The sequence below is a fragment of the Anaerosporobacter mobilis DSM 15930 genome (genome assembly GCF_900142955.1).
Lineage (GTDB): Bacteria > Bacillota > Clostridia > Lachnospirales > Lachnospiraceae > Anaerosporobacter > Anaerosporobacter mobilis.
Genome location: NZ_FRCP01000009.1, coordinates 230,686 through 285,033, shown reverse-complemented (window position 1 = coordinate 285,033; position 54,348 = coordinate 230,686). Strand labels below are relative to the sequence as shown.

The 54,348-nt window shown below is 35.6% G+C and carries 44 protein-coding genes (1 of these 44 only partly in view); 4 read left to right on the top strand and 40 right to left on the bottom strand.

What is annotated here, in order from left to right; translation table 11 throughout:
* Positions 1-178, top strand: a 178-nt coding sequence (locus BUB90_RS24280; protein ID WP_073286680.1) for a transposase, incomplete at its 5' end; no start/stop codon positions are given.
* A 193-nt stretch (positions 179-371) separates the two neighbouring features.
* Here BUB90_RS24280 and BUB90_RS09535 read toward each other — a convergent pair.
* The 18 genes from BUB90_RS09535 to thiS form a co-directional block, all read right to left on the bottom strand.
* Complete coding sequence (locus BUB90_RS09535; RefSeq protein ID WP_073286676.1) at positions 372-1,313, bottom strand: tRNA dihydrouridine synthase; 942 nt, start codon at positions 1,311-1,313, stop codon at positions 372-374.
* A gap of 443 nt (positions 1,314-1,756) precedes the next feature.
* The gene (gene mmsB, locus BUB90_RS09530) at positions 1,757-2,929 is read right to left on the bottom strand and encodes a multiple monosaccharide ABC transporter permease (RefSeq protein ID WP_073286672.1); all 1,173 of its coding nucleotides are present in this window, start codon (positions 2,927-2,929) and stop codon (positions 1,757-1,759) included.
* Between the two features lie 63 nt (positions 2,930-2,992).
* Entirely contained in the window at positions 2,993-4,534 is a 1,542-nt protein-coding gene (gene mmsA, locus BUB90_RS09525; protein ID WP_073286668.1) for a multiple monosaccharide ABC transporter ATP-binding protein, read from the bottom strand.
* A gap of 118 nt (positions 4,535-4,652) precedes the next feature.
* Complete coding sequence (gene chvE, locus BUB90_RS09520) at positions 4,653-5,762, bottom strand: multiple monosaccharide ABC transporter substrate-binding protein (protein ID WP_073286664.1); 1,110 nt, start codon at positions 5,760-5,762, stop codon at positions 4,653-4,655.
* 365 nt (positions 5,763-6,127) lie between these two features.
* On the bottom strand, positions 6,128-7,165 hold the full coding sequence (locus BUB90_RS09515; RefSeq protein WP_073286660.1) for a substrate-binding domain-containing protein: 1,038 nt from the start codon (positions 7,163-7,165) through the stop codon (positions 6,128-6,130).
* Positions 7,166-7,167: 2 nt separating this feature from the next.
* A complete protein-coding gene (locus tag BUB90_RS09510) occupies positions 7,168-8,766 on the bottom strand; it encodes a response regulator transcription factor (RefSeq protein WP_073286657.1) in 1,599 nt (532 codons plus the stop codon).
* A gap of 40 nt (positions 8,767-8,806) precedes the next feature.
* A complete protein-coding gene (locus BUB90_RS09505) occupies positions 8,807-10,288 on the bottom strand; it encodes a sensor histidine kinase (protein ID WP_242952518.1) in 1,482 nt (493 codons plus the stop codon).
* Positions 10,278-11,354: a substrate-binding domain-containing protein gene (locus BUB90_RS09500; RefSeq protein WP_073286649.1), complete on the bottom strand. Its 1,077-nt coding sequence runs from the start codon at positions 11,352-11,354 to the stop codon at positions 10,278-10,280. The genes BUB90_RS09505 and BUB90_RS09500 overlap by 11 nt, the downstream gene beginning before the upstream one ends.
* Before the next feature lie 210 nt (positions 11,355-11,564).
* Entirely contained in the window at positions 11,565-12,188 is a 624-nt protein-coding gene (locus BUB90_RS09495) for an HD domain-containing protein (RefSeq protein ID WP_242952517.1), read from the bottom strand.
* Positions 12,189-12,247: 59 nt separating this feature from the next.
* Positions 12,248-13,069, bottom strand: coding sequence for an amidohydrolase family protein (locus BUB90_RS09490; RefSeq protein ID WP_073286645.1), 822 nt, complete (start codon positions 13,067-13,069; stop codon positions 12,248-12,250).
* Positions 13,070-13,615: 546 nt separating this feature from the next.
* Complete coding sequence (locus BUB90_RS09485) at positions 13,616-14,809, bottom strand: YibE/F family protein (protein ID WP_073286640.1); 1,194 nt, start codon at positions 14,807-14,809, stop codon at positions 13,616-13,618.
* Between the two features lie 3 nt (positions 14,810-14,812).
* Positions 14,813-16,369 (bottom strand): alkaline phosphatase, encoded by a 1,557-nt coding sequence (locus BUB90_RS09480; RefSeq protein ID WP_084139176.1) that lies wholly within the window; start codon positions 16,367-16,369, stop codon positions 14,813-14,815.
* A 177-nt stretch (positions 16,370-16,546) separates the two neighbouring features.
* A complete protein-coding gene (locus tag BUB90_RS09475; RefSeq protein ID WP_073286637.1) occupies positions 16,547-17,431 on the bottom strand; it encodes a YdbT family protein in 885 nt (294 codons plus the stop codon).
* Between the two features lie 83 nt (positions 17,432-17,514).
* Positions 17,515-18,084, bottom strand: a complete 570-nt coding sequence (locus BUB90_RS09470) for a thiamine phosphate synthase (protein ID WP_073286634.1) — start codon at positions 18,082-18,084, stop codon at positions 17,515-17,517.
* Positions 18,077-19,246 (bottom strand): 2-iminoacetate synthase ThiH, encoded by a 1,170-nt coding sequence (thiH, locus tag BUB90_RS09465; RefSeq protein ID WP_073286631.1) that lies wholly within the window; start codon positions 19,244-19,246, stop codon positions 18,077-18,079. Before thiH ends, BUB90_RS09470 begins: the two co-directional genes overlap by 8 nt.
* 14 nt (positions 19,247-19,260) lie before the next feature.
* Entirely contained in the window at positions 19,261-20,067 is an 807-nt protein-coding gene (locus tag BUB90_RS09460) for a thiazole synthase (RefSeq protein WP_073286628.1), read from the bottom strand.
* Between the two features lie 127 nt (positions 20,068-20,194).
* On the bottom strand, positions 20,195-20,836 hold the full coding sequence (gene thiF, locus BUB90_RS09455) for a sulfur carrier protein ThiS adenylyltransferase ThiF (protein ID WP_073286623.1): 642 nt from the start codon (positions 20,834-20,836) through the stop codon (positions 20,195-20,197).
* Positions 20,836-21,033 carry a sulfur carrier protein ThiS gene (thiS, locus tag BUB90_RS09450; protein WP_073286620.1) on the bottom strand — a complete coding sequence of 66 codons (198 nt, stop codon included), beginning with the start codon at positions 21,031-21,033 and terminating at the stop codon, positions 20,836-20,838. Before thiS ends, thiF begins: the two co-directional genes overlap by 1 nt.
* 319 nt (positions 21,034-21,352) lie before the next feature.
* On the opposite strand from thiS, the gene BUB90_RS09445 reads away from it, so the two are divergent.
* Positions 21,353-21,826, top strand: a complete 474-nt coding sequence (locus BUB90_RS09445) for a hypothetical protein (RefSeq protein WP_073286617.1) — start codon at positions 21,353-21,355, stop codon at positions 21,824-21,826.
* 6 nt (positions 21,827-21,832) lie between these two features.
* On the opposite strand, the gene BUB90_RS09440 is transcribed toward BUB90_RS09445, so the two are convergent.
* The 5 genes from BUB90_RS09440 to BUB90_RS09420 form a co-directional block, all read right to left on the bottom strand.
* Positions 21,833-23,119 (bottom strand): MFS transporter, encoded by a 1,287-nt coding sequence (locus tag BUB90_RS09440; RefSeq protein WP_073286614.1) that lies wholly within the window; start codon positions 23,117-23,119, stop codon positions 21,833-21,835.
* A gap of 1 nt (position 23,120) precedes the next feature.
* The gene (locus BUB90_RS09435; protein ID WP_073286609.1) at positions 23,121-23,906 is read right to left on the bottom strand and encodes an ABC transporter ATP-binding protein; all 786 of its coding nucleotides are present in this window, start codon (positions 23,904-23,906) and stop codon (positions 23,121-23,123) included.
* An 85-nt stretch (positions 23,907-23,991) separates the two neighbouring features.
* Positions 23,992-24,993, bottom strand: a complete 1,002-nt coding sequence (locus BUB90_RS09430; RefSeq protein WP_073286604.1) for a FecCD family ABC transporter permease — start codon at positions 24,991-24,993, stop codon at positions 23,992-23,994.
* On the bottom strand, positions 24,993-25,976 hold the full coding sequence (locus tag BUB90_RS09425) for a FecCD family ABC transporter permease (protein WP_073286601.1): 984 nt from the start codon (positions 25,974-25,976) through the stop codon (positions 24,993-24,995). The genes BUB90_RS09430 and BUB90_RS09425 overlap by 1 nt, the downstream gene beginning before the upstream one ends.
* Positions 25,969-26,982 (bottom strand): ABC transporter substrate-binding protein, encoded by a 1,014-nt coding sequence (locus tag BUB90_RS09420; protein ID WP_073286598.1) that lies wholly within the window; start codon positions 26,980-26,982, stop codon positions 25,969-25,971. Before BUB90_RS09420 ends, BUB90_RS09425 begins: the two co-directional genes overlap by 8 nt.
* Before the next feature lie 342 nt (positions 26,983-27,324).
* Here BUB90_RS09420 and BUB90_RS09415 point away from each other — a divergent pair, with 342 nt between their 5' ends.
* The gene (locus tag BUB90_RS09415) at positions 27,325-28,335 is read left to right on the top strand and encodes a helix-turn-helix transcriptional regulator (RefSeq protein ID WP_073286593.1); all 1,011 of its coding nucleotides are present in this window, start codon (positions 27,325-27,327) and stop codon (positions 28,333-28,335) included.
* A 9-nt stretch (positions 28,336-28,344) separates the two neighbouring features.
* On the opposite strand, the gene BUB90_RS09410 is transcribed toward BUB90_RS09415, so the two are convergent.
* The 5 genes from BUB90_RS09410 to BUB90_RS09390 form a co-directional block, all read right to left on the bottom strand.
* Positions 28,345-31,626, bottom strand: a complete 3,282-nt coding sequence (locus tag BUB90_RS09410; protein ID WP_073286590.1) for a DUF5704 domain-containing protein — start codon at positions 31,624-31,626, stop codon at positions 28,345-28,347.
* 17 nt (positions 31,627-31,643) lie between these two features.
* On the bottom strand, positions 31,644-32,900 hold the full coding sequence (locus BUB90_RS09405; protein ID WP_073286585.1) for an S-layer homology domain-containing protein: 1,257 nt from the start codon (positions 32,898-32,900) through the stop codon (positions 31,644-31,646).
* 531 nt (positions 32,901-33,431) lie between these two features.
* Positions 33,432-33,890, bottom strand: a complete 459-nt coding sequence (locus tag BUB90_RS09400; protein ID WP_073286581.1) for a hypothetical protein — start codon at positions 33,888-33,890, stop codon at positions 33,432-33,434.
* Positions 33,891-34,292: 402 nt separating this feature from the next.
* Positions 34,293-35,099 (bottom strand): YibE/F family protein, encoded by an 807-nt coding sequence (locus tag BUB90_RS09395; protein ID WP_073286576.1) that lies wholly within the window; start codon positions 35,097-35,099, stop codon positions 34,293-34,295.
* A 17-nt stretch (positions 35,100-35,116) separates the two neighbouring features.
* The gene (locus BUB90_RS09390) at positions 35,117-36,289 is read right to left on the bottom strand and encodes a YibE/F family protein (protein WP_073286572.1); all 1,173 of its coding nucleotides are present in this window, start codon (positions 36,287-36,289) and stop codon (positions 35,117-35,119) included.
* 355 nt (positions 36,290-36,644) lie between these two features.
* Between BUB90_RS09390 and BUB90_RS09385 the strand changes: the two genes are divergently transcribed.
* Positions 36,645-38,054: an NCS2 family permease gene (locus tag BUB90_RS09385; protein ID WP_073286567.1), complete on the top strand. Its 1,410-nt coding sequence runs from the start codon at positions 36,645-36,647 to the stop codon at positions 38,052-38,054.
* Between the two features lie 160 nt (positions 38,055-38,214).
* Here the strand turns inward: BUB90_RS09385 and BUB90_RS09380 are convergent, their stop codons facing one another.
* The 12 genes from BUB90_RS09380 to BUB90_RS09325 all read right to left on the bottom strand — a co-directional run.
* Positions 38,215-40,272: a methyl-accepting chemotaxis protein gene (locus BUB90_RS09380; protein ID WP_073286564.1), complete on the bottom strand. Its 2,058-nt coding sequence runs from the start codon at positions 40,270-40,272 to the stop codon at positions 38,215-38,217.
* Between the two features lie 375 nt (positions 40,273-40,647).
* Entirely contained in the window at positions 40,648-41,094 is a 447-nt protein-coding gene (locus BUB90_RS09375; RefSeq protein WP_073286561.1) for a metallophosphoesterase family protein, read from the bottom strand.
* A gap of 120 nt (positions 41,095-41,214) precedes the next feature.
* On the bottom strand, positions 41,215-41,736 hold the full coding sequence (locus BUB90_RS09370; protein WP_073286558.1) for a GAF domain-containing protein: 522 nt from the start codon (positions 41,734-41,736) through the stop codon (positions 41,215-41,217).
* 66 nt (positions 41,737-41,802) lie between these two features.
* Positions 41,803-42,123 carry a hypothetical protein gene (locus BUB90_RS09365; protein ID WP_073286555.1) on the bottom strand — a complete coding sequence of 107 codons (321 nt, stop codon included), beginning with the start codon at positions 42,121-42,123 and terminating at the stop codon, positions 41,803-41,805.
* Positions 42,124-42,282: 159 nt separating this feature from the next.
* Complete coding sequence (locus BUB90_RS09360; RefSeq protein WP_073286551.1) at positions 42,283-43,380, bottom strand: HRDC domain-containing protein; 1,098 nt, start codon at positions 43,378-43,380, stop codon at positions 42,283-42,285.
* A gap of 247 nt (positions 43,381-43,627) precedes the next feature.
* On the bottom strand, positions 43,628-44,824 hold the full coding sequence (locus BUB90_RS23505; protein ID WP_242952516.1) for a DUF429 domain-containing protein: 1,197 nt from the start codon (positions 44,822-44,824) through the stop codon (positions 43,628-43,630).
* Between the two features lie 229 nt (positions 44,825-45,053).
* On the bottom strand, positions 45,054-48,398 hold the full coding sequence (locus BUB90_RS09350; protein WP_084139175.1) for an SNF2 helicase associated domain-containing protein: 3,345 nt from the start codon (positions 48,396-48,398) through the stop codon (positions 45,054-45,056).
* Between the two features lie 115 nt (positions 48,399-48,513).
* Complete coding sequence (locus tag BUB90_RS09345) at positions 48,514-48,852, bottom strand: helix-turn-helix domain-containing protein (RefSeq protein ID WP_073286545.1); 339 nt, start codon at positions 48,850-48,852, stop codon at positions 48,514-48,516.
* A gap of 393 nt (positions 48,853-49,245) precedes the next feature.
* Complete coding sequence (locus BUB90_RS09340; protein WP_073286542.1) at positions 49,246-50,016, bottom strand: GNAT family N-acetyltransferase; 771 nt, start codon at positions 50,014-50,016, stop codon at positions 49,246-49,248.
* Between the two features lie 77 nt (positions 50,017-50,093).
* Positions 50,094-52,280, bottom strand: coding sequence for a carboxypeptidase regulatory-like domain-containing protein (locus tag BUB90_RS09335; RefSeq protein WP_073286539.1), 2,187 nt, complete (start codon positions 52,278-52,280; stop codon positions 50,094-50,096).
* 20 nt (positions 52,281-52,300) lie between these two features.
* Positions 52,301-53,239 (bottom strand): N-acetylmuramoyl-L-alanine amidase family protein, encoded by a 939-nt coding sequence (locus tag BUB90_RS09330; RefSeq protein ID WP_073286536.1) that lies wholly within the window; start codon positions 53,237-53,239, stop codon positions 52,301-52,303.
* Between the two features lie 268 nt (positions 53,240-53,507).
* On the bottom strand, positions 53,508-54,348 hold the 3' portion of the coding sequence (locus tag BUB90_RS09325) for an RtcB family protein (RefSeq protein WP_073286533.1). 371 nt of this gene lie beyond the right edge of the window; 841 of the gene's 1,212 nt are visible here — the last part of the coding sequence; the start codon falls outside the window, past its right edge — the gene reads right to left on this strand; its stop codon occupies positions 53,508-53,510.

Here is a 54,348-nt window from a genome sequence, read left to right as displayed (position 1 = left end):
TATGAACCGAAGCATACAGTCTGAAGGAACATTTGGAATAATTAAGTGGGACAGAGCTTATAAACGACTGTTCCGAAAAGGTGAAAAAGCAGTTATTTTGGAATTTACATTGATTTCGTGTGGCTTTAACCTTTATAAATACCATAACAAGAGGAACAGAACCCCGCTTGTTGTATAAAAATATGGCAGAACGAACTGCTTTAGAGCCTGTATTAAGAGAAGGCTTGGTTCGTATACTCATTTTTTCAAGAGAAAGACTATAAAAGATAAAACAAGGTCACTCGCATCAGCTAATGTGAGTGACCTTGTTTATTAAGGGAGTTTTTTTACAGCCCCTTTACTCTCTCTTATAGCCATAACGACATGTTATTTCATGCTTGAATCAGCTCTTGTTCACGAAATAAACTAGCAACTGCTTCTTCGTACTCACTAGCCTTTTGTGCTTTACGAATCTTCTTCATGTATTTCTCATGATTAGTAAACATCTTACTCATATAAAACCAAAATTCTTTCATCTTGAATAATGCATTCCTATCGCCAGACATAATTTCTTGGTATCCATGGTATACTTCGTCATGGAATTCCTTCCAAGCTTTTTTATCCTTCTTTGCCTCTCCCATAATCTCTAAGATTAACTCTGGATTTGCAATTAAGCCTCTTCCTAGCATTATTCGATCTATAGTAGGGAAACGTTTTGTAATAGCATGATAATCATCAACCGTGCAGATATCTCCGTTATAACATAATATATTCTTACTTAGCGTAACCGCCTCTTCGAAAACATCTAGATTTGGCTTATTATTATACATATCCTTTTGTATTCTCGGATGTATGATTAATTCTTCCATCTCATACTTATTATATATCTCCAGTAAGCGATGGAACTCCTCTGGATCATCTTTCCCGATTCTAGTTTTAATTGATATCTTAGTCTCACTCTCCGTGAATATTCTTTCTAAGAATTCGTCTAACTCCTTCGGATATGCTAGGAATCCCGAACCCTTCTTCTTAGAGACAACCGTTCCCGAAGGGCAACCTAGATTCAAGTTAATCTCGCCATACCCTAGCGATTTCATCTTCTTAGAAGCAAGAATAAAATCCTCTGCATTACAAGTGAGAATCTGTGGCACTAAATCAATTCCGATGTTGTTCTCCGGTAGGATATCTGTTATTTCTCTTGTTTTATAATTTCCTGATTGATTGGCACACACAAAGGGTGCGAAATAACGATCCACTTTTCCAAAATATTTGACAAAGGCATTACGGTATATGTGCCTGGTCACACCCTCCATTGGTGCGAAATAAAATCTCATAGTCTTAAACTCTCCTCTTTAAAGTCGATTCTGTCAACTTAGTTCAATGGCTCCAATTTGAACTTCTTTTTAGCCCCATTGTCCTAGTTTAACTACCTAACTCATGTCTTTAGTATTATACAATGTATTATAAAAAACTTCTATATGAGATTCTAATTCTTTAATAAATTACTGTTAGAGAGTCAAAAGCTAATTTTAGTTTTGGGTTCGTCAATTTGCACAAATTTATGTGCGAGCATGTTATGGCAAACGTAGTTCACTCGCAACACGCTCTCGCTTGGATTCAGTTCGTAGTGGTACATAAGGCTCTACAATACAGAGCCTAAGTACCAACGACTTCATACAGTTGCTCATCGAACTGCGTTCGACATAACATTCGTCAAGTTTTATATGTGCAAATTGATGAAGGCAAGTTTTACGAGCGGCTTTTGACACTCTAACCATTACTTGTTTGATTTCTTATTAAGAACATCAAAGATTACTGCGCCCAATAAAACTAACCCTTTAACGACTCTTTGATAGTTAGCATCTACGCCCATAATTGACATACCTAAATTAATAACGCCCATCAATACCGCACCTACGATTACGCCAGGTACCGTACCTATACCACCGTATGCAGAAGCTCCACCGATGAAACAAGCTCCAATCGCATCCATTTCGTAATTCTGTCCATATGTAGGCTGTGCAGATGTCATACGTGCAATTGTTAACATTCCAGCAAGTGCTGCTAATAAGCCCATATTACAATATGCAAGGAAGTAAACTTTATCGGTATTAATTCCAGATAATTTTGTTGCTTTCTCGTTACCACCTACCGCATAGAAATAACGTCCAGTTGTTGTCTTTGAGGTTATATATCCATAGATTAAGACTACAATTACTACCCATATTAATGCTGTAGGAATACCACGATACATCGATATCTTATATGTAAATGCTAATACAACGGCGCATATAATTATAGTTTTCACAATCATTGATTTCAAACTATCTGTTGCATAACCCTTACGGATTCGATTTCTTCTACCTGCTACTTGAATAGCAATATAGATGACACACGTAATGATACCAATTAACATAGAAGTAAGATTGAAGCCCTCGATACCAAATATATCAGGGATATAACAGTTAGCACCACCACCGAAGATTTTTACAAACCCTCCTGATGTAATAGACTCCGTTTGACCGTTTAATACCACATTGGATAATCCTCTGAATATTAACATACCGGCTAAGGTTACAATGAAAGGCGGAACCCGTACAAATGCAATCCAAAAACCTTGCCAGGCACCGATGAGTGTACCGATTACTAACATTATTAAGATTGCTATCACGGGATTCACTCCCATACTCTCCATCAATTTTGCACCCACTGCTCCTACGAAGCAAACAACGGAACCAACAGATAAATCAATATTACCACCTGTTAAGATACACAGTAACATACCTGTAGCTAAAACAAATACATATGCATTCTGTGCAATCAAGTTACTCACATTCTGAGGAAGTAGTAACTTACCTCCTGTTTGCCAGGTGAAAAACATAGCAACAAATAGCAATGCAATAACCATGGTATATTTCTTCATGCCTTCATTCAATTTTGCCTTATCCATATTCCAAACTCCTCTCTAATGATAACTATATAGTTACTAACTTTTTCTGCTGTTCCTAAATAATTAATCCTTCTCATTATTTTCTTTCAGTATGCATGACATAATCTCTTCTTGTGACGTCTTGTCTGCTTCCAACGAACCAACAATTCTGCCCTCATTCATAACATAGATTCTGTCACACATTCCCAGTACTTCTGGAAGTTCAGAAGAAATCATAATAACTGATTTTCCCTCAGCAACTAATTGATTCATAATGCAATAAATTTCATATTTCGCACCTACATCAATTCCTCTTGTTGGCTCATCTAGTATCAATATATCTGGATCTGCAAACATCCATTTAGCTAATAATACTTTCTGTTGGTTCCCTCCACTTAAGTTACCTACCTTTTGTTCTACTGAACTACACTTGGTTCGTAATTTATCCTTGTACTCAGTAGCTACACGATATTCTTTATCTTTATCAATAACCTTATGTTTACTTATCTCAGCCATATTGGCCATAGTGGTGTTGATTTTAATTGAATTACTAAGTATGAGACCGTTTCCTTTACGGTCCTCTGTAACATACGCTAATTTGTGGCGAATTGCTTCCTTAACCGTTTTTAGATATACCTCTTTTCCATTAATAGTAATGCTGCCCGAGATATTCGTTCCATAACTTCTTCCAAATACACTCATCGCTAATTCTGTTCTTCCAGCACCCATAAGACCTGAAATTCCAACGATTTCTCCCTTACGAACATACATACTAACATTATCTACAACTTTTCGTTCCGTATAAAGTGGATGATATACACTCCAGTCTTTAATCTCCATGGAGATATCTCCGATGTTTTTCTTTTCTCTCTTAGGGAATCTATCAGTTAATTCTCTACCTACCATACCTTTAATAATTCTTGTTTCTGATACCTCGCCTTTCGTTTTATCCAATGTTTCTATTGTTGAACCATCTCGAATAACCGTAATACGATCAGCAACATAAGAAATCTCATTTAATTTATGTGATATGATGATGGAAGAAAGTCCTTCCTTCTTAAATTGTAATAATAGATCTAACAACGCTTTGGAGTCTGATTCATTCAATGAGGCAGTTGGCTCATCTAGTATAAGAAGCTTAGCATTCTTTGCTAACGCTTTCGCGATTTCTACCAATTGCTGCTTACCAATGCCCAAATCCTTAATCAATGTCTTTGATGATTCCTTTAATCCCACAATTTTGAGATATTCATCAGCCTTGCCATATGTATCACTCCAACTAATATTAAATTTATAGCCTCTTTCATTACCAAGAAACATGTTCTCACCAATTGTCATATATGGAATCAGAGCTAGTTCTTGATGAATGATTACAATTCCTTTGTCTTCACTATCTTTAATCTGTTGAAACTTGCATATATCTCCTTCATAGATAATGTCACCTTCATATGTACCATATGGATAGATTCCACTTAGCACATTCATTAGTGTTGATTTTCCAGCTCCGTTCTCTCCTACCAATGCATGAATTTCGCCTTTTTTAACTTGCAAATTCACATTGTCAAGAACTTTCACACCTGGAAATGTCTTAGTTATATCCTTCATCTCCAAAATTATCTCAGCCAATTAAATCCCTCCATTTTCCTTGCCTTACAATCAAAAACATCTATCGTGTCCATAAGAATACCTAATCCGTGGAAGGACTGACAAATCTGCCAGTCCTTCCACGACTTGAATAAGCACTCTATTTCAATGCATCTTCTGTATAATAACCAGAATCAATTAATAATTCTTTATAGTTGCTTGCATCAGCGAATACTGGCTCACAAAGATAGGAAGGAATGATTCCTGTTCCATTATCATAGCTCTTGATATCATTAATTGGTGCTTCTCCACCTTTCATGATTGCATCTACCATAGATACAACTTGTGTAGCTAATGTACGAGTATCTTTAAAAATAGACATGGATTGCTTTCCTGCAATCATATTCTTAACGTTAGCAATATCACAGTCTTGGCCTGTAATAACTGGATATTCTCCAGTATAGTTAGCCACTAGAGCGTTCTCTACACCAAGTGCAGTTGAGTCATTGGAACAAAGAACAACATCTAATTTCGCACCACCTGAATAGTATGAAGATAATATATTTTCCATTCTTGATTGGGCTGCATCTGTTGCCCAGTTAGCTGTAGCAACTGTAGCAAAATCGATTTGTTCAGAAGGGACTACGATTTTACCAGCATCAATATATGGTTGTAATACATCGATTGCACCACTGTAGAAGAATTTTGCATTGTTATCACCAGGATCGCCTGTGAAGATTTCCATGTTGAATGGGCCTGCTGCATTATCAAGGTCTAACGCTTCTTTAATATATTCACCTTGTTTTGTTCCTACCATATAGTTATCAAACGTCGCATAATATGTTACTGCGTCTGAATTCATAATTAATCTGTCATAAGCGATAACTGGGATTTTCGCTTCTTTGGCTTGTGCAAGTACAGTTCCTAGCGAATCTCCATCAATGGAAGCTATAACAAGTAATTCGCAACCGTTGGAAATCATGTTTTCTACTTGTGAAACTTGTGTCTGGATATCATTTGATGCATACTGAAGATCAACTTTGTAACCAGCTTCTTTTAATTCTGCTTCCATGTTAGTTCCATCTTGGTTCCATCTTTGCAAATCTTTAGTAGGCATCGCAACACCGACTAAACCTACATCGTTACTAACTGAACTAGTTGTTTCCTTCGTGTCATCTGGAGTGTCCTTAACATTCTTCTTGCTACAACCTGAGAATACGGCTGTAACCATTACAACGGTTAGTAAGATACTTAGTAATTTCTTTTTCATGTGTTATCCTCCCTTTCTTATAAAAAACTATGTAGTATTTGTGTATTAGATTTTGAACAAAACTCCTATACATTATCAAAGCATCTTTGCTGGCGTACTTTAACACAAAAGACGCAACACTATGTGACTTAGAGTTTTGCATCTACGTTGCCAATACACAAGTACAGGTTGGTCATTAGAGCTTCCCTATTGACTTAAGTTAACTATATCACGAAAGGAATAGTATAAGATTGCCTCCTTCTTCATATTTTAGTGCTATATCAGTCCTACTAAAAAGAGGTGCTAGCACATATCTTTCCTATGCACTAGCACCCTATAAAATATACTATTCTTTTTTCTTATACTGACTAATATACTAGTATTATTCATTCTTCGTTTGGTACATTCAGATAGACATCCTCTTTCAAGTGATATCCACTATCGATGATTACTTCATCCATATTATCCTTCGTTACGGCAATCGGCTCTAGGAATACATAAGGAACTTCCTCGTCTCCATCCTTCATTGTCTTCAAACCATCGATTGGTTCCTTCTTAGCTAACTTAATAGCGTATTCTGCTGCTGTTTGTGCTAATTTCTCAACTGGCTTATAGACGGTCATAACTTGAGTACCTTCCACAATTCTTTGACAAGCTTCCAAGTCAGCATCCTGCCCTACAACATAAACCTTACCTGCTAGGCGTTTCTCAGCCAAAGCTCTGACGACTTGCGTAGCGATACTATCATTGCCACACATAATCCCATCAGACTGTTCTATTAAGTTTATATTAGCATAGACATAATCTCCTCCAAGTTCCGCTTTCCAACTTTCACAATTGATAACATCAAGGATTTCCACTTCTTCTTTATCCATAACGTTTCGAAAACCAGTATCTACATAGAATACATTGTTATCAGTTGTGGGACCACAAATCATGATTACCTTCTTTTTCTCTAGTCCTGCTTCTACAATCGATTTTGCCATCATTGTACCAACCATCTCATTATCGAAGGATATGAATAGATCCACGTCTGAATCGTTAATCATACGATCATAAGCAATTACATTAATCCCTGCATTCTTTGCTTTCTTCACTACACTACGAAGTTCATTAGAATCGATACAGATAATAACAATAACGTCCATTTTCTTACGTATAAAGTACTCGATTTGTGCAATCTGTTCTTTCGCATCTCCATTTGCATTTTGCACATTAACCTCTGCACCTAGTTCCTTTGCTGTCGATACGAATACATCTCGGTCACGTTGCCATCTTTCAATTACGAACGAATCAAAACTCATACCAATCTGAATCTTAGCTACTTTCTCTTCTGCCAAAGTTTCTTCTTCGCCATCCACTTTACTACATCCTGACATACATAGTAAGCAAAGTACACATAACACGACTACATATCGCTTCATCCCTATATTCTCCCCTCCTTAAATTCTGTAGGTGTTACCCCAACATTCTTCTTAAATGCTCTACTAAAATAATTCGGATCTGAATAACCTATCATACAGCAGATTTCTTTCATACTATAATCAGAGTCCTCAAGTAATTCTTTTGCCTTCTCTATACGTATATTAGTTACATACTCGATAAAATTCTCCCCTGTCTCATCTTTGAAGATCTTACTAAAATAATATGGACTGATATCAACTTCTCTAGATACATCATCTAAAGAGATATCTTTTGTATAATGAGTATCAATGTATCGTTTTGCCTGACTTACTACTCCAATCGATTGTTCTTCAATCTTCACAACAATTTTTCTACACGCATCTGATAGTTTATCTACAAACCAGGTTCTTAATTCTTCTAAAGACTCTAACTTTAGTAAGGTAGGTAGATACTCCTCTCTCGATAAGAAATGATATGTCATACCACCACTAAGATAAGCTAGTCGTTCTGCCCATAGAACCAACTCTAATACTTTTAACTGAATATCTGTAATATGAGTCGAGAAATTCTCCTCCATCCAATTAAAAAAACTATTGGCTGCTGCAATGGTTCCGTTCAAATCTCCTTTCTCAACACGCTCAAACATTCTTTTCTCGATATCCACAGGATAGTTATCTGCATAGGTACATTTGAATGGTAAATCGTCAACATGTGCAACGGTATTCGTAGTATCAATAAGTGAAGTCAGTGCTTCATTATAAGATGTCATAGCTTCATGGATATGACGTATGGAGCCTATCCCTAAGCGAAACGCAACATTGGTGCGTTTCTTAAGCTTTCTTACTAATTCCCTAGACTTCTCTATCATCTCAATTCTTTCGTTATAATCTAGTTTCTCTTTACTTTCTGGTAGATACATTGCAATCTTGTTCGCCATAACTGAACCCATAATGATATCAGGGAAATACTCCCTTACAGTTTCTCTTACATCACGATAACTATTTTGAATTCGAACGCTTGCCCCCACTGCATTGGTCATATGGTTTCCTTCTTGTCTCTCACCACAAACTAACACTGCCATAAACCCATATTCTAATTCAATTCCTAACAACTGCTTGTAGTTTATGATATCCTCTTCAAAATACTCTTGAAACAGCATTGTATATAGGAATCCATTCTCAATAATCGGTACTACGGTTTCCATCTTTTCCTTAATGATTAATTCATTGCTTCTCTTCTCTCGTTCTTCTTCTATTAAAACCATTGCCTTTTTAAGTACTTGAATAATCTTACTTCGTTCTATTGGTTTATTCAAATATTCTAGCACTCCTAGATTAATTGCTTCCTTTGCATAATCAAATTTATCGTAGGCACTGATTACGATAAACAAAGTATTATGATTCGTCTTCTTAATTTCTCGCATAGCCTCAATACCGTTAATACCTGGCATCTGAATATCCATGATTGCAATATCAGGCCGAAAATTCTCTGCTAATTCAATTACACTTCTCCCAGTTTTTGCAGCTTTAATTAAGCAATTTTGTCCAAATTCCTTCTCAATTATAAAGCGTAAAGAATCTATTACAATGCCTTCATCGTCTGCTAACATAATCCGATACATTATACTATTCCTCCCGATGTATTTACTTAAGTTAATAGCGCTAATTTGGTATGCTAATAATAACTTCTGTTCCTAGGTTTTCCCCATCACTAAGAATTTCAAAAGCATCTTCATCATCAAAGAACAATTGCAGCCTACTAATAACATTATTGAGACCAACCCCATTAGAATCCGTTGAAACATCTGACTCTTTTAATTGACTGTTCATAATACCAGAAAGCATCTCTTTCGATATTCCAATCCCGTTGTCTTTAATACTAATGCATACATAATTCTCCCTCTCGTATACGGACAAGACAACAAGCCCTTGCCATTCAATATTACGTATCCCATAATTGATACAATTCTCCACAATCGGCTGTAAAATCATACTAGGTATTTGAATACGTGACAACTGACCTTTCACTTCTTCTTCTATTCGCTTCTCGTAGTGAATGTCTCCAGAGAATCGAACATTTAAGATATAGATATAATTATCCACTAACTCTATCTCTTCTGCTAATGTAACGGTTTCTTTATTCTTCTTCACATTATATCGAAAAAATTCAGCTACATTCTGTATGTATTCATAAGTTCGGTCAGCCTCTTCCATCATGGCTAACTGAGCTCCTGCGTTTAAAGTATTAAAGAGAAAATGAGGATTAATCTGTGCTTGTAGGTATCTAAGCTGTGCATCCTTAAGATGCGTCTCCATCATAAACTCTCTTTCCTTCATCTGTCTTTCTTTTTCCATGCTATCTTTAATTTGATTAATATACTCCTTCAATGATATTACCATCTTATTGAAAGCTTTACCTACTACAGCAATCTCATCATGGGTTCGCACCTCAACTAATTGCACTTCAAGATTTCCCTTGGCAACTTGATTTGCTTTCTCTGCTAATCTACGAATTGGTTTTGTGATACTCTTCGTTATAATAGTGATTATAACAATATTGCAAAATGCTATTACTAGTAATATTGTTAGGCTAACATATTCGGTATATCGTAAGGATAGCGACAGGATTTTATAACTTCCCGTATTCTCCATAAACTGCTCATTATTTAAACTATATATGTAGGTACAGATATATTCATATAGCTCCGTGGCTTTCTCGTATCGAATCTTATACTTCTCTACATTTCGACCTCTCTTAGCCTCAATTGTTTGATTTGTCATCTCTAGATAACTATCAGAGATATTACGGATATTCTTCTCCATTCGTTGTAAACGATTGTTTGTTGTTATGTTATTCAGCTTATTTATTTTATTGGAATATTCTTGTTCCGCGCGATAATATTCCTCCATAGCATCTGAGGTTTTCGTATTGAGATAATCCGTCATATTATCTTGAACATCAAGCAAGGATTCTGTTAGTTCATTCAAACTAACATTACTAAGATAGATCTCATCTAACTGGGTTATCATCTGATTGATGTTATAATACATGTACACATTTACCATAAGTATTATTAGTGTCGTTGCAACGAATGCTAGTAAAAGTTTTGTCTGTAAGGTAATACGTAGTAGTTTATTCTTCACTAGCAGCACCTCCTAGATATTCGCTTACATTATCTGCATGAATTACTGTCGTATCAACGGCGTAATAATTACTTACATGTCCCATCTGATCATATTCCGTAAGTGCCTCTAAACAGTACTCTCCGAGTGCTTTCGCATCAACCGAAACGGTTGCATAGATAACATTTCTCTCGATTGCCTTAAGGATCGTTTGAGAATCATAATATCCGATTATATTAATTGCACCTACTTTATTATAGTCAACAACAGCTTGGTACACACAAGTCGTATTAATCTCATTTAAACAGATAATGATATCTGGAAGTTCATCTTCTCCCATGAAGATGTCACGAATTGCTTCTTCTGCTGCAAATGCTCCCTGGCTATTAAGTGCTTTGGCAGAAATCGAAATCTTTTGGCCACTTTTATTCATACCTTCTATTGTCTCTTGAATAGAAGAATAAATCATATTCTGACTTGTATCTTCTGCATTGGCATCAATCAAAACCATTACATTAAGGATTGAATCAATACTATTTCCTTCTCTTTTCTCATATTGTTTCACCAATCCAAGTACTTGTTTTCCGTATTCTCTGCCAAGATTATAACTACTTATTCCTACATAACTTTGTCGTTCACTTTGCGTATTATCTTTCATAGCAGTAACAACTGGAATTCCTCGCTCTACTGCTTCATTAATCAAAGCTGTCATCTCCTCAGCTTCATTTGCTTCTAAGATAATACCGTCAACATTAGATTCAATTGCCATGCGCATCAATTGTGTTTCTGAATATCCTTCGCTAAGATTAGTACCAAACATCTCTAGATAGGCATCATTTTCATTGGCCATCTCACCTGCCGCCTCATACACAGCTTCCCAAAAAGAGGATTTTTGTTCTGATGGTATCATTACATAGTATTTTTCGTAACTTTTATATGTATTGGCTTGGCGGTATGCGGCACTTTTATTGATCTGTATCTTGAAGAATATGATTCCACCAATTGTACAAGTAAGCATAAACACTACACACAACACACCAGCCATTATGAATCTCTTATTCGTTCCCACCTTCTCGTTTTCGTCCATATGTCAGCCTTCACCACCTAAAATCATTGTTTCTTATATTTTACCATTGTTTTTCAGTATTAATAAAGAAGAAAAATTGAAGATTCATAGCACAAGAATATGCTATTCGTCAGTAAAAACACCTTGCTTATATTTCTTATGAAAAAGTAGGCAGTCTTAATACACCGGTATATTTTCGACATGGAGAGGATTTTGGCAATTCTTTAATACTTATTTCGTCATTAGATGGTAGAATTGCTTAACTTCTTCTTTAATCTTTCGTTCATCTTGATTCGTTCTTCCCATTCTATCGCAATATCCAAGCAAAGCAACTTCTCTTACATCTGTTTTTCTTAGCAAACCTTTTTTATCTGCAAATGGAAGGTTTCGCACAACAAACAAGATATGCATATGATAACGGATTAAATTACTAACTTCTTCGATAAATTCACTATCCTTTTCGCAAGCTTCAAGAAACTCTATCGCAAGTTTCTCTCCTACTGTATCATGATTATAGGCTGTTATTTTTCCTTTCTTAACCCTTGTTGTTTTGGGTTTTCCTATATCATGTAAAAGTGCTGCCCACATAAATACCAGCGGATTCTTACTTAATTCTTTTAATTTTGCTGCTTGATCCACTACTAATAACGTATGATTCCAAACATCACCTTCTGGATGATGTATAGGCGATTGTTTTGTCCCTCTTAATTCATATAACATAGTAAAAGGAAATTGCTGAAACCATGACTCCTTCCATATGCTATTAAGATAGATAGATGGCGTTTCATCTTCTAGTAAATGTTTTGTGATTTCGCGAAATGGATTTTCTTTCTCCGACTGGTTTGTCATTGACATGGTAACTTTTCTCCTTAATCAACTCTACTATCTATAAGTGTTCATTCAACATATTGATTTTATTCACATTTATCAGATATATTAAATATCTTAATTGCATTTCGATACATCAAATCCTCATATGCAACCTTACCTATTATATCTTCTAATTTGTTAAAGTAATCTTGATAAAGTGATGGCTCTCCTTTCGGATTGCAATAGTAGGTATCCATACCATCAACCGGGCTGTCACTACCAAATACAATTCGTTTGCTACCATATCGTTCCATTACTTTAATCGTTGTTTCCATAGGAACCCATGTTGTATCCGCATATAGATTCTCTGCATCTTCCATAAGATTAATTGCTTTTTGATTGTCTGTGCCTAATCCCATATGAACCATAACAAATCGCACATCTGGATTTGCTTTGGCAGCATTATACACATGAATTGGATCCGCTTCCTCACATCCACCTGTATGGCAAGTCATTGGTATATCATACTTTCTAGCTAATTCTATATATGGTTTCACACAATCCGCATCCATGGCGGTCTTTGAATGAAAGGAATGAAGTTTTATTCCATGTATCAATGACTGATTCTCCTCCATTAATCTTAGAAAATCTTCGTCAACCGTCTCCGTATGTGGTTTTATCCACGGCATCACACCAATATATTTAGAATGCTTCTTAGCAAAACGTAATGTTCTCTCAAAAACATCTTTTTGGGTGATTTGTAACCTTCCTGGAATCTCTTTCAAATCTCCATCAAATTCAACCCCTTCAATATTAGAAACAACGGAATAGTCAATATTATATTTTATCATAGACTCCATAACCATTTCTTCCGTCAATACAAATCTTCTGTCATCCCCAATATGCACATGCGTATCAATAATCACAAAACTACCTCCCTTAATATACTTATTTACTCAAATTTTGCATATACAAAACTTCATTTAGAGTAACTAATCTATGTTCATAAGAAAAACTATCTAAACACGTCAGCAAAGTACTGACTACGTGCGAAGTTTGAGTGTATGATTCAGGTGTCAAAAGCCCTCCAAAAAACTTGCCTTTGTCAATTCGCACATTCAAAAACCTGAGTATGTGATGCAAAACATAGTTTATTCGCAACCAGCTCTCGCTTGAATGAAGTTCGTAGTGGTACGTAAGGCTCTAAAATACAGAGCCGAAGTACCAACGACTTCATACAGTTGCTCACCAAACTATGTTCTGCATCACATTAGTCAGGTTATATATAAATTGTGCAAATTGACGATTCAAAATATAAAGAGGCCTTTTGACACCCGAATCAGTTTATTATCTAATAGCCTAAACGGTTTCTTCTATTATATAGTAATTCACAAACATTTAAAATACAAAAAGGCAGCTTTCTTAATTGAAAACTGCCCTTAGTATATTAAAAAATATACTTACGCTTCTTATTACTCCGTTATTTGTTCTACTGTATCTATTTCCAGACAAACTTCTTTCTCATTCTCTTTTTTCTTCTTCGTCAGTAAAATTCCTGCTGTCATAGCTGTAAATGGTGCTACGGTAATTAATCCAAAACTTCCTATTATTGTATGTAAAATCTCTGCTGCCACATACTTATAGTTTAAGATATTCAAAATTGGTGTACCTTGTGCCATGAATACCATTAATAAAGCCACATAACCACCAGAATAAGCCAATAGTAATGTTGTTGTCATCGTTCCCATTACTGCTTTACCTACATGAATACCCGAGCGAATTGCCTCCCACCTATTAATGGTTGGACAGTTTTCAACTACCTCATTCACCGCACTCGTAATATCAACAGCTAAATCCATTATTGCCCCAGAAGACCCAATGAATATACTCGCCATAAAGATCTTAGTTAGGCTTAAATGCTGATATCCACTATAAAGTAGACTCTCTGAGGAGGACATAACGGCTCCATGAATATTGAACAGATCCGTGAAGATCATTCCCAATATACAAGTTGTCAGAATGCCTAACATAGAGCCAGATACCGCCGATAACGTCTTTTTATTGAACCCATATACAAGAGCTATAATAATTATAGTTAGTGATATGGTAATTACCAAGCCTACTAATACAGGATTTCTTCCTTGTAAATATTGCGGTATCAATACCTTCCAGATAGCAAGTACGGTAATGACAAAGGATAAGAGTGCACGTAGTCCCGTTTTACCAGCAAATAATACCAAAAGCAATACAAAAATAGCAGCAAGAATCAACTCATTATCTAAACGATAATGATCAATCATATTAACATATCTTATATCTTCACCCGAGTAATCAATTAACACGAAGGCTTTGTCTCCAGCTACAAAAATCTTATCAGACTCTAAGGAACCGTTCAAGACATTAACGCCTTGAACCGTTCTTCCTTTGAATCTGCCCTCGAGTACCTTCACTTCACATGTCTGCTCACCTGATCGAACCAAGCCAGTGTCTAATATATTGTTATTATCTACACGGATTACCTCTACTTTGCAACGTTCTGTTCCCTTATAGAGTAACGCGTCTTCAAATCCAGTTGGTATGAATAGGAGTACTAACAGAATTAGCAAACTTACTAGTACTGGGCTTGATTCGATCAGATGTTTCTTATACTTTAATACTTTATCCATATGTTATTTGATATTTAACAAGGACGCAAGCTTAGTATATACGCTTGTGTTATCATAGTATCCTTCGAATACGTTTGATCCTAATCCTTTCGCAAATACTGGTACTGGAAGTCCGGTATGTGCATATGTGCTAAAATTAATTCCCGATTTATTATTAAGTATATGTGTAATCGTAACAGTTAAAGGTTCGTACGTTCCATATAAGACATACTCCTCCTGCTTATCCAAAGTTACCTTAGATTTTCCTAACGTCTTTTGATATGCTTGATATAATTTATTATATTCATAATTTGTCAATACAAGTTTTGGATACTTTGCAGCATCAACATCGCTTGAGGTTAGTAACCCGAAATTTTTCTTGATATCTTGCAATACAGATTCGAATGCTGTATTGTTCTTTTTGTAGTTTGCTACATAATCACTATCGAATTTCGCATAAGAAATCTTTTGATTTACTAAGTTAGTAAGGAATGTATCATAGTCTGTTCCTGCATACCCAATTGATAAACCACCAGTTTCATGGTCTCCTGTTACAATAATTAAGGTCTCCTCTTTATGTTTGTTATAGAAGCTAAGAGCTACATCAACAGCATCAGCAAGAGCCACAGTATCTTTAATTGTTGATCCTGCATCATTAGCATGGCAAGCCCAGTCAATCTTACCACCTTCAACCATCATAAAGAAACCTTTTTTGTTATCTAATACATTGATTCCTGTTCTAACATATTCAGCTAATGACCATTCATCTGATTTACGATCAATATCATAAGAAAGAGCTCCACCATCTGCAATTGTCTCACCAATTACGATTGCTTTACCCGACTTAGAATTCAAAGCTTTCGCTTCTTGCTGTGTTGTTACCACTTTATAACCAGCAGTTTTAGCCAGATCATATATGCTCTTTTGATCATTCTTAGCACCCGTTGGTTGTTTGATTTCACCACCTGCAAAGTACTCAAATCCACTGCTTACCATCTCAGTTCCAATTTCATAATAGTTGTTTCTACTCGCTTGGTGTGCATAATAAGCTGCTGGAGTTGCATGGTTAATATTAACACTTGATATAATGCCTACTTTATATCCTAGTTGTTTCTTTAACTTCTCAGCTATTGTTTCATAAGAAACTGACTTTGTTTCGTCCATATTGATTACACCACTGTAAGTTTTATGCCCCGTTGACAATGACGTTGCAGTAGAGGCAGAGTCTGGACAAAAGGATGATGAATCGTATGTAACAGCTGAACCTACCGTATCGAATTTCATAAAGTTAAGATATTTGTTACCAGATAGTATTTCACTCGATGAGTTTTGTTTAATTGCACCAAGGTAATCAGAAGTTATTTGAACTTGTGGGAAACTCATCCCATCACCGATGAAGAAAAATACATACTTTGGTGCTTTCGTGTTTCCTACAGTTGTTACATTTGTTGTCTTGTCTGTCTTAGCTTCTACTGTCTTGGTCTTATCACTAAATCCATAGAATACTGTAGATAAAGCTAATGCACCAATTAAGACTAAACTTGTTATCTTTTTCGCATGTTTTTTAATAAAGCATACCATCAAAAATTCCTCCCTATTATACAATATAGGCATCACCTGACCACGTTCTAGAACTTTGTTCTACTGTTTACTTATTGGGTAGATGTTGACCTTATTAATATCCTAAGGGAGGAATATTAAGTTTTAGTACAAGATTACGTAAAGATAGGGTAAATTAACCAATTTAAGTTTTAATAATTAATATACTGTCACATTGATAAGTATCAAAACGATCAGATAGATACTCGCCATTCCAAAGTTACCAATCATGAATGCTTTCTTTTCGAATTCTTTGTTTCTCGGTAATAACTGATAAAAATCAGCCTTCACTCTTTTATGTACTTGAAATCCTATTAATATTTCACCAATTGCATATCCTATTATAGGTACTAGAAAACTAGCATATATTAAGATTTTATTGTATTCAAACCCTTCTTGTGAAAATATAGCTACAATGGTAATTACAACACACGTTAAACAGGTTACTATTAGTGATCCTATATTTCCATAGACTCTGTCCCAACTTTCATCCGCAAAAACTCCTGTTTTATAAAAAGAAAAGTATTTCTTTTCATTATACACATCCATCTTATTTCGCTCGTCAAGCTTCTGCTTAAGTTTACTCATAAAGTCACCAATATTCTCAAGAACTACCGTTAACCGTATATTTTCACTTCCATTTCCATATACGATTTTCACCCAACCTCCTGTGTATTTTATGGAAGAAAACTGAATGCGATTGATATCCTCATATGGGATAAATATCTGTTTTTTATTATTCGTATAGATTATTCCTTGTTCCTCTAGCGTTACGTTAATATACTTAAACCGTCTAAAAAGCACTGCATTGATTAATAATAACTCTAGCGTTATTAAGACTGCTACAAAAAATATCACTGTTGCAAAAACACCAACAAAACCAAGATCAAGTGGTTTTGATTCTGTTAATAGTAAACCAGCAGATAACAAGATTACGAATACTATGAATACTCCTACTCCTGCCAGAAATAGCTTCAGTGGTTGTCTAAGATGTTTTCGATATACATATGTAGTATTAATTTTGTTTTCCCCCTTCGTTTGCAATAATTACAATTACTTGCATATTCGGTTCTATTATAACACATTGAATGACAATTGCAAATATCTGTAATTTGTCCCACAATCATCTATATACCTTTAATTGTTCCGTTCATCAAACTAGACATCATACAGATTCCCTGTGCACCATGATTTATGACTTCCTTTGCATTCTCAGAGGTAATTCCCCCAATTCCAAACACAGGAATTGAAACAACATTACAAACTTCCTTAAGATAAGTAAGACCTCTTGGGGGCACTCCCATCTTACAATCGGTAGCAAATATATGGCCTGCTGTAATATAAGTAGCACCTAGTCTCTGGGCTATAATTGCATCTTCTATAGAATGTGTGGATATGCCGACCTTTTCAAATCTACTAATCTTATCACTCTGCTCTATAGCAGTCCTAAGCGGTAAATGAACATTGGTAATCTTCATTTTAAGAGCTACATCAATATACGTATGTAAGATACATCTTTTCTTATAATGTTCACAGATATCTATAACCTGCGATGCTAATTGATAATACTCATTCTCTGTAAGATCCTTTTCACGTAGTATGATACCATCTACATTACCCCTGGCAATCTTTTCGATCTGTGTGAGGAAATCTTCCTTACATAACTTTCTGTTAGTAATCGCAAGCACTCTATACATAGATGTAATCACTCATTACAGGTTGAAGTCCCTGATTCTTAATTACTTCATATACTTCTTTAACTGTCCTTCCATCTGAGATTTCGAATTGTTCGTCCCCTCTCGCTTCTTCCTCTTTCTGATGGTCTCCAATACCAACCGATACTCCCGCCGAAATCTTTGTAGCTGCTATTCCGATTAAGTTATCCCTAACTCTTGCACACTCTCTTGTTGATATGGTTATATTAGCGAATGGCATAAACAAACGATACGCCGTAATCACTTGCAGCAATTGTGTTTCATGTACATCCATTGGATTAATCCGATCGTTATTAATAATCGGACGAAGCCTTGGACAAGAGAAAGCGATTTCTGCATGAGGATATTTTCTCTGAAGAAGATACGCATGGTATCCAGTTGCTAGTGCGTCTTTTCTAAAATCATCAAGTCCTAAAAGTGCCGCAAATCCTACTCCTCGCATTCCTCCACGAATAGCTCTCTCTTGCGCGCGCAATCTATAAGGAAAGATTCGCTTATGACCTGCAAGATGAAGTGTCTCGTATTTGTCTGAATTATAAGTTTCTTGGAATACTGTTACATAATCCGCACCACATTCATGAAGATAAGCATATTCATCGGAATTCATTGGATACACTTCAAGTCCAACCACACTAAAATATCTACGTGCAATCTTACAAGCCTCTCCAATGTATTTTACATCAGACATCTTCTTACTTTCACCAGTCAAAAGTAAAATTTCCTGAAGCCCTGATTTTGCAATCTCTTTCATCTCTGTTTCAATTTGCTCCTCATTAAGTTTCGCCCGTCTAATATGGTTATGACAGTTAAATCCACAATAAATACAAAAATTCTCACAATAATTCGAGATATATAGCGGAGTAAACATATAGATCGAATTCCCAAAATGCTTTCTTGTCTCAAATTTTGCTTTCCTAGCCATATCTTCTAAGAATGGTAGCGCAGCTGGCGATAAGAATGCCTCAAAGTCCTTCAGCGTACATCGTTCATGGCCTAGAGCCATCTTAACATCTTTTGCAGTATAACTGTCATAATCATAGGAATTCATTCTCTCAATAACCCTTTTCTCTATATCGGAATCTAAAATCTCCATGTCAGGAAGGTAGACCATGTGATCATTTCTATGCTCTCTCTCTTTCTTCATTGTCTTCACCTCCCTTAATTATCTGTTGGCTGTAAAAAACCAGTCAACGGAGAAGATGCACTTGCTCCCTTATCCATAACCCTACCAAGACCCGCTAGATACGCTTTACGTCCTGACTCAATTGCCATCTTAAAGGCTGATGCCATAGTAGGAATATCTCCTGCGGTCGCTATTGCTGTGTTTGCCATAATCGCAGTTGCTCCCATCTCCATCGCTTCACATGCTTGAGATGGCCTTCCAATCCCTGCATCTATAATAATAGGTAAATCAATTTCATCAATTAAGATCTGAATAAATTCTTTCGTACAAATCCCCTTATTCGTACCAATAGGTGATCCAAGTGGCATAATACACGCCGCCCCTGCATTTACCAAATCCCTTGCCACATTCAAATCAGGATACATATATGGCATAACTACAAACCCTTCTTTGGCAAGAATCTCTGTTGCTTTAATTGTTTCTTGATTATCAGGTAACAAATACTTCGTATCTCTTATTACTTCAACCTTAACAAAATCACCACATCCCACTTCTCTTGCTAAATGAGCAATCCGCACTGCTTCCTTTGCCGTTCTTGCGCCAGATGTATTCGGAAGTAATGTAACTCCCTTTGGTATGTAGTCTAAGATATTAGCCATTCCCCCTTGATTAGCTCTACGAAGAGCTAACGTTATAATCTGCGCACCTGCTTCTTCTACCGCTGCTTTGATTAAGTCTAGAGAATACTTCCCTGACCCTAATATAAAGCGAGAATTAAACTCATGTCCGCCTAATGTAAAGGTATCTTTTTTATTTGTTATTTGATCAATATCCCTATTCATAATTATGTCTATCCTTTCTCTGTTTACTACTCTTATAGTCAATTAAAATCTATTCTTAATCAATAACATATCTATGTTTAAAGCTACTAATATGTAACTCTAAGACTTCAACGTCTATTCAATATATTTAAACTTCAACTTCTCCTAGAATTAATCGTACTATCATGTTAGCTTCATGTGCTGCACAGATGCCAACCCGTGGTGCCATTAATCCGTTTGCTTGTTCCATACCAGTCTTTTCATCTCCACATAGATAGAAGTTCTTAGCTACCTTTCTAGTATGTATCGTGTTACTACTCCCATATCCAGCCATACCAGAGGCTGCAACTATTTTCTTGTTTGGATAGTGTTCTAAGAAGGAATTAACCAGCATCGCCTTTGCCTCTGGATTATCAAATGCTTCGCAGATAATGTCATCGTCAAAAAATAGTTTTTCTACATTTCTTTCATTAACCTTAATCGTATCAATCAAAACATCTAGATATGGATTAATCGAAAGAATCTGTTCTCTCAATGCTTCGGTCTTGTACCTTCCAATGTCCATCATTCTATATTGTTGGCGATTAAGATTACTTAGATCTACGCAGTCAAAATCAATTATATGTAGACGGCCTACCCAAACCCTAGCAAGTGCGATGGCTATTGTTGATCCAAGACCCCCAAGCCCAACCACTGCAACTTTTGCTTTACCTAATCTCTCTTGGATTTCTCTCGTATGTCTTCTACAAAGTTCTTCGTAAACCTCTGCCTTCGTTGGATAACCGTTCATCAGCCACCTCCCACGAATGTGACAACCTCGATAACATCACCGTCCCGAACAACTTCCTCACCACATGTACTCTTTGGAATAATCTCACCATTCTTCTCAACAGCGATTTGTGTTATCACATAACCTTGTTGCATTACTAATTTATCAAGAGTAATTGGTTTTTCCAGTTCTACTTCTTTTCCATTCAACTGAATCATGCTTACCTCCTTTTGATCCATACGAATTAGGAATCTGCTTGTTGCAAACTCGTGACAAGGACAGTCACAATATCAATTCCAACATAATAAAAAAGGTTCACAAAGAAATACACCCGCGGTGGTGTACCCCTTCATGAACCTATGGTTTCACTCTATGTTATCGTATGCAATTTTATCTTTGTTCATAATTATTGTACTCAGATTATTGAATGATGTCAAGGGTATGCTTTTCTATACCTACTTAATTGTTTATAAAAAAAGAATATTTTACTACATCCTTCTATACATTATAATAATGAATTGTAATAGTAGGTATGTTATGCAACAAAGTGATTTTGAACAATGCCAAGATTTTATTAATAAGAATCTTAACTTTATAAATAGCAAAGAAGATTGCTGTAAGATTGGTTGCGCTTTTCAGAAGTTAAACCCTAGCTGTCTTATACTGCTCTCGAATCTATTAGCGATTGATATAGCTAAATGCCTACCGCTTAATCAGCAAAATGTTATTGGTAACTTTTTATTAGGAGTTGGCCAATCCATACTTATCTTTGGTGCACAACAAACTTATATGGAATCTGGCCCTGGTAATTGCTATAATCTAAAAAACTTTAATTCAAATAATCCCGATTGTACTACTGAAGCAAATAATAATTCAAGTTCTAACCAAACCCCTGCTACAAGATCTACCTCTAAGTCCAATGTAACCACGTGTTCCTATTCCTACCAGGATCAAATCGATGATTTAAAGGATGATATTAGGTATTTAAAAAGATGGATTGATGAAGACTAACTTCCTCTAATCCTTAATCTGCAATACATTCCAACGAACTAATAACGTTACGATTAGTACGAAAACCCCAGCTATACCAATTAGCCAATATAAACTTGAATCAAACATCTCAATTAAACCACCAAACAGGATTTGTCCAAGCGGAATGCATAAGGTCGCAAATGCGGAACCAAAAGCAAGAATCTTACCAAGCTTTGTAGCTTCCACTTCCGAATACAGATACGCTGCACTTAATACATTCGCTACACCTAATATGCCCATAATAAGCATACCAGCTAGCGCAAAGAATATAGCACTACCTATCGCCGAAAGCTTGCCACTCGCAAATAGCAATACCGCGGCTGCCATGATAAACATCGAGACTGACGTAATATACAACAGCCTATGAACTCTTTTAATATGAAACATAGCAGGTTTCCAAGCAATAATAAGTCCTCCTAGTATCATTCCAAGGGCTATACAACCTTCTGTTATTCCATATACTTCAGATGATAATCCTAATGTGATTTTTATTAGATATGGAGCAACCACACTAAAAACTGGTACTAAGAATAGATTATAGAATCCTGAAAACAACAACATACGAAAGATAATCTTATCCTCAAATCGCAGGTAGTGAAAACTCTCTCTCATATCTTTCTTAAATATTTGAATAAAGCTTTCTTTTTCTTTTAAATGTGTATCTTCTACTTTTGATATCTCTTCTTTAGTTTTGTCTCTTTCTGGAATATCTAACAGTAATTCGATTCCTGCTGAAAACAAAAAACTAACCATGTTAATCACAACTACACCAGTTATACCAAATGTGCCATATAATACCCCTGCTAGTATTGGTCCAAGGAAATTACTAAGGGATGCCACTTGTTGAATGATTGCATTGGCACGTATTAGATGATTCTCATGGACAAGGAGCGGAATACAGGTATTAACTACTGGCTGGTATATAGTCGAAATCGTTGACAATAATACCATTAATACAGCAATTATTATAGTCTGATTACCACCTTGTACTTTAAGTACCAGATATCCTATCAATAAAACACCGCTGGTTACGTCTAATATCACCATTAATCGCTTCTTATTGCCTCGGTCCGCTAACATTCCTGCAATCGGCGCTATTAATACAACTGGAATCATAGAAATCGCTAATATTGTTGCAAAGATCCCTGCTGACCCAGTAAGATCTAATAGGTACAAGGACAAAGCAAATCGCTGAATGGAACTTCCAAACAGCGAAATGATTTGCCCTAGAACCAATATGTTAAAGTTCTTATGATATAACTTTTCTGTCATGTCATCTCCTCACGTCAAAATCCACGCAAATCGGATACTGATTTGTCTCGTCTACTTGTAACTTCGCATCTATTCCATACAAGGTATATAGATTTTCTTTCGTTATCACATCAAGTGGTTTCCCCTTGAATACAACATTACCGTCCTTCACACCTACGATATTATCAGCAAATTTGGTTGCATTGTTTAACTCATGTAATACCATAACAATCGTACGATTTTGTTCTCGATTTAACTTCTGTAATAACAACAAAATCTCAAATTGGTGCGCCATATCAAGGTATGTTGTTGGTTCATCTAAAACAAGAATTTCCGTCTCTTGTGCTAATGCCATGGCAATCCAAGCACGTTGTCTTTGTCCACCAGATAAGCTATCTACCGCGCGGTCAGCAAAATCTGCAATTCCTGTAACCTCCATAGCCCAGTTCACTTTATCGATATCTTCTTGTTTCAAACCACCTAGAGCACTTTGATATGGAAAACGTCCATAAGAAACCAACTCTTTTACTAATAAACCAGATGGAACAATAGGACTTTGTGGTAATACCGCCATCTTCTTGGCAATCTCTCTGGGCGCTTGTTCTTTGATACTGATACCATTTAATTTAATTTCACCCTTACGCGGAGTAAGAATACGAGCAATTGATTTTAGTAATGTGGATTTCCCGCAACCGTTAGACCCAATAATCATCGTAATCTTTCCCTTAGGGATTTCTAAATTCATATTCTTAATTATATATTTATGCTCATAGGCAACATCTAAGCCTTTAACTTCAATTGCTTCCATCATATCCTCCATTAATGAATCAAAAACTTCAGGCGCGAAGTTTGAGTGAATCAAATTATTCTTATAGTAGTACCCAATCTATGCTTTATTCTCGTAACATCAGATAAATAAAATACGGTACCCCAACAATTGCTATCATTATCCCCGCAGGCACCTCGATCGGTGAGAATGCATTTCTTGATATCGAATCCGCTAGTATTATGATAACACTACTTATCCCTGCTGCTACCGGTATCTGCCTACGATGTACTGGGCCGACGAGTCGTTTGGCTATGTGAGGACCAAGTAATCCTAGGAATGCGATATTTCCTGCGACAGAAGTTGCTAATGCAGCTAATACAATCGCATAGAAGAATAACTTCCTACGTTCTCTCTCAACCTTTACTCCAAGTCCAGTGGCAATCTCATCACCAAGATCCATAACATCTAATATCTTTGCTTTCCACATGATTAATAACAAGAAAACAACTGCAAGTGGTGTAACAAGCCAGAAAAACTTCCAACTACTTCCCCATAGGCTACCACTCGTCCAAGTAAGTACTTGATTATAATCACCTTTTGACATATTAAGCTGATACAAGGAAATGAACGCGTTAATACCAACATTTACACCAATACCAGTAAGAATCAACCTTGTTGGGGATACCCCCTTCTTGTAACTTAAGAAGTAGATTAAGAAACCACTAAGTAATGCTCCAATAATAGCGGCGATTGGCATAACAAATAGAGCTACATCGCCAATTGTATCGTAATAGCTCGTGCTTCCATATGAGATTAGTAACACGACAGCAACAGCTGCACCTGCATTGATTCCAATCATTCCAGGTTCCGCTAATTCATTCCGAGTGACACTTTGCAAAACACACCCGGCTGTTGATAGACAAACTCCCACAACTATGGCAACACAGATTCTTGGTAAGCGAATATCCCATATGGTTGTCCTCTGAAGAAGTGACCCTTGTCCAAAGAAAGTCTTGATTACATCACCAAACGAAATGGAATAACTTCCCCAGGAGGCTGCTAATAGAAAGGTAAATACAAAAAGAATGCTTACTACTATAGAAGTAATAAAAACTCGTTTCTTCATCACATATTCTCCTTTCGTATCATCCATATGAATAGTGGCACACCAACAAGGGAGGTGAATAATCCGATTGGTGTCTCATAAGGTTGGTTCACTAATCTAGCAAGTACATCTGCCCAGATAACAAGTGTTGCACCAAACAAGAACGACACTGGCATAATCATTCGATAATCTTGTCCAAGAAGCTTGCGAACAATATGGGGAACGATTAATCCAATAAACGCTATATTACCTGCAACTGCAACGCATACTGCACACATAGGAATTAATAATAACAACGTAAACATACGAATCTTAACAGGATTTTCTCCTAATCCAATACATACGTCTTCACCAAGATTTACCACATTAATCTTTGGCGCCATGAATAATGCTATAATTGTCGCGATTCCTCCAACGACAAGAACTAACTTGACACTATTCCAAGTAACTGCTCGGAATCCACCCGAAACCCAAAACGCTAAATTCTGTGACTTGTTCGTTAATAATGCTATGATGGTAGCCATTGATATGAAGAATGTACTAAGAGCCGTTCCTGCTAGCAATAATCTTGATAGATTCATGTTCCTAGCGTTCTTCAGACTGAATGCTAATACCAACAATCCACTAAACAAAGCTCCTATAAACGCTGCCACCGTGTTGCCTAGTAATCCATAGATACTCTGGCTTGCTCCTGCTATAGCGATTGCCAATGTTGCACCTTGTGTAATTCCCATCAAGGATGGCTCTGCTATAGGATTCCTAGTGACGCCTTGCATCATCGCCCCTGTAACGCCAAGAATACCGCCTACTAAGGCGGTACAGATAACTCTTGGTATTCTTACATCTCGGACTAATTGCATATCTAATATATCTTCATAGTGAAAGATACTATTCCAAACGGTTTGTAAAGGAATACTCTTTGCTCCTGCACTTATCGCAACAACTAGCCCGGTTATCGCGATTATACTGCATGTACTAATAAATGCTACTGCTTTCTTATTCATTCGTACTTGCTAATAATCCTTCTACTTCTTCAACGAATGCTAATCTTCCAATTGGGCTATAACCCTGATTAAAATAAGGACTTGCAGGAAGTTCAATCACATTTCCTTCTTTCACAGCTTCTGTTCCATTCCAGATACTGCTTTCTTTTAATGTTGCTAAATCTTCATCTGTTGCTATTGCAAAGATATAATCCGAATTGATTTGTGCTAAACCTTCATAAGTTACTACTGGTAAACTAACATTCTCTTGTTCTGGCATACCTTCTGGCTTCGCTAATCCCATATCATCATAGAAGATTGTTCCAAGCCCAGCTGAGTCAAAGATAAATAAACTTCCACCACTTGCTAAGAATGATAGGTATGATGTCTCTTCTCCGTAAGTTTCTTTTAATCTCTTTCCGACTTCTTCTGCTTTTGCCAAATAATCTTCAATCCATGCTGTTGCTTTGTCCTCTTCACCAAATATAGTAGCAACGTTCATGAAATCTTCTTTCCAATCCATTTGCTTAAGTTCAATCATAACAACAGGTGCTACTTTTGATAATTGGTCATACATCTTTTCTTGTACTGTAGAGATTACAATTAGATCTGGTTCTAAAGCAATAATTGCTTCCACGTCCATCTCAGCTAACATACTATAGCCAAGGATTTTCGAATCTCCTAAAACATCGTCAAGGTAAGTTGGGAACTTCGTATAATCATATGCATCACTGTTTGCTGTTCCAATTACATCATATCCTAAAAGTGATAAGATATCACTTGCTCCACTAATGTCAACAATTTTTTGTGGGTTAACAGGAATCTCTACGGTACCTTTTACGTCAGTAACTGTTCTTGTTTCTTTTGAAACATCTGCTGTCCCTTCTTCACTGCCTCCTGCATTAGTACCTGCATTATTCGTATCTTCTGTTTTACCAGATTCATTGTTTGCCTTATTGCTTGAGCAACCAACTAGTCCAAACATTAAGACAGCGATACTCAAAACTACCATCATGTACTTCTTCATAACTTATTCTCCTTTTGTTTTATTCGTAACTTCTAGTGAACTGTTTATCTCTCCATTGTCTATGGAGTTTTGATATAGTAACCAGTGTTTCCTCATTCTCACCTTGGTTATTCATAACTAACTTGTTTTTGAATTATATATGAAAACGAATCGCTACACAATATTTTCACCTATAATAATTATTTTGTAACCCAATTTAACTATTTCTGTTTACAGTTTGGGATAATTACCTTACAATTATTAATACTTATACTTATAATATAATATCAGTATCATTTCTTTAACTTGATCCTACTCAAGAGCAACTTACTATATATTATTTTTAACGGAGAATATTTATTTATGCAAACAATCGTTACGTCATCAAAGGAATTCAGAGAAGCCGTATTTGCTGAACTACAATTTGTTCCTATTAAGCAAAAGAACTATACCTTATATCAAAATCCAGCTAGACCTGAACATGGGCATCTATTATCTTATGAACGTCCTGGTTACTACAATTTTGGAATTGCTGACTTTACTATTCCGCATCCGTTCAAACTTGCATTCGACAATCCTGAACGACTGATACGATTTGGTACTGTCTATAAAGGTTCCACCAATTTTAAATTGGAGAATCAACCGGTTTCCTCCTTCAAACCTTCCTCTTTCTTTGTAATTGAGAGAGGTATCAAAGGTCAACAAGCTTGGAAAAGAGGCGAACATTATCACGGTGCCGAAATAACAATACAGGAATCTTATATAACTAGATATCTAAGAGATAACTTCAATCTAAACTTTGATTTTAATAAATTCAACGAGAATGTAACATATCCCTACCTTCCATTAGGAATCAATACCATAATTGAAAAGATGCAAGTTCTTTCCAATCAAGACGCATTAACGCCTCTCTATCTGGAGAGTTGCATCTTAGAATGTTTCGCAATTATTATCCAAACTGTTGAAACTTCCCCCGATAATACATTCACAAGACAGCTCCACTATGGCAAAGTCAAAATCGGTACAAACAAATACCTTCACCTAAGCGCTAGCGATATTCGTTCCATACAAAAAGCTCATGAGATCTTGACTAATAATATTCAGTCCCCGCCAACGATCGACTCCCTAAGCGAACTAGTATTACTAAACCCCCAGAAACTAAAAGCTGGTTTTTCTTATTACTATCACATGCCAATCGGTAAGTTTATCACTTCCCTTCGTATGTCTATGGCTGTGAATCTATTAAATACCACGGATTTAAGTATAGGAGAAATTGCGGAGAAGGTTGGGTATCCATACACCAGCAATTTTATCAAGATGTTCCGCAAGACATATCAATGCTCACCACTTGAATATAGACATAGAAAAGAATAGGTGGGCCCCTTAATGGGTCCCACCAGATTTATAATCCTTTGCAGCTGATTTTTCTATATCATACATAACATAATCACCATATTTGAATTCGAATGTATTCCCATAGGCATCTGTCTTAGCTAACTGTGAACCTTCTAGCTTCCACATATTGCAATATCCTTTAAGGGCATTCTCTTTATTTATATAACTTAAATGGCCCTTTTCTTTTTTCTCTTGATAAGTCACAATGTCAAAATTAACAATAATATAACCCTTTTTAAGCCATATATCCTCTGTATAATCAATGGCTCCATTCTCTTTTATATACGTGTTAAGATCAAAGGCTTTTGGCAACACATGTACATCGCTTGGTAAATAATACTCTCCATACCAGTTTTGGACCGACTGTATAACTGTCTTAGGATCTACTGTACTAGGTATGGTCTTAGAAGGTGTAAAACTACTTGTCCCACAGAATGTCCTAAATGCATTACTAATATTCAGCCCGCCAAAGGTAAACAGTGTATCTTTTTGTGCTCTAATATCGTTTGAGGTTTTACCTGTTACATATGATGTCGATTCTATTTCTAAATCCGGGACCTGCCAGTACTTATCTCCTAACATATATGATTTAGTATTAAGCTTGTCTTTATCACCACCAACTTTAACCATGTAATTACGCTTACCCTCAAATGTCTCGGTATAATAGATATCAACTTCTTGCCTGTTCTGCCCTTTCGCATCTACATAATAAAATTTTGGTTCTATTTTTACGTGGTCACCCTTATAAAGATCTCCAATAGTTGTAAACTTAAACCTTGTACAATACCCTAGCTTTACAGCGCCTACTGTTTCATATGTAGGGTGACTACCATTAACAAGCGGGAAAGTGTATTTAGCCAATCTACCAGTTGTTAACCCGTTTTGATCATTGATACCTACAGTATAATTTGTACCTGTTAGTGTGAGAGAATCCTTATTCCGAAATACGTCTTGCCATGTCGGGTAATCGGTTATATCATACATGGTTAGATCATATATTCGACCACTTACATCAACATCTATTGTATCTACAGCTATATAGTTACTTATCGAGTAATTTGCATACATCTCACTATTCTCACTGTTAGCACTACTGTTAATCGCCGGTGCTCTAAACTCTATGGTATATTGTCCTTCTGGTACCCATGTCGGTAAATAATAAGATGTCTCATCCGAGTTGATCGGAATCCACGTCCCTGCAGCTATATATCTAGTACCACTGTATACGTCAAACGGAAACTTAACTTCTCTTGTTTCGATATATTTAGCGTAATCACGACTACCATACCCCAGATAATCGTTATGCTCTCCATATGTAGGAAGCTGTATTTTAAAAGTCTTATCAAGGATAAGGGAGGCTCTTGATGTATCCGGTGTAACCTTTTGGTTATACGCTTTTAAATCTGTAATCTTTGCATCACAAACCGTAGGTGTATGTACAATAACTGGGTTTATCTCCCCAATTTCATAAACAATTTCTTTTACTTCGTTCGATTTACCAATATGTATCGCACTTGTATACTTTACAGTACCCTCTGTTTCGTATATATCATTTGCTTCAGTAAGGGGTATTGAAAGTCCATGTTTGTACAAAACATTTGGTTCTATTTGTCTTCCCTTTTGAAGGTCACTAGGTGTATCACCTTCTTTTTCAACCTCTTTATCATCCATTACTATTCTACTGTTATATACTAACTTGTCATTCTTAACAATTAGTTCTCCCACCTTAGAATCCACATATATGGACAAATCTTCCTCGGGTACTAACGGTTTTGATGTAGTACCAATTATTTCTGCCGCCGGTAACACATATTTATCTTGTAAGTTTAGAGGTAAGAAAACATGTTTATCTAGTTCTTTATCAACTTGATAAAGAACATTGGGCAACTTTACTCCTTCAGCATTTATCGTTATGCTGTCTCCTGGTAGTGCTCCATTTTTGACTTCGGCACTTGAGAGAGAAAAAACATCTAACTGATCTATTACCCAATAACCATATGCCCGCTTTAGTTCAACTGTTTCCTTTTTAGTCTCAGTGCTCGAGTGTTCCACATAGGTATCTTTATCTTCTCCCGTAATCGGGTCTTTCTCAGTCGTCTTAGTTTCCCAGGTTAATGTATATTTTTTTTCAACCTTAACTGGTACTTTTTTTATTCCCACCTTTTTGACAAACCGATAACTTATGAGATAGTCTGTTGTAAATACATTTACATATAGATTTTCAGATGATGGGATGCCATCCTCAACGTTAAATTGCTCATTTCCTCTTTCGTCCGCCTTGATTACTCCTGTAGGTTCTGGTTCTTCAAACTCTACTTCTTTTTCGTCCGCCGGTACTTCTTCCAGTTCGTCAGGTTCAATTTTATATATTGCCACAAACTTTAACCCTCCACTCTGTACATTTGCCTCCCTTTCACTAACATCTTTAAAGGTTTTATTATTTTTACCAATTGTATAATTATCGACCTTTGTACTAGGTTTATTTAAATTTATGTAATAACTTCGATCTAGTGTATATGTATAACCATTCTTTTTATAAGTTTTTGGAAATACACTAGGTTTAACCTCTGACGTTACTTTTTGTGACTCCATAGCCTTAGAATAAAGTAGTTCATTGTATTGGGTTCGATACTCAACACTTACTGGTTCTACCCCTGGGTGATATGGTACCTTTATATTAAAGTACTGTCCAAAAGTGCTAGGGTCTCTCCATTCTTCTGCACGGTAAATGCCTTTTAGGTAATTACCCTTACTGTCATAACCACCATCATAAGTAAATATCTCTGGACCGTATTTATTACCACTATGGTACACTTGGAAGATACCATTCATATAAATTGGTTCATCATTTAAAACCATTTCATAAAACTCTTCTAACAAAGATTTTGTGTGTGTTTTATTATATGGTGACGTTTCTAATGCATTTTCTATTGCATCTTTTGTTATAGTATAGGTACTCATCTTTTTCCCGCCCGCTACATTGATTACCTTTCTAGTTACTCCTTTATCAGTAAATCGTATAATTACATACTTATTATCTATTAATGGATTTCTACTATCTACCTTATCTAGCCTTATTACAAATCCCGTATTTCCCCATGTAGTACCTGTTGTTGCTTTAGTATCTTCTGTAATATACTCTATGTACCCATCCTTCGAGTATACTGTAGCTTCATTATTTTCTCCATCCGCTTGTATCCGCATTATAGGAACTAAATTACTTGACAACAAAGATAGTATAAATAATATTATAGCAAATCTTTTTTTCAATAAAATATGTCCCTCCTTTACTTAAAGTAATAGTAACCATTTGCAAAATCATCATTCCCATTCTTATTAAAAGCAGGTTTGAGTATTTTTGTTTTTCTTTGTGCTTTCATAAAATCATCCAACCAATCGGAACTAACTCTATATTCATATCCTTTACCATTGTAATAACCGTTAAGTTCAATATCATAATACCCTTCATGCCATTGATTCTTTTGTAACTTTAGCATATATATATCCCCATAAATAAGGTTTTTACTTAAATCATTAGCACTCGTCACCTTAAACTTAACATAAGCTCTTAAATTATACGTACCCGTTAAATAAAGCGACGATGGTTCTACTGATATGACAGAAGTTTTTATTACAACCTTATTCTTTTTCATTTCTTTTATATAACTTTCTATACTTTTACTTTTATCCGTGGAAAAAGTATTATTCAAATTCTTTTTCCACTTACTATCAATAGTCTTATAATTCACATTTAACCGATAATAAAGGTTCTTTTCAACGTTTTCACACCATGTATATAAATTTATCGCCTCATTATATGATGGATCATTTTTGACTTTTACTGGTGGGCAATAGTCTTTAAATAAAATAAATTCTGCACTGCTTTTTGTCAGTTCATACAAATACTTCATTTCATAAAAACCATTCGGAAAACTAGCTAATATGTAATCAAACTCTTTTGCGTTTACTGGAAGATTTGTTGTCCTGGTTAATTGTCCATCTGGTGACATCACACTTCTCTTATTAATACTTGTAAGCTTTGTTATAACTGCTTTAGCACCATCATAAGTAATTTTGTTACTACCTCTAAATTCACGATCCTGTGTACACTTACCATTTGTATAACCTACAATAATACCTTTACCAAACACCTGGACAACATCATCTCTATATTTTTTAGTTATCTTACTAAGATCTGATATACGCTTGAAGTTAACTATATTATCATATAGTATTATAGCTTCATTTTCATTTAGATAAATATCTGCTCTATTCGTAAGTACAGCACACTCTGTTCTGGTCATCTCTTCCTCAACCTTAAACTCACCAACTGTTTTCAATACTCCTGTTGAAACTGCTGCTGTTATGTATGTTTGATTCTCCGTTTCATTAATCGTAACTTTCATTGCTTTCATTAATAACTCAATATACTCACCTATTGTTATGTTCTTAGATGAAGCTTTTTCCGCCATCACTGTACTAGATGGTATTGCTAATACCAATACTAAAATTAATAATACTACACGTTTCATAAGATTCTTCATTATTATAAATACTCCCCTTTCAAATGTTTGGAGACTTTGTTAGTAATACAAATCTCCGTTAAAAATATTGTTTTAATCTAGGAAAGAAAATCATAGATATGCTGCTAACCCGACTATAAAGCTCACTAAAAAAGACATGTTTTTCTGATTGCAGTTATGATAGCAATGCTCACAGTGACAGTTATTTTAAACAAGCCCTCTGAGTAATAAACGCTATGGAAGAGATCCCCACTCTTGTAATAGATGTTGCATATAGCGGTATGGATAATGTTTCACTAGAATTTTAGAATTAGTAAAAGTAGAAAAGGTCAAATGTTTATCGAATATACCTGTTGGCCTCTTGTTAAATATTATTACATTTCTTTACATTTATCAACCATATTTTTCTGTTTTTTATAAAAACCTGATTTTATACCTAGTTCATAGCCAAGTTCACAGTACTGCAAAGGTTAAAACTATATGGAATGATTAACTATTTGGCAAGCTTTGTACACCACATGTATCTTAATATATATGATATCCTCGTTTCACTTATCCTGTATTGTCTTGCCTTATTTTTTTCTTCCTTCTGTAATTCATATATATTTCAATTACAATACATAGAATCCCCTCTACCATAAGAAGTTTAAAAACCAATCTCTTAGTACTACTTATATACAAAAGTCTTGTTGGTTCATATTTGTTTGCATATACTTCTATCGTGTCACCTACCTCACCACATTGCTCTGCAACCCGAACATTTTTATACTGTTCGCCTTTCAGATTATAATTAACATAAGTACCATAACTATAGACTCTACCATTGGAATCTTGATTTTTCGCCAAATCATCATTCTTATCATTCACTACCTTAGTAATTTCACATAGTACAGGGAAAGCATTGTATTGCATTATATAATAACGTGCTGCATTATATGAGACAATTGAGAAACATAGAACACCAATACACAAGAACGCATGAGAAATGATTTTTTTGCCTAACTTTTTCAAATTGAATTACCTCCTAAGAGACACGATATCTATTGATTCTTAAATCAGACAATCTTCAAATTTTGTCATGTAATTAAGTATTCCCCAAACTAAAATTCAATATGAATTATATTTGTTATTTCCTATGACTTTTAATCCTTAAATCCTAATAATAAAAAAGATGTAGTGAAAGATACAGACCATCTTCTGCTTAAGTCTGTATCTTTCACTACACCTAAAACTTTTTAATGTATTTTATTAATTTATACTATTAAATTATTTCTTATTTCATTCGCAATATAATCGAATTATAACATCTCTGCTGTCCTTAGATCATCTTAAACACTAATCATCGCTCATTCCTAATTAACCGTTCAATAGAATGAGATACTAAGCCTTCTAACAATGACAATTCCAATATCTTTATCCTTCCTCTTCTTCCTTCTTCGCAAGGTAGTGCCGAAGCCACACTGCTACTTTCAGATCTGAAACCAAGAGATAACTGATAACACGGTTCGAAATCGGTATAATTAATAAGCAACCGATATTCGAGAATATGATTAAACAAAATTCTTGAAAGAATGATTTGGAATTCAGCAACTTAGCAAAAGTGTAATGAAACTTTAGATAAAGAACATTCAACATAATAGTCTCTCCGACGGTTGCTAGTAACAGCGTATTAACAGTAGTCCCCATAATGTCCTTTCCTACATTACGCCCAGAACGTAGCAACTGTTTACTACCAAAATGAGGATTATTCCTATGAATTTCATATACCGCAGTTGTTATGGCAATGGAGGTATCCATAATGGCTCCTAGTAACCCTAATAGTACTACACAAACCATAACCTGATCCATCTTCACCGATATGTTGGTGGATACATACATCGTAATCTCTTCATAACGATCCACTTCACTATAACCCGCGATTCTTGTCTTGTTAACCACTACCGCTATGAAGCAAGTAAGTATGACCATTACTATTATAACCGCTATTACAGCCGCTAAAGATTTCATATTTGTTCCATTCTGATAGATAAGGGTAACTGATAAGAATAGAAGCGATGCCAAAAGTACTATCACATACGGATTAACTCCCATTGATATCAACTTAATTGCGAAAAACATTATAACCATATTTGCAATCAGTGCTAAAACCGAACCGACACCACGGTCACCACCTACAACTACCATTAAGACCACTAATATAATACCCAATGCCAAGAGCATATTTCTTCACTTCCTTGTTAGTTTTCATGAGTTGGTAAACTTTTTCCTACCTGTTTTCTCTTCCTACGAAATATCAATAGCGCAACCACTGTTGACACTGGAATCGCCAACACGATGCCGATTGAACCTAGTAGAAATCTTGCTGCTTCAAAAAACACATTATAACGTATCATAGCAAGCAAGCCATATCCATTCTTAAACTTTAGAATCGTCATCGGTAAACTTCCACTAATATAGGTAAAGAATAATACATTTACCATCGTACCCATAATGTCATATCCTATCTCTCTCGCCGATCTTACCAAATCCTTAACCGTAATCTTAGGAGTGGTATCAATCAGTTCACATATTGATGAATTCATTGTAATCGCTACATCCATAATCGCTCCAAGACTTCCTATAATGACACTGCCAGTAAATATCCCTTTAAAGTCATCATGTCCCACAACATAATCTAACATTTCATATGGCGGTTTCTCTACGAATCGGTATACCAGTTGATATATTATAGTAATAAGACATACCGTCCCCAAAGAGGATATAACCGCTCCAATAGATTTTCTATTGATACCACCTAATATAAACAACGTTAGAACGCTAAAGGATAGCACCATAGCTATCGTTAGTATTTCAAAGGATTCCCCCTCTATATACCTTCTCATGAATAGTAGAAAGATTCCTATGTTTACAACCAAGGATAGAATTGTCAGTATCCCCTGTTTACCAGAGATGGTGATTAAGAGGATAATAAAAATCAGTGCCATTACCACCACATATTGATCTCTCTTTACATCTCTAATGGCTCCAGTCAACACACCGTCCTTATTTTCTATAGTTATAAATACATTATCGCCCTTTGAATACCTTGTATCCTTCATCTGGGTTTCAGAATATCTATTCGTTATCTCTATATACTTGCCTTCATACTCTCCATTACGTATCTTAATCGTAAGTGTTTGTGTATACTGCTTGTCTACCTCTTTATTAGGTCCTTCTTCGTTGGTGGTATACTGCGTATTTGCTTTAACAATTGTTCCGATGGTATCCTTATATAGAGAATAATTATTCTTCATAAAGACAAATACAGCCACTACAAGAATTAATAATGCAGTCGCCGTTATTATTTGTTTCTTATAACTTACTATATAATTCTTCAATTTTGATTCATTCCTTGATCCAGTTTCATCCATCTTGTATGAACCTCCATAATAATAACAATCCTTCACACTAATTCCACGGAATATTATAGCATGAATCTGTCATAATTCTATTAAAAATATTTTTATTTTCTTATTTTTAACTATTTTCGCTTTCCATTTTATGTTTTTTACATGTTTATTTTACCACTTTTATCCCGCCTACTAATATTATTAATTAGTACAGCTAATATATCTAAGAAAATTTTAAGAATTTTTAATATTCTAATTGCAAAATTCCTTAAAATCAGCTATACTTTCACTGTCATTAACGAAATAAAAGTCACCGAGAGTGGGGACAAGAATCAGTTGTAAAATGGCAGCTGATCACATTTCAAGGAGGTTAATTATGGAAAGGTTTTTCAAACTCAAGGAGAACGGTACTAATTTATCAACAGAAGTTATTGCCGGTCTTACTACTTTTTTTGCCATGGCTTACATTATCATTGTTAATCCGAACGTGTTATCACAAGCAGGCATGGAGTGGGGCGCTGTATTCTTAGCAACAATTATCTCATCAATCATTGGTACATTAATCATGGGATTAGTAGCCAATGTACCTTATGCACAAGCACCTGGTATGGGTCTTAATGCATTCTTTGTATATACCGTATGTTTTGGTATGGGATTCAAATGGCAACAAGCGTTATCCATGGTATTCATCTGCGGTATTATCAATATCATCATCACAGTAACTAAAATTCGTAAATACATCATCAAAGCCATTCCAAGAAGCATGCAAAATGCAATCGGTGGAGGTATCGGTATCTTCATCGCTTATATCGGCTTAAAGAATGCTAACATAATAAACTTTACTAATGATACTGGAGCTGAAGTTGGAATCGGTGCTTCTATGCCTGGTTCCCAAGTAGTTCCAACATTATCAAAGTTCACATCTGGTGAACTTGCTGCTATACTTGCAGTAATTGGTTTAGTAATCACTGTTGTTTTACTTATGCTTAATGTAAAAGGTGCTATCTTTATCGGTATTATCTTAACAACATTAATCGGTATCCCTATGGGACTTACTAATATGGGTAATTCTATCAACTTTAAAGAAGCATGTGAAGCATTACCATCAACATTCGGCGCAATCTTTACGAAGGACGGACTCGTTTCTCTCTTCAATGATGCTTCAAAAATTCCAGTTGTATTAGTTACCATCTTCTCATTCAGTTTATCTGATACATTCGATACAATCGGAACATTCATCGGAACTGGACGTCGTACTGGTATCTTCAGTGAAGAAGATGAAAAATCAATGGAAACAACTGCTGGTTTCAAATCTAAGATGGACAAGGCCTTATTCGCTGATGCAACTGCTACTTCAATTGGTGCAATCATTGGTACTTCAAACACTACAACTTATGTAGAAAGTGCTGCTGGTATTGGTGCTGGTGGACGTACTGGTTTAACAAGTGTTGTTGTTGCAATCTGTTTTGCAATCAGTGCATTCTTTGCTTCATTTGTTAGTGCAATTCCATCTGCTGCTACAGCTCCTGCACTTATTATTGTTGGTATCATGATGCTATCTGCTTTCAAAGAAATCGAATGGGAAGACCTTAGTGAAGCAATTCCAGCATTCTTTGCAGGTATCGTTATGGCTCTTTGCTATAGTATCTCTAATGGTATTGCAACTGGCTTTATCTTCTACTGTATCGTTAAGATCTGTAAGAAGAAAGCAAATGAAATTCACCCTATTCTTTGGGTTGTAACTGGTTTGTTTGTCTTAAATTTCATTTTACTTTCGATTTTCTAAAAACATAACATAAACATTGTTATCGTTTATATATAAAAGATGTGCCACTGCTGTTATTGTTATTCAGCAGTGGCACATCTTTTAGTTTTCAAATCTTAAACATTCTAATTATAACATTTATTGCACTCTGTATAGTTCACTTCTTAATATTCATACAAATCTACTGTAATTTGAATTCTCCAACTACTTGACTTAGATTATATGCAATTCCCTCTTGTTGTTTCGACATAGAATTAACATCTTCTACGGTTACAGAGACTTCCGTCACGGAGTTCATAATAAGGTTGCTATTTTCTGCTGTTGATTGTGCCGATTCCGCAATACTTTGAATTGCAAGACTTACTTCTCGCATAATTCTCTCAATTCCACTTCCCATCTCAGAAATCCTCTCTGATATATCTTCAATATGATTTGCATCTGCTTCATATTGTTCTGCTACATTAACAAAACTTTGATAATCCGGCGTTACTGTTTCTTTCACAAAGGTTAGAAGGGCACTTGAATCCTGAGTTAATGCTTTGAAAGCTTCCTCAATTTCTTGAACTGTATCTTGGATTTCTGTAACCGTAATGGCCGTATCGTTAGCAAGTCTGCCGATTTCAGATGCAACGACTGCGAATCCTTTACCAGCTTCTCCTGCCCTTGCTGCTTCTATAGAAGCATTTAAAGAAAGTAAATTAATCTGGTTCGCAATGTCAGATATCACACCAGCCATTGTTCCGATTGACTCTACAACTTTTGTATTTTCAAGACTCCTCTTAAGTTCTGCCTCATATTTTACAGCTAAATCGGATGCTATGCCAAAAGACTTCTTACTTGACTTTCCAATATTGACTGCACGATCTTTAATTTCATCAGACATTGTTTTGCTTTTTTGAATCTGAGCCGTTAGAACACTTACAGAGGCATTTACCTCTTCTGTAGAAGCATTTACCTCTTCCGTCGAGGCACTTGTTGACATCATAGCCTCATTTACTTCTGACATATAGTTCTCAATCTTAAGAAATTGCTTTTGCAAATTTACTGCAGAATCATTCAACTTGGTACTAGAATCATTGATTTCGTCCGCGCGATTTGCAATGTTTTGAATAACCGTTTTATTACTATTATACATCGCATTCAAAGAATCTCCCATCTGCCCAAGTTCATCAATTGTCTTCACTTCTAATTGCTTAATCGTAAAATCTCGATCCGCTAATGAACTGGCAAAAGTTTTCACTTTCTTAAGGCCATTCGATATTGATTTCACCTGTATTAAAACAGTAGCCATAACCCCTAGTACAGCTATAATACATACAATAATTAACTTCTGTACTAATTCAACAATTGGACGAATTAATTCTTTTTCAGGCATCTGAATGATTAGTTTCCAATTTAAATCTGGTAGAGTTGTATAATATAGATTATATTCATTCTTATCTTTTACATAAGACGATGTCCCTTCTTGATTTCCCATAATCTCTACCGCTGCTTCTGCAAGGGAACTATTATCATCCTCCATAATCTTCCCACTGTTTGTAGCATTTTCTAAATCATCACCATATATATACGTTCCATCAGCGGTAAGAAGAAGCCCGCTGCCACCTTCTCCAACCTTGATATCTCCAACAAGCGTTTGTATGGAGGTTAACTCCATATCTACCGTAATACAGCCAATATATGTATTATTATGATTAAAGATTGGTATTGAACAGGTAGACATAATGGTATCTAATGTTTCATCATAATAGGGATTTGTAAATACCGCTTTCGTTGCACTTTTAGAATTCTTATAATACTCTTGAGCGAAATAATCATAATCTGCATTGCTATAATCGTAGGTGGTTATGTAATTAGATCCCTCTTTGTATACGTATGGCCCCACGTATTCCTGTGATTTATCAAAGACATATGGTTCGAACCATATTCCAGACCCCATAACTAAATCATTATCCATAATCATTCTACCTAACAACTTCTCATAATCAGATATGTTTGAACTTTCATATGTACTTCCTACTGATTTTGATAATGTATTTGCCATAGACGAAACGGAATTTAAATAGTTTTGAATATTCTGAAGCTGTGCAGACAATTCCGAATCCATAACATTGTTAATTTGTTCTTTAATAATTTTTTCACTTGATACAGCACTCAATATGGTTAATACCACCATTGCTAAGAGAATGACCGGCAATATAGTGATAATCATCTTCATACCAATCTTTTTGCACCTCATAAGATAATACTCCTTTCAACCTTTTGTATATGTAATTTTGCATCATTATTTTAGCATTAAGAATATTAATTATCAACAACATACTACATCATTTATAATAGTCATATCTAATAAAAGCTGGTGCAAACTATAGTTTGAATATCTATTACATATTTTTCAGTCAGAATGTATTGAAATGCAACATCAAAAAAACAATCTTGAACAAATTATCTGGTAAAAAGAGACAACTAGTGTCTATATCTAGGCAGATAATTCGTGAAGATTGTATTAATGGTATTCTGTAATAACGAAAAGACATAGAGTTTCCGGAGATAGTTTAGAATTATTAGATTTTGTAGGGAATAGCGGAAAGCAAAAAAGTGAGTATAACTATTTCTATATCTTAATCTTTTCAATACAGAACGAACTCTTATCTATAATCATTTGCGCCATGGTAATCTCAAGATCAAACCGACGCTTTCCACAGCTTCCCGGATTAAACATTCTAACTCCATCCACTTCCTTGTCATCATACTTATGAGAATGTCCATATATAATAAGATCTACATCTGATAAATCTTTCGGTATATCCTTCTTGTTGTGCACAATAAAAATACGTACTTCTTCAATAGTTGTCAACAGCGATGCGGGAAGTTCTCTTGCCCATTCTTTGTCATTATTCCCACTGACGATGTAGAGTGGTGCAAAGCTACGAAGTTCATCTACGATACCCTGTGTGTTAATGTCTCCTGCATGAATAATTATGTCAGAGTTTTTTAGTTGTTGTTTTACCTCTTCACGGAGTAGTCCGTGGGTGTCGGATAGTATGGATATGGTTGTCATGTGGTTCTCCTTTTTATTACTTATAAATACACTTTGCTTTTCAATCCTGAATTTTATATAAAACAATTTTCATACCAGTAAGAAAGCTTGCTATACGAACTTGAACGAAAACATTCTGGTTTAAGCTCTTTTAAAGTCGTATCGAATCTCAATCTCCCATGCGCAACCCTCTAATATAAGTTGAGCAATCTCTTCCAACTCCTTTGCATCCACTTCATCAAATCTTGCTACGCTTGGGCTATCAATATCTAACACACCAATGACTTTGTCCTGTAACATTAGTGGTATTACAATCTCTGATCGGCTGGCGCTGTCGCAGGCGATATGTCCTGGGAATTCGTGAACATCTTTAACTAATTGAATCTCTTTCGTTTTCACAGCAGTTCCACATACTCCTTTTCCTATTGGTATATGGATACAAGCTAACTTACCTTGGAACGGACCAAGTATTAATTCATTTTGCTTCATAAGATAAAACCCTACCCAATTAATATCTGTAAGGGCTTCATTCAATAGAGCAGAACAATTAGAAAGATTAGCGATCACCTCCTTTTCTCCTTCTAACATAGCTTTCATCTGTTCCTTTAATAGCTGATACATCTCTTGCTTATTGTCTGGGTATATATTGTTAGGTTCTTGCATGTTATCCTCCATGTATTTATAACTAATCAATTTAATTTGTGCATATTCTTAGTGTGAAATATCATTTTATACGCAATTAATTATATCATTAATAACTTCAAAATTATTACCTAATTCTGATATCAGTTTGCGATATGCTGTATTTGCTCGGTTAATAAAATTTTGCTTTTGTTCTGAAGTCCAAGGAGAAGGATTAGATGGACAATCCCAATCAAGATATCCATGATATACTTCTTCAAGGGTATATAATTCCTCTACTATATCCTTTGATATTGGCAGCTTTTCATTAACTATAGGATAGTTAAATTTTTCTCGTGCATAATCATTTGCAGACCATAAACATGTACCTCCATGTTCGAACCAATACTTTAATATGTATTTTTCCATATATTCACCTACCGAAATAATATTTGTTGCTACAAATTGCGACTCCTTATTTGTTATTATTATGCCATTTTTAGGTCATTTACTCAATTATATTATTAAGTTATTTTACATAAAGTACCTATATAAGTACTTATACTCTTCTTGCTATATTGAACCTACTTATACAACATACTTCCCCACAATCCCTATGATATCGTCTCCATATTTCTCAACCTTAACCTCTCCAAATCCAGCTATCTTCTTCAACTCTCCCTTATCTCGTGGCATCCTAGAAATCAAATCCACTAATTGATTATTATTATAAATAAAATATGGTTTCACCATCTCTTCACGACTTTTATTTAATCTATATTCTCTTAATTCCTTGTATATCGCTGTTTCTTCTATCGTTTTTTCTTCCATTGTTTTTTCTTCCATTCCATTAATATTATCTTCCGACATAACTGAAATTGCAGCTTCCTCTATCATAGGGATTATATGTATCGTATCACCTTCTATTTCTTCCTTTAATTTATACTTCTCATACTTTTCCGTATAATCTTTTCGCACATCCTTATGCAATTTCAGATATGATTGTGCCCAAGACATGAGCGCTTTATCTGAATTTGCTGTTTCTTTTGACCGTTCATTCATATCCTTAATGTACTTTACCAATTGATCTGAACGAATTACTTTATCCTTTATCTCTTTTTTTGCATACTTTGCTTTTAACACAGTTTTAGGATTTGCTAACACAATTACTGATTTATTGAAACAGTCGAAATACCTTTCACACATGAACTTTGAAAGAATATTACTCTTATTCTCCACCTTAATTTTCTTCATTAACTCAAGATGTCGCTGGTTCTGCGTAATTGGAGAGTATATTCCTTCTTTCTGCTTATATCTTCCAATTTCCATTTCACGGATAAAATCTCCTGCACTATTGATTTCAATATTTCCGTACAGATTCTTACATTCGATTACAAAACACAACTTTCTTGTAATTACAAGATAATCAATTTGGGCTGTTAGATCTCCCGACTCTAGATAAATATCATGCAATATATACATAGGCATATGACTATTTCTCAATTCATATGCAATATTCTTTTCACCAGCGATACCATATTCAAGGCACTGGATATCCTGCTTTATTAGTGCTTGTCCCTCTTTATTCAATCTTGGTTCCAAAGCTTTTAATGTATATAATTGTACTTCCGCGTCACTACTTTCTTTTAGAAAAACAGGTTCCTTTAACCTATTTAATAATCCCATATTCATCTCCTTTATCTTCAATAACATATATTTACAAGTATAACAAAGAAGATATTAGAAGTTTGTCGAACATCGTCATGTTAGTTGTATTTACCCGATAGTAGATTAGATACACTCTGGAATATCCAACTTGATAATTGCTCCCCCCATCAAGTACCTCCCTTATATTTTAAAAGGAGATTTATAACTAAAACAGTATCTCAATATAAATGCACAGATAGTAACACTAATTATTGAATTCCTTCTTTTATACTTTCCCAATCACCATCTGCATCTTAAGTCCAGTCTCATCTATCATCGGTTCTTCTGGTATAACCTCGCATAACCCTTGTTTTGCTAGATTCGCTGTTATAGCTAAACAGATTGCATCTACAATATCGTCCACATTGCAACGATTTTGCTTTGCCATTTGCATTAGATCATTCGCATTCAGTCGCGGTAAATACTTTTGTAGAATCTGTACACGTTCAACCAATCCTTCGTACTCCGATTTCTTCGATAGTACCGTCTTTCCATTCAGACGTGCAAAGCATACCTCAGGATGACTTTCTAGAATTACATTCTTATACTCTTCATGTTCTTGTAAGAAGGTATCTAGTTCTTGCATCTTTGGCAAAATTCCTACCGTTAATGGAGTAAATTTCTTACCTAACACACGTACATTTTCTTCGTATGCCTCTGCTATACTTTCTGCATAGACTGCTTGCCTACATGGAACTGGGAATATGGTTGAGGTACGTTCTTTTATAATCTGTCTCGCATACATATCTGGTCTGATTTGCTCTTTGCCACTTGGCAAGCCGATTACCATATCAATTAAGAAATAATCAAATCCATCGTAGTATGTGACAATTTCTTCTATGGAAGTCTTCTTCTCAATCTTTAATGTACCATGGTCTATACTTGCTACAATCCAGCCGCCTTTGCAACCGTCTACTCCAATTGATAAGCTGTTCTTATCTAGTGTTCCTAGTTGATTCATATCTTCACTCGGTAACGATTTTGTAGTCAAAGAATTATCCTTATTAATGGAGGCCCTATCTGAATCTCGCTCTCCACTAACACCGCTTCCATACTGCACCACCTGTTCAACCATATGACCAATATTGCCCTCCCCAGCAAATTTACTTGTGTTGAAGAAATCTTCATTCAATTCTAACCAGTATAGGGGATGGAGCTCTACCTTCAATTCAACTTCCCGCCTCAGATATCCCACATAGACTTCTACATAGCAGTCTTGATTATAATAAGTAAAGTCCATCATGTGATTCAATTCTATCTCTTTCTCACTGATTCCTGTTTCTTCGTATAGTTCACGATATGCTGCTGCAAAACCATCTTCTTCTGGATTTATCTTTCCTCCAACAAAATTGAATAATCCTTTGTAGGGTTCTTTTATACGCTTACAAAATAATAGTTTATCTCGTTTTTCATTGTATACCATTATACAGTTATATCCTTGCATTGTTCTTCCTTTCTAATCGAATCCTACCTAAAGACTTATAATAATTTTTTAAGTGAAAACATCTACTGAAATTCCTCCTGACTACATGGTAAAACATAACATTTAAGGATTTTCATTATCAATTATCATAGATGCCTTTCCTTATGATCATTATTTAATTGCTATATAACTCTATTCCTATTCACTATCCAACAGATGACTAATAGCATTAGACAGTTAAAACACATATTCCCTCCCCCAGCAACTCCTCAAAATCCTCTCTCGTCATATTCTGCAATTGATTCGTATCCTCACTAATAATCTGATCCGCAAGGTCTTTCTTAGCCAGCTGCATCTTCATGATTTTCTCTTCGATGGTATCTTGCATGATGAGTTTGAATACCGTTACTACATTCTTTTGGCCAATTCGATGCGCACGATCGGTCGCTTGGTTTTGTGCTGCTACATTCCACCATGGGTCAAAGTGGATTACAATATCCGCACCGGTTAGATTAAGACCCGTTCCTCCTGCCTTTAATGAGATTAGGAATACTGTCGTATCATCTTCGTTAAACTTGTTTACTAGTTGAATTCGCTCTTCTTTCTTCGTTGCTCCTGTAATCTTATAATACGTAATTCCTTCTTGTTTTAACCGTTCCTCTATAATAGAAAGCATGGAGGTGAATTGTGAGAATAACAGTACTTTATGGTTGCCATCCACAGCGTTATGAAGTAATTCCATACAAGTAGCTAGTTTTGCCGATTCCTCTTCATAGTTTTCATATAGTAAGGTTGGATCGCAACAGATTTGACGTAGTTTAGTTAATTCCGCTAAGATTTTAAGTTTACTAGAAGCAAACTCTTCCTTACTTTGCCCCGCTAACCCCGCTCTTACCTTCTCGGTATACGCTTCATAGATGGAACGTTGTTCTTTTGCCATCTTAGCATACGTAACTTGCTCTAATATGTCTGGGAGGTCTTTTAATACATCTTTCTTTAATCGTCGTAAGATAAATGGCGCAACCATTTTCTTGAGTCTTACCGTTACATCTTCTTCCTGTCTCTTTGTAATTGGTACTTCCATCTCTTTCTTGAACTGTTCATATCGATACAAAAATCCTGGCATTAAGTAGTCGAATATACTCCATAACTCACTTAGTCGATTTTCGATTGGTGTTCCAGTTAAGGCAAACCTGATCTTGGCATTGATAATCTTTACCGCCTTCGCTCCCATAGTCGCCTGATTCTTGATGTACTGGGCCTCATCAATAATCTCGTATAAAAATGGTATAGATTCATACTGCTCAATGTCTCGTTTTAACAAGTCATAAGAGGTGATTAAGACATCCACCTTTTCCTTTTCTTCAATTACGTCACGCAATAAGTTCGTTCGTTCTTCCACTGTTCCTGCTACCACTTTTACCTGTAAAGCTGGTGCAAATTGATGGCATTCGTTTTCCCAGTTATAAATCAAGGATGCTGGACAAACGATTAGGCTTGTTCCCTCTTTTCCTTCTAACTTTGCTGATAATAAAACGGCTATCATCTGCACTGTTTTACCGAGTCCCATATCATCTGCTAAGATTCCACCGAATTGATACGCTTCCATCGTACGCAACCACTGGTATCCCACCTTTTGATAAGGGCGTAGAATATCTTCAAGTTCTTTTGGAACTTCGAATTCGCTCTCTTCAATAGCCTTGAAGTTTCGAAGCATTTCCTTCACTTTTTTATCCCTAGCGTAATGGATTCCTTCGCTCTCTTGTAAGATTTTATCCAAATACAAGGCACGATAAGCCGGTATATGCAACTTACCTTTAGTCAAATCCTTGACCGATAGATGCGTACTCTCCATTAATTCACTAAGAGCAGTTAATGAATTGTCTTCTAATTGAAGGAAATTGCCGTTATTTAATCTATGATAACGCTTTTTCATTCGATAGCTACTTAATATTTCTTGCAATTCATGAAAATCAACTTCACTAGAATCAATGGTTAAATCTAGCAGATTATGATTTATAGATACACCAACTGAAATCTTTGGACTTGCATTTATCTTCATTCTTTGTAGTCCATCTGAGATAAACAGCTGACCATATTGCATTAAGTCTTCGATTCCCTCATCTAGTAAACGATAAATCACTTCATCATCATTTCCACAATGATTCATCACCTGCTTCTCATCTCGATATGGTAGATAACGATTCACGACTGCTGCTACTTGAAATTCCTCTGTTTGATTGCATATTTTTTGATGCGCTTCACACTCATCGTATATATTATACGACTCTTCTCCATAACTAGCCTTTACCTCACAGAATACATTCTCTTCCACTTTGTCCATATAGATTTCAAATACTGGATCTGGTGGAAGGGCTGCCGCAATTTCTTCATGATCATATTCTTGCAAATCGATATAGTTGCGTATCTTATTTAAAACTTGTTGATAAAATCCTGCAACAAATTCTCCTACGATAAAATCTCGCTTACCATTCTTATCAACTGTTTTAAGGAAAGATTGCATAGCATACTTAAAATCTTCATCCGCTCTAAATAGTTTGTCCGACATTAAGACATAGGCATATTGTTTTCCTTGCATATAGCCATCTATTTGAACTGATACGGTAATACCCGCGAAGTCTTTTGGTTTCATAACGTCATCTGCACCAAATAATACAGAAGGAGAGAATCGATCGATTACTACTGGTACCTTGGGATTCTCCCTAACCAATTGAATCTGTTTCGTTCCCTCTTTCTTCGATTCCACTTCTTTATCCACCATTGTAATTGTTTCGCCTTCCATAATCTGAAAGAAGTCATCAAGCACACTAGGTGTTAACGTAATATGGCGTTTCTTTGGAAGTCTACCATAATTGTAATAGTTAATTTCGTTTAAGAATGTTCTCGTCTCCGCCACCTTTGCCAAGATAAAAATCACAAGTTCTTTGCTTTTTTCTTCGAAGATGTCTATATGATGTACCACTTCTAGATCTTTCCCATAGGCTACTTTTGCACCTGATTGTATATCATCAACGAATTCGTATAGATTCTTAATTACATACTTCTTCTTATTGCCGATTTTAAAAAGTACTCTGTATTCCTCACCATTCTTCTCTATAATAGGCTCTAGTAGGATCTTTTCATCCGTAGAGACCAATGTTTTCGCTATGGATTCGTTTTGATAGCCAATAATCATATTAGCCATTTTCCAGTCTGTTTCGATACAATCAGGATGCTCTTGCACGTAATCCATCAGTTCAAACATGGTTGCCGCAATATGTCTACAACGTCTTCTTGCAAGATCCCAATAAGGAACATAGCTATTCTCTTTCTGTGAGCAACAACATCTCTCACCTGAGATGCAAGAATGCTGCAAAAGAAATTGAACCTCGAATACATTCTTTGAATCTCCTTGTACCTTAGCATGTACTTCATATACAATATCGGTACTGTTTTCATAGTAAAAGCCTTGAAAATGTGTTATGGTAACCCGATGATTCTCATAAAGTTCTTTACCCGCTTGCAAGGCTGCTCGCTCAAAGTCTCCTTGCATATTGTTTTTATTATAAATCATATTCTCACCTATTGTTCATACGTTATTTTTATTTCATAATATATATACATTATAACATGTACAATGTATATATAACTACAAAAAGCATTGCAATTTATCAAAAATCGCAATGCTTTTATCTATTCTTATCCTTATTCTTTTTTCTATTCTGAACGATCTGATTCACAAGCCCTAAACTCAATTCTTTTTCATAGTCATTCATTTCTCTAACTACGTCTAAGATTTGCTTTTCTGTACTACTTTTTGTTTCATAAATTGCTTCCCTACCTATTAATTCATCAATCGTAATTTTATATAAGTCAGCGGTTGCCTTTAGGAAATGTATGTCCGGTGCAGAAGCTTCTCTTTCAATATTACTAATTATTTGCTGTGATAAGTTCAGTTTATCAGCAAGTTGTTTTTGCGTATATCCATATTTTTTTCTTTGCTTGGCCAATCTATTTCCTATGTCCATAATGTATTCACCTTCCTAGTGGCAATTATACAATAAAAATAAATGCAAAAGAAGTTGACTAACAGCATTGTTGTATTATATAATAAGTACAAGTATATTGTTAGTTTGTGATTAATTCGTTGAGTTTATACCACAATTTATTGTTTATTAAAATGTTTCAACCTTCTACATATAATTCTCAACTATTAACCCCAAACATTAAACTCCCCTAACGCGATATACTTAAACATCATACTTTTCAGTCCTTATTATAGCAACGCATCCTATTAAAAAAGTACGGGAATCCCTTCTCGATATGATCGTGCTAGGACAAAGAAAAAGCTGAGTATTTATCTCAGCTTTTTCTTTGTCCTATGAATACATTGGCACCTACTGTTGCACCTGCTTAGGAATTTATACAAGAGAATAGACATCAAATGCCTTATCAAAATGGTATCCCAATTTTTCTGATAAAGCTACTGAATTCATATTTGATGCTTCCCATTCAGGGTAGATACCTCTTTCTAGGCATTCCAAGATTAAAGTAGCCGCACAAGCCGCTGCAAGTCCCTGTCTCCTGTATTCATCTAATGTTCCTATCGTTACTCCAATTGTATTTCTGTATGAAGTATACGAGGATGCAATACATACAATTTGTTCATCTTTTACTATAACATATCCCAAGCCATTTTTCTTAAAATCCTCATAAGACCTAAAAAAACAACATCCGTCAGCTGCCCAATCTATACCAAGAACTTCCTTGTATATGTCTTCATCTATTTGTCTTATTTCATATACAGGATTAAGTTTCTGAATTAATTGATCTAAGTTACTCTTATCAAAAACATTAGGTTCATGTTTTATCGCGTATCTACTATAACAACGGACTTTTTTGGACATGTAATCATTCAAATATGTACCCCAATGTGTTCCGCATGGAATAATTATCTTATGACGGGCATTCTCTTCCAAAATCTGTTCTATTTTAGCAGGATGCTTGACTTCCCCCAAGAGATAGCAAAAATCAGCAGCTATGATGATTGCTACTTCTGGATTCATAACATCATCTACCCATGCAGCAGAGTATGGGTTTCCTTCAAGAAACCATTGTAGTAAGTTATCGTCTTTTCTGATGGAACAAAGCTTACTTAGGTTACTTCTATCAGAATCATTAATTTTAATCATAATATTCCCCCCTTTATCTCTTCAGAATGTTTTTCTGTTTCTACTGTAACTACTCTAATAATAATGTACCTGACTCCTTACTTCTCATTATTCCACCAAGTCTTGTTATCCAGATTATTGTAATATCTCTGAATTGGTACAACAGTTTTATTTCGGATTTCGAACACCTCCCAGATAACCCCTGGGCGATTAGTTGGTACATGGAACGTTTGTACAAGTCCATCTGCACTATAGACATCTACTGTTGCGTTAGAGTAGGACATCTCTTCTGAGTCTGTATATCCATTGCTACAATTTGTATAATCAGCTACGTAGTATTTGTATAAGCCATTTCCTAGATTGTTAATGGTCATCGTCTCTGGTCCATATCCGTCTACATCGTCAACATCAAGATTGTTCGCGTTATTATCCCATGAGTTACCATACCATATGTGATAGGTGGTATCTCCACTGGTGCTATCATATGGTGTAAATAGATGGGAATCGAGATCTCTTGGGGTATCCTCCCACGTTAGTACAATTCGTATTTCACCATCATTTAAGATAGGTGTTGTATTAATCGTAATCATCATGTTGTTCTGTACAACCGTTATGGTATAATACGTGACTGCATATCCTGGTTTACTTACCTCTACGGTATACATTCCTGGCTTCAGAAGCAAATATACAATTCCATCCGAGTCAGTTTTAGCATTCCCTGAGATTTCTCCGTACTTGTTATTAACACCCTTACGAATCCTAATTGTTGCATTATCTATACGAAGCATTCCCTCGTAGTCATAAGCCCTATTGAAAGCATCACAGACTACCAACTGGGTATTACAATCCGTATTCATATTATCTTCAACCAAGCAGATGGTTTCTTGGTAGACGCCAATTAATTGTTTATTCAGTTGAATATCATATAGCACTGTAGTTACATATCCTTCTTTCGTTATTTCAATACGGTAACCTCTCTCTTGCGATGGGATTACAATTGCGTATTTTCCCTCTGTATCCACATTGCAACTATATACTTCTGTTTCATAATCCTCTGAATATAGATGAATCGTTGCCCCGTTAAGTGGCTGCCCTGATGTATCTGTTACATAGCCTATGATGTTACTTAATCCCTGTGCATCTAGTGCAATTTTATATGTATTGTATGCCGCATTTAACATCTTTTTCTCTGTCTTATTATAATTCGTTTGTTTCTCTTCACTTAAATCCTTATATAAGATTACCTTACCAGAATTACCACCGCGCTCCTTTTCTTCTTTCCCTGCAACAAAGTTCTTCTGCTCTCCATCTTCTACAATACGCCACTTCACCAAAGTGTCTTTGTTGTAATAGTACCTTCGACCAGATTTAGAAGGAATCGCATAAGAAGGTACATAATTGGTATCTTCTCTTACGAATACAAAGTTTACTTTACCATTGTCCGTATAATAATAATCTGTAATTTCCAATATATCTTCCTTATATTCAATACTTACAATCTTATTCACTGTGTCAGTTTCCAGATTCCGATAAATCTCATACTCCATTAGGTTATTCGTATCTGCGTTTAATAACTGCTTTTTTTCTATCATATATCCGTTGATTAGACCGTCTTCGTAACTATCTGGGCTAATATCTTCCAAAGAGTAGAATAATTCTGGATTCCATTGATAACTACTCTTTCGGTCTTCTGGTTCATAATTATCTTCATATACATCTATCTTCTCAAGAGAAGCATCTGATTCATTCAGTGCCCTTATCATGCTAATGAACTTTGTTTCTTCGGTCTCAACAACTGATTCCTCTTCCGTTTCCCCTTCCGCATTAGTATCGATTTCATCTAAGATCACTGGTTCCTCTTCTTGTGTATCTGCTACGGTATCCTCATTCGTTACATGGAGTGTTTCTTCTTCTTTTTTTTGAGTTGCCTTATCTCTATTTGTAAATAGTATTATTACCATTATTAACATTACTACTAAAACTACTACAGCTAATACGAAAGCAACAATTACCGTTGTTTTCTTCTTTTTTACCTCCTCTTGTGGTACTGTTGCTACAATATGATCATTCATCAACTGTGGCGATTGCTCGCCCGGTATCTGTGATGCTAATTCGTTCGGCACCTGAGGTACTGGTTGGCTTTGCATCTGAGGTACTGGTTCGCTTACCATCAAAGGTGAATTCATACTATCTTCTACACTACTACTTTTCTTAACCTCAGCACCACAATTCGGGCAAAAATTACTTTCTTCTGGAATCCTTGTTCCACATTTCACACAAAACATATCTTATGTCTCCCCTCTTATCAATCCTCTAGATAACTCATTACCCCATTCGCTATTCCCGTTGCTAATTGGTCTTGATAGCTACCTGTATTCAAAAGTTCATCTTCCTTTTCATTGGTCATGTAGCCCATCTCCACAATAACAACTGGAACCTTACACCAGTTAATTCCGCTCATGGTATCGGTCTCCATAATCCCTTTACTATTGGCACCTGTTTCTTCGCATAATGCATCTAGTACCTCTCTCGCCAATGTATATGAGCTTTTGTATAATGCTTCTCCACAGAATGGATTCTCCTTCGTTTGGCATATGGTTAATGCACCAGTAACCTTTGAATCTTCAGATCCATTACAGTGTATTCGTATAAAGGCGTCTGCATTATTATCATTGGCAATCGTTGCACGTTCTGAATTCGATATGTTAACCTCATCGGTTGTCCTTATCATAATCACTTCATATCCTGCTTCGGTTAATATCTTCTCTAATTTCAATGAGACCTGCAAATTCACTTTGTATTCTGGAACTTTGGTCTTAATCCCTTGTGTTCCTGAACTTACTTTGGGTTTCTCAGTCGTCGCTCCAGGTCCGATTGGCTCTTTCTCTGAATTTCCCTTTGCCTGATGCCCTGCATCTATAACAATTACCTTTTTCGTTTCCTCATCTGATTCCATAGTATTTTCTTGTTCCATATCTTCTACTTGCCTACTATTTTCTTCTTGCTCTATGTAACCTTCTAATCTATTCTTATCTTTTGTGTTATCTTCTGTTTCTTTCTCCTCTGTGTCATTCGTAATATCTACATCTTCTTTACTCTCGCTTACTATCTCCTCTACTTCCGATTCATTGCCTATGCTCTTGTCTTCCACCGTTTTCTTCTTATTGCATCCACTCAAAGTAACACTAATAAGTAATGTAGCTATCATTATTACAACTAATTTTTTATCCCACCCTTTTTTCATCTAGAATTCCCTTCTTATTAACACATTTTAGTCCAAATTATACCATATTTTATATCATAATTAAACATTTTGTTTATTCTTTAGGGATATCTTGTTAAATTTTTCGTTCTTTTCGTCATAATCTTATCATCCTAATAAAGTCATTAAGTTATTAGGTCCTTAAGTCACTAAATCAATTTAATTAAGCAATCCCTCTCAAAAAAAACAATGCAACTTAAATAAAAATTGCATTGTTTTTATACTTATACATTTTCTATGCTACATTTAACTACTCTTCTCCAGCCTTGAAGTTATAGATTGGTTTAATCACCTCCATAATCTCAACCGTATCCGCTATATTGCTCACAATGTCCTCCATACCTTTATATGCCATAGGGCACTCATCTAAAGTTTTATCATTAACGGATGTCGTATAGATTCCTTTCATCTCTTTCTTAAATTCCGATACGGTGTAGGCATTCTTAGCCTGCTTTCTTGACATTAAACGACCTGCTCCATGTGGTGCAGATTGATTCCAATCTGGATTCCCCTTACCAATGCAAATCAGAGAACCATCTCTCATATTAATAGGAATTAATAGCTTCTCACCCTTTGTAGCTGACACAGCACCTTTTCTTAGTATCATGTTTTCAATATCAATATAATTATGGATTGTTGTGAACTCCTCTACTACTTTGAGTTTCATCCCCTTAATGATTACATCCATCATTGCCTTACGATTCAACATTGCAAATCTTTGAACAATCTTCATATCATGTATATAATCTTCCATTAGCCTACCAGATACATAGGTTAGTTGCTTTGGAATTTCAGTCTTAATTTGCTTCTTCAACGCTTTGATGGCAGATTGAATTTCATGATCTTTTCCAACTGCCTTATATTCTTCTGCAAGGTGGTAGATATCTTGTGCCGTGTTTTGGTTCAATGAACGATAGGCTTGTTCTTGATAGTAATTTGCCACTTCAAGTCCAAGATGTCTTGAGCCTGAATGAACAACGATATACAAGTTTCCTTCCTCATCTTGGTCCACTTCTATGAAATGATTTCCTCCACCTAAGGTTCCAAGTGACATCTGCGCTCTTGCTATATTGATTTTAGCATCTAGCCTG

Bases quoted from the DNA above. Each gene is read 5' to 3' on its own strand.
- BUB90_RS09535 (WP_073286676.1), bottom strand. From the start codon at position 1,313: ATGAGATTTTATTTCGCACCAATGGAGGGTGTGACCAGGCACATATAC.
- mmsB (WP_073286672.1), bottom strand. From the start codon at position 2,929: ATGGATAAGGCAAAATTGAATGAAGGCATGAAGAAATATACCATGGTT.
- chvE (WP_073286664.1), bottom strand. From the start codon at position 5,762: ATGAAAAAGAAATTACTAAGTATCTTACTAACCGTTGTAATGGTTACA.
- BUB90_RS09515 (WP_073286660.1), bottom strand. From the start codon at position 7,165: ATGAAGCGATATGTAGTCGTGTTATGTGTACTTTGCTTACTATGTATG.
- BUB90_RS09510 (WP_073286657.1), bottom strand. From the start codon at position 8,766: ATGTATCGGATTATGTTAGCAGACGATGAAGGCATTGTAATAGATTCT.
- BUB90_RS09500 (WP_073286649.1), bottom strand. From the start codon at position 11,354: ATGGACGAAAACGAGAAGGTGGGAACGAATAAGAGATTCATAATGGCT.
- BUB90_RS09495 (WP_242952517.1), bottom strand. From the start codon at position 12,188: ATGTCAATGACAAACCAGTCGGAGAAAGAAAATCCATTTCGCGAAATC.
- BUB90_RS09485 (WP_073286640.1), bottom strand. From the start codon at position 14,809: ATGGATAAAGTATTAAAGTATAAGAAACATCTGATCGAATCAAGCCCA.
- BUB90_RS09480 (WP_084139176.1), bottom strand. From the start codon at position 16,369: ATGGTATGCTTTATTAAAAAACATGCGAAAAAGATAACAAGTTTAGTC.
- BUB90_RS09470 (WP_073286634.1), bottom strand. From the start codon at position 18,084: ATGTATAGAGTGCTTGCGATTACTAACAGAAAGTTATGTAAGGAAGAT.
- thiH (WP_073286631.1), bottom strand. From the start codon at position 19,246: ATGAAGAAAGAGAGAGAGCATAGAAATGATCACATGGTCTACCTTCCT.
- BUB90_RS09460 (WP_073286628.1), bottom strand. From the start codon at position 20,067: ATGAATAGGGATATTGATCAAATAACAAATAAAAAAGATACCTTTACA.
- thiF (WP_073286623.1), bottom strand. From the start codon at position 20,836: ATGAACGGTTATCCAACGAAGGCAGAGGTTTACGAAGAACTTTGTAGA.
- thiS (WP_073286620.1), bottom strand. From the start codon at position 21,033: ATGATTCAGTTGAATGGAAAAGAAGTAGAACTGGAAAAACCAATTACT.
- BUB90_RS09445 (WP_073286617.1), top strand. From the start codon at position 21,353: ATGCAACAAAGTGATTTTGAACAATGCCAAGATTTTATTAATAAGAAT.
- BUB90_RS09440 (WP_073286614.1), bottom strand. From the start codon at position 23,119: ATGACAGAAAAGTTATATCATAAGAACTTTAACATATTGGTTCTAGGG.
- BUB90_RS09435 (WP_073286609.1), bottom strand. From the start codon at position 23,906: ATGGAAGCAATTGAAGTTAAAGGCTTAGATGTTGCCTATGAGCATAAA.
- BUB90_RS09430 (WP_073286604.1), bottom strand. From the start codon at position 24,993: ATGAAGAAACGAGTTTTTATTACTTCTATAGTAGTAAGCATTCTTTTT.
- BUB90_RS09425 (WP_073286601.1), bottom strand. From the start codon at position 25,976: ATGAATAAGAAAGCAGTAGCATTTATTAGTACATGCAGTATAATCGCG.
- BUB90_RS09420 (WP_073286598.1), bottom strand. From the start codon at position 26,982: ATGAAGAAGTACATGATGGTAGTTTTGAGTATCGCTGTCTTAATGTTT.
- BUB90_RS09415 (WP_073286593.1), top strand. From the start codon at position 27,325: ATGCAAACAATCGTTACGTCATCAAAGGAATTCAGAGAAGCCGTATTT.
- BUB90_RS09405 (WP_073286585.1), bottom strand. From the start codon at position 32,900: ATGAAGAATCTTATGAAACGTGTAGTATTATTAATTTTAGTATTGGTA.
- BUB90_RS09395 (WP_073286576.1), bottom strand. From the start codon at position 35,099: ATGCTCTTGGCATTGGGTATTATATTAGTGGTCTTAATGGTAGTTGTA.
- BUB90_RS09390 (WP_073286572.1), bottom strand. From the start codon at position 36,289: ATGGATGAAACTGGATCAAGGAATGAATCAAAATTGAAGAATTATATA.
- BUB90_RS09385 (WP_073286567.1), top strand. From the start codon at position 36,645: ATGGAAAGGTTTTTCAAACTCAAGGAGAACGGTACTAATTTATCAACA.
- BUB90_RS09380 (WP_073286564.1), bottom strand. From the start codon at position 40,272: ATGAGGTGCAAAAAGATTGGTATGAAGATGATTATCACTATATTGCCG.
- BUB90_RS09375 (WP_073286561.1), bottom strand. From the start codon at position 41,094: ATGACAACCATATCCATACTATCCGACACCCACGGACTACTCCGTGAA.
- BUB90_RS09370 (WP_073286558.1), bottom strand. From the start codon at position 41,736: ATGCAAGAACCTAACAATATATACCCAGACAATAAGCAAGAGATGTAT.
- BUB90_RS09365 (WP_073286555.1), bottom strand. From the start codon at position 42,123: ATGGAAAAATACATATTAAAGTATTGGTTCGAACATGGAGGTACATGT.
- BUB90_RS09360 (WP_073286551.1), bottom strand. From the start codon at position 43,380: ATGGGATTATTAAATAGGTTAAAGGAACCTGTTTTTCTAAAAGAAAGT.
- BUB90_RS23505 (WP_242952516.1), bottom strand. From the start codon at position 44,824: ATGGTATACAATGAAAAACGAGATAAACTATTATTTTGTAAGCGTATA.
- BUB90_RS09350 (WP_084139175.1), bottom strand. From the start codon at position 48,398: ATGATTTATAATAAAAACAATATGCAAGGAGACTTTGAGCGAGCAGCC.
- BUB90_RS09345 (WP_073286545.1), bottom strand. From the start codon at position 48,852: ATGGACATAGGAAATAGATTGGCCAAGCAAAGAAAAAAATATGGATAT.
- BUB90_RS09340 (WP_073286542.1), bottom strand. From the start codon at position 50,016: ATGATTAAAATTAATGATTCTGATAGAAGTAACCTAAGTAAGCTTTGT.
- BUB90_RS09335 (WP_073286539.1), bottom strand. From the start codon at position 52,280: ATGTTTTGTGTGAAATGTGGAACAAGGATTCCAGAAGAAAGTAATTTT.
- BUB90_RS09330 (WP_073286536.1), bottom strand. From the start codon at position 53,239: ATGAAAAAAGGGTGGGATAAAAAATTAGTTGTAATAATGATAGCTACA.